The organism is Pontibacter pamirensis (assembly GCF_010015475.1).
GTDB classification, from domain to species: domain Bacteria; phylum Bacteroidota; class Bacteroidia; order Cytophagales; family Hymenobacteraceae; genus Pontibacter; species Pontibacter pamirensis.
Genome location: NZ_SSNI01000014.1, coordinates 57,672 through 115,342, shown reverse-complemented (window position 1 = coordinate 115,342; position 57,671 = coordinate 57,672). Strand labels below are relative to the sequence as shown.

Below are 57,671 nucleotides of genomic sequence, written 5' to 3'. Positions count from 1 at the left end.
TCTTTCTGGAAAGCCTCTGCCTGTGAACGAAGATTCTGTTCTGCCTTCTCACCTTTGCCCTGCAGGCGGGTACGAACATCTTTAAAGTATTCGTAGTTCGTAAGTAGCGAATCAGAATTAACATATACAATGTCATGTACACCAGCAACTTCGCCGGTTGTGGGTGTGTTTACTCCTTCTACTTTGGGCGCTTCTGTGCAGGCTGACATTAAGGAAGCAGCCATTGCCAGGCCTAAGGAAATCTTTAGAACTTTCACTATTTCTTTGGGTTTTGATTTGTTGAAAGAATTATCAGTTTAAATATAACACTAAACTTTACCAAATACCTAAGGTCAACTTTAAATATCATCCTTTGCGCTGCAAAAACAAAGTTTAAACATATCTAATGTTTCAGCAGTTCCTGGTAAGTTTCTTCTGCCTCCATCAATCCGGCAGGGTTTAGCTGAGTCAGGCGTACGTGCCTTGTCTCGTTCACCAGCACGGGGTCATATTTAGCTACTACGCGTACATAGTTCTCCGTCCAGCCTTCCATAAGGCCGTCTTTTACATCGTCCTCAAACAAGACGTTAAATTCATGGCCAATATTCTGTTCGTAGAAGTTCCGTTTCTTTTTCTCTGACAGGATGCGAAGCATATCAGCGCGGCGGTTGCGGTCTTTGTTCGTTACCTTATCCGGCATTTCCGGAGCCAGGGTGTTTTCGCGCTCAGAGTAAGGAAACACGTGCAGGTAGCTTACATCCAGCTCGTTCAGGAAGTTATAGGTCTCCAGAAAGTCTTCCTCCGTTTCGCCGGGAAAGCCCACAATCACATCCACACCGATGCAGCAGTGCGGCATCAGTTGCTTTATGGTTGCTACGCGATCAGCATACAGCTCACGCTGGTAACGGCGACGCATCAGCTTTAAGACTTTGTTGGAGCCAGACTGCAGCGGCACATGGAAGTGGGGCATAAAGCGATTGCTCTGCGCCACAAAAGAGATAATTTCGTCTTTCAGCAGGTTCGGCTCAATAGATGAGATACGGAAACGGTCAATGCCTTCCACCTTATCCAGCTCCTTAACAAGCTCAAAGAAAGTTTCTACGCGCTTGCCATCTTGTATGCCAAAGTCACCGGTATTAACGCCTGTAAGCACAATCTCCTTCACACCCGATTCCGCAATTTCACCCGCAGACCGCACCACATTGTCTATGCTGTCAGAACGGCTGTTGCCCCGGGCCAGCGGTATAGTACAGAATGAGCATGAATAGTCACAGCCGTCCTGTACCTTCAGGAAGGTGCGGGTACGGTCGCCGAAAGAGTAGGAGTTATAGAAAGTGTTTGCCTCAGAGATAGGGCTGGCATAGATTTCTGCTTTGTCCTTTTTCTCGAATGTCTCCAGTATATCAACTAACTGAAACTTTTCGGCTGCCCCCAGCACGGCATCTACTCCCGGAATCTCTGAAATCTCCTTTGGTTTCAGTTGCGCATAACAGCCGACAATAGTGATGAAGGCATTCGGAGAATGCTTCAGCGCTTCCTTCACAATCTTACGACACTTCTTATCAGCATTATCCGTTACTGAGCAGGTGTTGATGACGTAGATATCAGGGGAGTCGGTAAACTCCACCTTCTCAAACCCACGCTCCTGGAAAATGCGCCCAATAGTGCTGGTTTCAGAATAATTCAACTTACAGCCTAAGGTATAAAAAGCTACTTTTTTCATAATCAGGGTGCAAAGATAAGAATTTTCTGCCTTACTATCGCAATCATGTTGCCAAAAGGCAGCGCAAGTAAAGGGCTGAGGGTTAAATATTTAATTACTGGATTAGTAAAGGGTTGGTGCCTATGAAAGGCTTGTATAGCGATAATCCTTAAGCTTTATACCTAAGCAACAAGCACTATTTCCTTACAAAGTCTTCGAAAGAGTACTGCATATAGGCTTTACCGTTTCTCAGCTGTTCTTCTGTTATACCAGTATCTGAAGTAATAGGCTGCTGGGCGTTATTGTCGAACGTAAGGATGCCCTGAGGTGTGATATACCCGAAACCATCTTTAAAGACATAAAATGCAAATGAATCCGGACTTGGCTCGAGTAAGTTGCGGCTCCAGTTAAAATCCTGGTGCGGAAGGTTCAGCTTTGCCAATAATGTAGCCGCAATGTCTGTCTGTGAGCCTATAGTCATCACTTTAACCCCTCTCTCTATGATAGCTCCACCAGTGATAACAAACGGAATATGGTATTTTGATGGCGCATATGGTGGATCATTGCCCGGCATTACATGGCCGTGATCAGCGGTTATAACCACTATTGTGTTTTGCCACCAGGGCTCCTGCTTTGCCTGCTTTATAAAATTACCTAACGCTTGGTCAGTATAGTACACACTGTTCCGGAACTTCGCCTCCTCGTCATTCCCATCAAAAACTGGCTCTATCGGAATTTCGAATGGTTCATGGCTGCTCAGGGTATATACTGTTGAAAAGAACGGGTTTTGTTCCTGATTTAAGTCCTGCAGCACCCGTTCAAACAAGATATGATCATGCGCGCCCCATTTCGAGTTGTAACTGCTGGCCGGAAAATCATCTTTAGCAATGAGGCGGTCATAAGCACCGTTCATGAGATACGATCTGATATTAGCAAATTCCAGCTCGCCTCCATAGTAGTAGCTGGTGCTATAGCGCTGCTGCTTAAATACCTTGCTGAGCTGGGGCAGTTGCGCTGTTTTTTTTGGTGTTTTGATGATAGAGGTTGTGGTTTGGACCGGGTATCCGCTTAAAAGCGCAACCATTCCTTTCTCACTTCTGTCCCCACTGGCGTAAATATTGGTAAAGCTTATACCTTCTGCTGCAAGCCTATCTAAGTTTGGTGTAACACCCTGCTCGCCACCAAGGCTTTCTACAAACTTAGCTGTATAGCTTTCCAGTATAATAAATAATACGTTAGGCTTGCTTGCAGCAACATCTTGTTGAACTGAACCTGTAAAGGGAGTAGCGCCGTAGAGGTGCTGTACCCGTTGCGCAGCCTCCTCCGGCGACATATACTTGTATGGATTTTTACCAGCCTTCCTGTACTTTATCAGGTCATGCATCAGGTTCCAGGGCATATTCAATCCAGCATGATTCGCATAAGGCTTACTGGAGAAATATGCCACGCTCTGATTGATGGGAATCTGCTGAACTCCGCCGCGCATAGGCAGCACAAGCAATGCCAAGTAAAGAAGTGAAAAAGCACTGTAATTCCTTTTGTTTCGCGGATAAATGAATTTCTCCAGGTCGAAAAACAGCCTATATACTATAACCGAAGCGCTGCTGAGAACCATAGCAAGCAGCAACAGCAAGAACAGGGGAGCGGCAGCGGCTGAGGCGGCCATTTCGTCGGGGGTGTTCAGGTACTGCAGTGGCGTGGCATCCAGCCGGAAGCCCCAGTACGTGTACAGTTCTAAGTCCGCTGCAAGCAGAAACGATAAAAGCACCACTAAAGTAAAAGTGTATACACGTATGAAACCCTGCACCCTCAGCCTGGGCCACAAAGCAGCGAGCAACAGGGAGAAAAAAGGAATGGCACAGATGTAGGCTGTAAATGAAAAGTCCAGCCGCAAGCCGTAAAGAAAGGTGTCTAGAATTTCTGGCGTAGTAAGTTCGGAACTATGCTCGGCGTGGTACATCAAAAACAGGGCCCTGGCAACTATAAAGTACAGCACCCAGAAAAAGAAGTACAGCGGCTGATAAATGAAAGACTTTTTCACACTGCAAATTTAAGACATATACAAGGCCATTGTTAACAAAGTAGCTGTAAAAATCATCTATAATTAAGGTGGGTGCGGAATAATGGGGGGATATAGTAATTATAGGGTACTTGCAGTCAACCAGACTGAATTTTTGGCGCAACCCTGTTAAATTTAAGGTGATCTAATCAAAAAAGGAGCTAATTTTCGCAGATCCCCCTAAATTTTTACCCTCTACAAGTTTGCAATGTCATTTTTCTCTATATCTTTGCTACACTTAAAACATAACTCTCTCAAAACTCATGTCAAAACTCCGCTTTAAGGCGCTGGAATTTGTTAGCCAGCGTAAACAGGGTGAAGTGGTCCTCCCTTCACAAAAAATATCTGAATATTTTGGTGAGAACGTGTTCAACAACGAACAAATGCGTTCCACTATGTCTTCTGACAATTACAAGCGTCTGCGCCGCACCATCGATGCTGGTGAAAAGGTGGACCGCGATTTGGCAGATGCCGTAGCATCTGCCATGAGAACCTGGTCTATGAGCAAAGGTGCTACGCATTATACGCACTGGTTCCAACCCCTTACAGGTGCCACAGCTGAAAAGCATGACTCTTTCTTCGACCTAACAAGCGATGGTGAGGCCATTGAAAATTTTAAAGGCAGTGCCCTTGTGCAGCAGGAGCCGGATGCTTCTTCTTTCCCAAGCGGTGGTATCCGAAATACATTTGAAGCTCGTGGCTATAGCGCGTGGGATCCTTCTTCACCCGCCTTTTTGATTGACAATGCCGGAATTAAAACACTTTGTATCCCTACTATATTTGTAGCATATACTGGTGAGGCACTGGATTATAAGACACCTTTGTTAAAGTCAATTAAGCTGTTAAACGACGCCGCAGTGCCTGTTTGCCAGTATTTTGATAAAGATGTAAATAAGGTAAATACTACCCTGGGTATAGAGCAGGAATATTTCCTTGTAGACCGTGCTTTGTATGAGGCGCGTCCTGACCTCGTTATTTCCGGCCGTACGCTGTTTGGGCATTCACCTGCTAAAGGACAGCAGCTGGAAGACCATTATTTCGGAAGCATCCCTACCCGCGTACATGCTTATATGCTTGACTTTGAGCGTTCGGCGCTGCGATTAGGGATTCCGTTAAGAACACGCCATAACGAGGTGGCCCCTCACCAGTATGAGTGCGCCCCTACCTTTGAAGATGCCAACCTTGCTGTTGACCACAACCAGTTGCTCATGGACATTATGGAACATGTGGCAGAGCGCCATGGGTTTAAAGTGTTACTTCATGAGAAGCCGTTTAAAGGTGTAAATGGCAGTGGTAAGCACAACAACTGGGCAATGAGCACCAACACCGGTGTAAACTTGTTAGGGCCTGGTAAAAAGCCTAAAGAGAACCTGCAGTTCCTGACGTTCTTTATCAATACTATTGCGGCTGTAAACAAGTATGCTGACCTGTTACGTGCCAGCATCGCCTCTGCCAGCAACGACCATCGCCTTGGAGCCAATGAAGCGCCTCCAGCCATCATGTCCGTATTTATAGGCCAGCAGCTGACAGCTGTGTTAGATGAGTTTGAGCGCACTTCTAAAATTCCGATTGAAAAAGGAGACAATATGTACCTGAAACTGGGAATCGACAGAATTCCGGAGGTACTGCTTGACAACACCGACAGAAACCGTACTTCACCTTTCGCCTTCACAGGTAACAAGTTTGAATTCCGTGCAGTAGGTTCTTCTGCCAACACTTCTTCTCCGATGACATCCCTTAACACAATGGTGGCAGATCAGTTGATTGAGTTCCGCCATAAAGTGGATAACCTGATTGAAGAGGGCACTAAAAAAGAAGTAGCCATCATTCAGGTGCTGCGCGATTTAGTGGCTCAGTCTAAAGCCGTGCGTTTTGAAGGTAACGGTTATTCTGAAGAATGGGCTCAGGAAGCTGAAAAACGTGGACTCTCTAACATCAAGAGTACACCGCGTGCATTGGATGTATATGATCGCGAGGAAGTGAAAGCACTATTCACCAGGCACGGCATCTTTACAGAGGTAGAACTTTCTGCCCGCCACGAGATCCTGCTGGAGGAGTACATGAAAAAGATACAGATTGAGGCCCGTACCATGGGTGACCTCGCTGTGAACCATGTTATTCCTACTGCCATTGCTTACCAGAACAAGCTTATCCAGAACGTGCGCGGTCTGAAAGAACTTGGTTTGGAAGATGAGTACACGAAGTCAACAGTGGAAGCCATTAAAACAATGTCGCGGCACATTTCTTCTATCCAGCAGAATGTCAATGACATGGTGGAGGCCCGTAAGGTGGCCAACAAGGTAGAGGATGCCCGTGAGCGTGCCATCATGTACAACGAGAAGATCTTCAGCTACTTCGATAAAATACGTTACAGCGTAGATAAGCTCGAACTTATGGTGGATGATGAAGACTGGCCACTGGTGAAGTACCGTGAATTGCTGTTTCTTCATTAATCATTATTCTATTATCGTTATAAACAACAAAAGCACCCACTCGGGTGCTTTTGTTGTTTATAACATTATTAAAGCGTTTATGAAGGTGAAGCATAATAAATTGCTGTATTACATATGCTTATATTAATCCTTTTGGCTATTATTACTGCCTCACTTTGCTCATTAATTGGCCGGCTACTTTAGCGAAGACAAGGGGCAGGAGCACCACTGCAAGTCCAACAGCAATTACCTTGCGTAGCCCAAGGCGGAAAATTAATTTCGATACCACACTGTCCCGCAGTTCTTCCAACAGAAACTTTCCTGCTTTCGTCATGGGTTTTCCATGCAGTACTTCCTGCACTTCTTTCCAGTTACCACGCTCTATTTGCCGCATCAGGAATTCTGTTACAGTGTCCTTTGTAACAGAAACAGCTTCTGTTAGCTGCTCCTGCCTTAGTTTACTCCAGTCTATCAGGGCGGATAGTTTCTCTGGCGCAGGTTTCGGGAAAAATGTTCTCATATGTATCATATGCTTACTTATATATAGTACAGTTTCGAATTAAAAGCTTTAAGAAAATCTTCACGACTACCTGATTGTACGTGAATGGCATTAGAAGGGCAATAGTAAGAGGCTGTATACGTCATGCCAAAGTAATCTGAAGTAAGCTCAAAGGGTTTTTCAAAACCCGGAGATAGTTCCTCGTCTGAGCCGACTGCCAGCAGGAAAGTCTTCTTGCCGGCAAGTTGACTTCCGAGGCTTATCTGAACTGTTACGATGTCCGTTAACCTGTCGAAGAAAATTTTCATCAGGCCGCTCATGGCATACCAGTATACTGGTGTGGCGAAAACTACCTGTTTATGCAGTAAAATCTTTTCCATCACCTCCAGGAACTGATCGGCTGCCGGATAATGGCCGGAATAGCGGTAAAGGCAAATATGATAATCCAGTAGGTCCAGCACTTTTATAGTGGTTTTGGGGAATAACACCTCGACCAGCTTTTTGGTATCACTTTCCCGTCGGGCGCTGCTTAAAATTACAATTGGTTTGTTGTTAATCTTTATACCCAGCCTGCATCTATAAAGTACCTTTTAAGGATAATCAGCTTAAAATTACGTAATTTGCCTTTGAACAAAGCAGGTATATCTTTAGTTACAGAGACAAGCTGTCGCATTTTTCCTTTATGAATAAATCTTATTGCCCAAGCCTCACAGCGTACGAGCGCAGAAAAACCCGCGTGGTGAACATTGGCGGCCTGCCAATGGGTGGTGATTATCCTATCCGTGTGCAGTCGATGACGACGGTAGAAACTATGGATACCATGGGTTCAGTGGAGCAGTGTATCCGCATGATAGAAGCAGGGTGCGAGTATATACGTATTACAGCGCCAAGTATCAAAGAAGCTGAGAACCTCAAAAACATTAAAGAGGAATTAAGCAAGCGGGGGTATAACGTGCCTCTTATTGCTGACATCCATTTTACCCCGAACGCTGCTGAGGTAGCGGCACGCATTGTAGAGAAGGTGCGTGTGAATCCGGGGAATTATGCCGATAAAAAGAAGTTCCAGGTAATAGAATATGACGATGCTTCCTACCAGGCAGAGCTGGACCGAATCCGGGAGCGGTTCGTGCCGCTCGTTCTAATATGCAAAGAACACGGAACGGCTATGCGCATCGGCACCAATCACGGTTCACTGTCAGATCGCATCCTGAGCCGCTATGGCGATACACCGCTGGGCATGGTGGAGAGTGCGCTGGAGTTTCTGCGTATCTGCGAGGATGAAGGCTATTATGATATCGTTATATCTATGAAAGCCTCCAACACGCAGGTGATGGTGCAGGCCTACCGCCTGCTGGTGCAGAAACTGGAGGAGGAAGGCATGCAGCCTTACCCGCTCCACCTTGGCGTAACTGAGGCTGGCGAGGCGGAAGACGGACGTATAAAATCGGCTGTGGGCATTGGCACTTTGCTGGAGGATGGTTTAGGGGACACGGTACGTGTTTCGCTAACAGAGGCGCCTGAGGCAGAAGCTCCGGTGGCTAAAGCGCTCATTGACCGTTATGAGCATCGTGCAGAAAAGGCAACGCCTATGAAACCTGTTTGCAACGTACCTATCAACCCGTTTCAGTATCACCGTAGGGAGACAGCAGAGGTAGGGAACCTGGGAGAAACGAATGTGCCGCGTGTGGTGGCAGACCTGAGCCGCCTGACTGAATTGCAGTATGCTGACCTGAAATGTGTGGGCCACCTGTACTCCATGCTGCTCGACAAGTTCAACATGAATGACCAGGGAGCAGACTTTATTTATACCGGAGACACTCCCATCAGTTTTATGCTGCCAAACGGCCTGAAGGAGATTGTAAATTATGATGCCTGGCTAACGGCTGAAGAAAGAAAGGACCGCCATCCGCTGCTGCATGCAGAACAGTATCTAAAGAGCGTGGATCGGCATGACACATTAAACTTTATTCAACTATCTATCAGTGATCTGACAAACGAATTGTTAGAGCGCCTGAAGCAGGATGCGACGGCGGTACTGATGCTGCAAACTAGTAATGCCCACGCGATGCCGGAGCTGCGCAAATGCTTTTTCCGCTTGATGAACAATGGTGTGCAGACCCCCTGCATCATAAAGCGTGCCTATGGCCAACTGACGCCTGACGAGATACAACTCTATGCTTCCACAGATGTGGGTGGTTTGCTGATTGACGGATTGGGAGATGGTGTCATGTTGGGAACAGAACTGCTTCCTGAGCAGGAGAAAGGGGAGTGGCTGGAAACAATCGGGCAGTACAATAGTTTAAGCTTTGGAATACTACAGGCGGCCCGTACCCGCATGAGCAAAACGGAGTATATCAGCTGCCCTAGCTGCGGCCGCACTTTGTTTGATTTACAGGAAACCACTGCCATGATTCGGAAACGCACCGATCACCTGAAAGGTGTGAAGATCGGTATCATGGGTTGTATTGTAAATGGCCCCGGCGAAATGGCGGATGCAGATTATGGCTATGTGGGCGTAGGAAAAGATAAAATCGCACTATATCGTGGTCAGACTGTTATTAAAAAAGCTGTGCCTGCCGACCGTGCTGTGGATGAGCTAATTGAATTGATACGGGAGGATGATAAGTGGATTGAGCCTGTGCGGTTAGAGGATTAAACATCTTCTTGAAGTAAGAGATACATGTTGTTTTTTATTTTCTTCATTCGCACTTTAAAGCAATCTTTTCACTCCGGTATATGTTTATCATATTGTAATGCAGGAGCTATTTGCTAGCAGTTGCTCTATAGTCAAACTATAATTACTAACTGAAAATTTATATGAAGGGATTATTCGATTTCTCTGAGTTGGGAAACTATTTCTTCCGCAAAAAAGACCCTAATCGTAAAACCAATTTCAACCTGCGCGCCATGCACACCATCAACAAGATATCGATGGGTATGTTCCTGGCTTGCATTATTTACTTCATCATCACCCACTGGTAACAGTGCATATTGAGGGCTTCAGAACATATTGCTTGGCCAAACCCGGAACAACAGAAGAACTTCCTTTTGATGACGATATGCTTGTTTTTAAAGTGGGAGGTAAAATGTTTGCCTTGTGCAGCCTTGCTTATTACGACAAAGGCATTAGCCTGAAATGTGCCTGAGAAGGCGGTAGAGCTGCGGGAGCAGTATCCGCAAGTGTCTCTGGGATACCACATGAGCAAACTGCACTGGAACACGGTACTGCCGGAAGCTCGTTTACCCGACCAACTTCTCCGTAGCTGGATAGATGATTCTTAAAAGCTGGTGTGGGCTAAGCTGACAAAGAAAGTAAAGCAGGAAACAGATTTTAACAATAGCTAAATTGAAAAGAGCCACTCAGCAGTGGCTCTTTTGTTTTGGGGAGAGTACATAAGAAGGAAAATACATACATGATTTTTTTATGTAGGTACATCTCCGAAAAAATGGGCTTTAAGAATGAAAAAGCACTTTCTATAGAATTTTTCTATGTGTTTGATAAAGTTGTAGCATGAAAAGCAATGAAGTTTAAAACTTTTTAGCTATACTTGATAAACTCACCTGACAACTTGTATGATATTAGAGAACGAAATTGGCATTGCTGCCTTTCGAAATGAATGGCAGAAAGCAAGTGTAAGCATTCTGTACACCTATGGCTTTCTTTCGAATGGTTACGAAAATTTCTTTAAAAGACATGGTCTGACTACGCAGCAGTATAACGCTCTTCGCATTTTAAGGGACCAGTTCCCTAAACCTGTTTCCACTTCTTTCCTGCGAGAAAAGATGTTAGATAAGATGTCTGATGCCTCCCGGCTTGTGAGTAGGCTTGGTGCCAAAGGACTGGTAGAAGTAACACAGAATTCAGCAGATAAACGCCTTGTTAATATTGTAATATCAGAGGAAGGACAAAATGTAATTGGTGCTATCGATAAAGATTTATACCAACTGGATGCGCTCATGAAGGGAATTACAGAAGAAGAAGCTACTACATTAATTGAACTCCTTTACAAAGTAAGAGAATCCTTAAAAACAGCGGATGAACGCATTGCTACCAAGGAGCAAGTAGACGCTGATGCATAATATATAGCTTTTTATTTAGCTACATTTAAAAGAGGTAGAAGAGGCTGTGCTTCTCTTCTACCTCTTTTGTTTTTTGATAAGCTGGTAATAGCAGCCATCGGTAAAAAGTCAAAGCCACTAAGCTTTAGGCTTAGCGGCTTTGCAAAATCAGTTAATAGATTTAAGGGGTTACACCACCACGTTTATTATCTTGTTAGGTACGATGATAATTTTCTTTGGTGCTTTCCCTTCTATAAACTTTGCCACCTGCTCATCGTTAACAACAGCTTTCTCCATTTCCTCCTTTGGCGTATCGAGTGCAAAGGTCATCTTCGCACGCATTTTACCATTAATTGAAACGGGGTAGTCAAAAGTGCTTTCTATAAGGTACTTTTCTTCCCATTTTGGGAAGGCAGCATAGCTGATACTCTCATTGTGGCCCAGTTTCTCCCACAACTCTTCGGTGATATGCGGCGCGTAAGGCGATAGTATAATGGTCAGAGGCTCCAGGATAGCGCGCTTGTTTGTCTTGAGCTGCGTCAGTTCGTTCACGCAAATCATGAACGTAGAAACAGAGGTGTTGAAAGAAAAGCGCTCAATATCTTCCTCTACTTTCTTTATCGTTTTATGCAGCGACTTCAGCTCCTCAGCTGTTGGAGCAGCATCTGAAACGTTGAAGTTGCCGGAATTGTCGTGAAATAGTTTCCAGTAGCGCTTTAGGAACTTGTTCACGCCGTCCATGCCATTGGTGTTCCAGGGCTTGAACTGCTCCAGTGGCCCCAGGAACATCTCATACATCCGCAGTGTATCAGCGCCCTGCCGCTCTACGATATTGTCCGGGTTCACCACGTTGTACTTTGACTTCGACATTTTCTCTATCTCTATACCGCAGAGGTATTTGCCATCTTCCAGAATAAATTCTGCCGTTTTGTATTCTGCACGCCATGTTTTGAAGGCTTCCAGGTCCAGCACATCATTGTCTACAATATTCACATCTACATGCAGGGCAGTGGTATCATACTGGTCCTTCAAGCCATAAGAAACAAAGGTGTTACTGTCTTTTACCCGGTAAATAAAGTTAGACCGGCCCTGTATCATCCCCTGGTTAATCAGCTTCTTGAATGGTTCCTCTTCCACTACCAAGCCCATGTCAAACAGGAACTTGTTCCAGAAGCGGGAGTAGAGGAGGTGGCCTGTCGCATGTTCTGATCCTCCTATGTACAGGTCCACATCACGCCAGTACTTGATGATGTCTTTGTCAGCGAAAACTTCATCATTCTTCGGGTCCATGTAGCGGTACCAGTACCAGCTAGAGCCTGCCCAACCTGGCATGGTGCTCAGTTCGTACGGATACTGGTCTTCATACTTCCAATCTATGGCACGGCCAAGCGGTGGCTCACCTGTTTCAGTTGGCAGGTAAGCATCAATTTTTGGTAACTCCAGAGGCAGATCACTTACATCAAGCAGGTGCGGCACACCATCTTTAAAGTATACCGGCACCGGCTCACCCCAGTAGCGTTGGCGGCTGAACACAGCATCACGCATCCTGAAGTTAATTTTGCTCTTGCCAATATTATTCTCTTCCAGGTACTTCACCAGCAAAGGCTGCGCCTCCTGGTACGTCAGGCCATTTACCATTTCAGAGTTCACGTAACGGCCCTCTTTGGTAGCATCAGCTTGTGTATCCAGATCTTTCTGGCCATCCAAAATCTGCACGATAGGCAAGCCAAAATGTGTGGCAAAGTTCCAGTCGCGCTGGTCACCGGATGGCACAGCCATTACAGCCCCTGTTCCATAGCCAGCCAGAACATAATCTGCTATATAAACAGGTATTCTTTCCTTGTTGTAAGGGTTGATGGCATAAGCTCCCGTGAAGGCACCTGAAACTGTCTTCACGTCTGTCATACGTTCCCGCTCAGAACGGTTTTTGGCTACGTTCACATAATCATCTACCGTTTTGCGCTGCTCCTCTGTGGTAATCTGATCGACCAGCTCGTGCTCCGGGGCCAGTACCAGAAACGTGACACCATAAACAGTATCCAGGCGGGTCGTAAACACTTTGATTTTTTTGTCTATGCTTTCAAGTGGGAAAGACATGATCGCTCCGACGGACTTTCCGATCCAGTTGCGCTGCATTTCCTTTACCGGTTCCGGCCAGTCGATATCCTCCAGCCCCTGTAACAAACGCTCGGCATAGGCCGTGATGCGCATCATCCACTGGCGCATCAGCTTGCGCTCCACCGGATAGCCGCCACGCTCCGACACGCCACCTACTACTTCGTCGTTTGCCAGCACAGTTCCCAGTGCAGGGCACCAGTTCACCACCGCTTCGGCCACATAAGTCAGCCTGTACTTCAGCAGCATCTCCGACTGTTCCTGCTCGTTCATATGTTTCCACTCGTCGGCCGAGAAAGCGGGGGTGTCTTCGTCACAAGTAGCATTTACGTTTCTGTTACCATGCTGCTCAAACTCCTTCACAAGTTCTGTGATTGGCTCTGCTTTATCTGAGTTGATGTTATAGTAGCTGTTAAACAGCTGCATGAAAATCCACTGCGTCCATTTGTAATAGCCCGGGTCAGAAGTTCGGATCTCCAGGTCCCAGTCGAAAGAAAAGCCCAGATTCTTTAGCTGCTCCACATAGCGCGTAATGTTCTCTTCCGTGGTAATAGCAGGATGCTGGCCGGTTTGGATAGCATACTGCTCAGCAGGAAGCCCGAAAGAGTCAAAGCCCATTGGGTGGAGCACATTGTGGCCGGTCAGGCGCTTGTAGCGGCTTACTATGTCAGAGGCAATATAACCAAGTGGGTGGCCTACATGCAGGCCGGCGCCAGAAGGATATGGAAACATATCCATGGCGTAGTACTTTGGCTTATTGCTTTTGGCAGCGGCTTTAAAGGTATGTTTCTCTTCCCAGTAACGCTGCCACTTTTTCTCAATCTGATTAAAATTGTACTCTGACATTGTTTATTTCCGTGTTCGTTAAATCGGTATGAAACCGCTAAGATAATTCTTAATTATTAAATTGTTGAATGGCTGCATTGCTAATTGTTCAACATGCTCCAGTATCCTGTTCTAAATGCAAAGCGAAATCTGATACAGGCTTTAATGTATATGTGCCTTCACTATCAGTTCAGCCATTTAATCGTTTAACAAATAGGTATACCTTTGTAAAAACATGGAAGAAGATGGAGAAGAAACAAGACTTGCTCGATATACTGCACCTGATTTATGTGATGGACCCCATGTGCTCGTGGTGCTATGGCTTTGCCCCGGTCATTAAGCAGATAGTAAAAGAGCAGGAGGGAACCATGCAGTTTAAGCTGGTGATGGGCGGGCTGAGACCAGGCACCGAACAGCCACTGGATGAGCAGATGAAGGAATCCATCAAACACCATTGGCAGGACGTGGAGAAAATATCAGGACAACCCATTGATTATTCTTTTTTCGAACGGGAGGATTTTGTATATGACACGGAGCCGGGTTGCCGAGCTGTGGTTACTGTGCGCTACCTGAAACCAGCCGCAGAGTTTGAGATGGCTGAGGAGGTACAAAATGCTTTTTACGCTCAAAACCAAGATATAACAAAGCCTGAGGTGCTGTCAGCTATTGCCAGTAGATTTGACTTAGATACAGAGGCTTTTCTGGAAAAGTTTAACTCAGAGGAGATGAAAGAAAAGACGCAGCAGGATTTTGTTATTGCGCGGCACCTGCAGGCAAACGCCTTTCCCAGCCTGTACCTGCTGAATGGCACCAGCGTACACTTACTAAGCCGTGGCTACCGCACCCATGATGGCATGTCTGCTCATTTAAGGAAAGCATTGGAGAAAATAAATAGCCAGTAAGAGGCGCAACAGCTATATAGCTGTGTGTAACAGTTTCTTATTGTTCGTTGTAACTAGTTTATACTAATCATCAACGCTATGAAGAAGCACCATGCACTTACAGGCGTCTGCCATATCACGCACAAGCAGCTCCCGCTGCGATACCTTGTCATAGGGTCCAGCATACGCAAGAATATATTTGATTTAATTAAAGCTGATCATCCTGATTTTGATGAAAAGTCTTTCATCACGCTGGACCAGTTAGGGGTATATAGAAAGAGGTACCTGGAGCAGTTACTCATAAAGGAAATGGGTGAACTGACAACAGTAGAGCAGGAGGTGATAAAAAGTATCAGTGATCAGGAGTTGGTCACCAGTAACTTTGAAGGCGAACTTGCTGAAAACACTTCTTTAGGCGACCGGATGGCAGATCATATCGCCAGCTTTGGGGGCAGCTGGCGGTTTATTAGCCTTTTCTTTTCCTTTCTGCTGCTCTGGATTCTTGTAAATGTCTATGTCCTATCCGTAAGGCCTTTCGACCCTTACCCTTTCATTTTACTAAACCTGATACTCTCTTGCCTTGCTGCAATACAGGCACCCATAATCATGATGAGCCAGAACCGGAAGGAGTCAAAAGACCGGCAGCGCTCAGAGTATGATTATAAGGTGAACCTGAAGGCGGAACTAGAAATCAGGCTGCTGCACGAAAAAGTAGATCACTTGATTGTGCACCAAAACCAGCGCCTGATGGAGATTCAGCAGATACAGGTAGACCTGCTCGAGGACATCATGGCGCGATCAAAAGCCTAAGTTATACTGCTGCTAGCACACCTTTAGCCGGATCTGAACCATCCCAGGTGCCTGTGCTATAGATAGTCTTAAAGCGGGCAAAGAGTTCTTCGCTGTACCACTTTTCGGACCGGGTGCGGCGCATCACCTCCTGGTGCTGTGGGTCTTTGTAAGCATATTGTTTCATCGCCTCCACCGACTCCCATATACTAAAAGTTGCCTGCCGTATAAAAGGCAATTCTCCCAATCCGATAGAACAAAGCAGCCCTTCTGCCTCGTTCAGAGCTGCACTGGTGCGCAACCCAAAGCGGATAAAATTAGGCAGTCGCCTTAAATTGATGCTGGCACGGGTAAGTACGGCAACAGGCCCATGCGTATACTTTTCAGAAAGTGCAGGAGCAAAGGGCTCTTGCCCGTCCCATTGCCCGTGCGACTGGTAAGGCAGCAGTTTCACAGTCCAAATTTCATCAGTGTGCTGTCGGTATTCCTGCATCAAGTCGGAATTTTTAAGAAAGTCATCTGCTGCTGCCTCACTCTCCCAGGTACAAAATAAGCCGTAGCGCCTAAAGTTGGGTTTTAAACTAAAACCTTTGCCTTGTCCGCTACCCAGCAATTTGTAAAAGCGCAGGCCCGGCACTTTTTCAAGCTTAGAACCGGAAGTACCCATCTGCGCCAGTCCCCAACGGACATGGCCACTCCGGATGCCAAAAAGCGTGAGGGTGGTTAATCTGGCAGAAGAAGTTTGTGGTGTTTCAGGCAAAGGATTTCTAATTTCAGGTTGATGAATGTGAAAGTTATTTTTATAATCTTGTTATTTAGCTGTACTAGCAAACAATGCGCGATTTCATTTTATAAAACACAAAAACACCTGCCGAACAGGATTGTTCAGCAGGTGTTTTTTGTTTTTCTTCAGTACATCAAGTTTTAGGTTTAGTGCTTCTTGTGTGTCTACAGGTTGATTTTCTTATTTTCACCTGCATCTGGTCTTTCTCCTGTTAAAGCAGCTTTAACTACACCGTAGAGGTGTATCACTGCACTGTTAGGAGCATCCCAATATTCGGCTTTATCAATAGTTACTTTAATCAGGCCAACATTCGGATCATCCTTACCTTGTGGGAACCAGGTTTTCATAAGTGGATTCCAGAGTTCTTCAATTTTCTGCTTGTCACGCAGCACTCTTGCTTTACCCGAAACAGATACATAATGCTCATCGCTTGGCTTGGAATAGCTGAGGTTCACATGAGAGTCATGTGCAATTTCATGCGATTTGCCAGACTCATAGCCGGTAAAGAACCAGATTTCACCGTCTGCCTTTGTTTCCATGGCACGCATGGGGCGGCTGCGAAGGCACCCGTCATCATCCATGGTTGTCATCATCGCCACATCTATATCTTTAATTAATTCTACCAGTTTCTCCAGGTTTTTCTTTGTATTTGGGTCGTTATTCATAGTTTTACATGTTCGGTTTCTTGTTTGATTACGGGTGGCGACGGCTTTGGGTTTATAAGAGCAAGCTGCTACAGGACCCGCAAATCAGGCATCAAAACATTAAGAGCAGCTGTCTGTTAATTCTATCTGCCTATATAGTCTTCTTTTGAATTTTTTAGCACATATTTATTTATCCGGTGAAGATGAGGCCTTGCTGATAGGTAACTTTATTGCCGACGCTGTGAAAGGAAAACAGGTAGATTTATATACGCCTGGCATAGCCAAAGGCATCCGACTGCACCGCCTAATTGACCATTATACAGACACACACCCTGTTGTAGCTGAAACCAAGGCCCGCTTACGGCCAAAGTACCGCAAGTTTGCACCTGTTATTGCCGATATGTACTACGACCATTTTCTGGCCGCCAACTTTGAGAATTATGCACCTAAGCCCCTGTCAGCGTTCGCGCAGGAGGTATACGCGCTCATCCAGCAGCACTATGAGCTGCTGCCGCCCCGTGTGCAGCACCTTTTCCCGTACATGCAGCAGCACAACTGGCTGCTTTCATATGCCCAGTTGGAGGGAATAGCCCAGGCGCTCACCGGCATGAGCCGCAGGGCAAAGTTTGTATCGGGTATGGAAACGGCAGGAGAGGAGTTGCAGGAGCACTATACTTTATATGCCGCTGAGTTTGAAACTTTTTTCCCGGAACTCGTGCAGTTTGTGGAAGGAGCAAAAAAAAGTTTGTGAGCACTTAAAACTTCTGAAGTAAGAAAAGCAGTTTTGAACTATAAAAAAGGAGCGACTTTTCAGCAGCTCCTTTTTTATTGAATATAGTAGTTTGTATTAATGCTGATGGCCGCCTTCGCCATGCACGTGACCGTGATCAATTTCTTCTTTCGTGGCGTCACGTACATCCTGCACTTTGCCTTTGAAAAATAACTGCTTGCCGGCCAGCGGGTGGTTAAAGTCCATTGTAACGGTTTCTTCACCAACCTCATGCACACGGCCCTGTAATTGATTACCTTCACTATCGGCCATGGGTATGTAATTTCCCTCTTCCAACATGTCGTTCGGAACGGAGCCATCTACTTCAAAAACATTTATAGGAAGTTCTACAACTGCTTCCTCGTTATATTCGCCATAACCATCTTCTGTGTCCAATTTGAAATCAAAATTATCGCCTGTATTTAGGCCTTGCAGACTTTCTTCAAACTGCTCAGGCAAGCCACTCATGCCGTAAATAAACACCATCGGCTGTTCTTCGGTGGCTGTTTCAATCAGGTTCTGCTCATTGTTCTCGTCTAGTATCCGGAGTTCGTAGGTAAGCGTCACCACTTTGTTTTGTTCTATCTTCATGCTGTATCGTTTGAAGGTTTTAGAAGTGAGTTCTTAAAGTTAAGATTTATGGGTTAAAACGCCATAGAAACAGGCGCATTATGCTCTTCTACCGCTAAATTCCCACCCTCTTTTACCTTCCTGTTTCTATTTTGTTTGTTTTGCTGTCTAGGGCATGCACTCGGTTAACTCCCAGGCGCTGCGGTAGGAATTTATACTTTCTACGTACGTAAGAAACGCAGCATAGTATGGATGCTGGCTTAAAGTGGCGCTGTCGCCAACAACAACCAGTTTTTTCTTTGCCCGTGTCATGGCTACGTTCATGCGCCGGATATCGGCCAAAAAGCCAATCTCACCGCTTTCGTTGCTGCGGGTCATGCTGATGTAAATGATATCCCGTTCCTGCCCCTGGAAACTGTCCACAGTACCAATAGAAAGCAGCCGCTTCAGCTTCAGATCATGCAGATCCGGCATATGCTCTACACGGTCCTGCAGGTAATTGATTTGTGCCCGGTAAGGCGCTATTACACCAATGCGCAAAGGCTCAGCTTCATTTTCTGCAGGGGTATAGTCTTTCAGCAGAAGCGACAGGTGGTTGAGCAGCAGGTTCGCTTCATCGGGATTGGCAGAGCTTGTGCTTTCCGGCGTTTCCACCTCATTGTACCCGCAGCCAGCTGTATCCACAAACTCCATGGCCAGTCCTGGCGCAAAGTGCGGGTCATACTGATGCAGGTCGCTGTTGCGCACGCTTTCATGTGCCTCCAGTTCTCCCTCATAAAACTGCTGGTTCGAGAATTCCATGATGTTGTGGTGCATGCGGTACTGCGTCTTCAGCATGACCGATACCTCTGGCTGGCGCTCCACACATTTCTCAAACAGCGATTTGCCCAGTCCGCCTTTTTCTGCCTCAAACGATTTTACAGTTGGCGGTAACTGGCAGTGGTCACCGGCCAGTACAACACGCTTGGCACGGCTTATTGGTATCCAGCAGGCTGGCTCCAACGCCTGTGCGGCTTCGTCTATAAAAACCGTTTCATATTCCAGGTGACGGATGGCCCTGTTGGCGGCACCCACCAACGTACACGTAATCACTTGTACACTATTCAGCAGGTCTTCTGTAATATATTCTTCCACACGGTCTGCCTCGTCCAGCAAACGCTTGCTTTCTGATTTGAAGAACTGCCGCTGTGCCCGCTCTTCGTATCCGAATTTGCGCTTGTACTGCGTAGCCATGCGCTTATACTCTTCTGCCGTTTTGCGGTAATCCTTCAGGTTCTTATAAGAGCGGTGCCCCATGATCTGGGCATCCAGTGTATGCTCCAGCAGCACATCCGACACCCGCGACGGATTACCGATGCGTATAACATTTACGCCTTCCAATGCCAGTTTTTCAGTGAGCAAATCCACAGCGGTGTTGGAAGGGGCCGTTACCAGGAGCCGTTTCTGCGTCTCCAGCGTTTTCAGAATAGCCTGCACCAGGGTAGTTGTTTTACCTGTGCCTGGAGGGCCGTGGATGATTGCCACGTCTTTTGCCTGCACAATCTTTTGCACCGCATTGTTCTGCGAAGGGTTCAGCGCAGAAATAGCCTCCATCTGCTCATCCGTGAAGCGGGGAGCGGCATCACCTAGCAGAATATCGCGAAGCTCAGCCAGGCGGGTTTTATAGGCATCTATCGTTTTTTTTATGGCGATCTCCATCTCGCGGTAGCTCATCTCATCAAAGGTGAGGTCTATCCCGAGACGGCCATCGTCAATCCAATCCGGTAAATCTTCTTTGTTAGTGGCCAGCAGCACCTTATTGCGCTTCAAGCCAACAATCACGCCGTTCAGGTTCTGCCGTTCACCATTGTTGCTGTTGCTGAATATAGCCGCTGATTTGCCTGTCTGGAAGAGGTGTAGCTGGTCGCGGTCTTTTGTGCGTTCCAGTTCCAGCACAACCTTGTTCCCAAAACCAATTTCTTCTTTTGTAATTGTAATTGGATACCAGCAGAAGCCCATCGCCTTGCGTTCTGCAACGGTGCTTTTCATGCTCTTAATTTTATATTGCTGGCGGTCCTCTTCCTGTTCAATCTTCAGCAGTTCCTGTACCTGCCTCAGTTCATTTAATATTTCGCTCATGTATATCAAAAAAAGAAAGGCTGGCATCAATGCTCCAGCCTTTCGGTATTTTATAAAAGAAACAGGCAGTTGTAAAACAATATTTACTGCCTGAATTGTTAGTTATCTGCAGCAGGTACATGACAAATACCATGCCTCTTGAAATTCCAGATTAACCGATAGATGGCTTGATAGCCAGTGGTTTATCAACTTCGGATATACTGCTTTTATTTTGCTGCTTTCTTCTTACGTGATTTTGCAGGGGAACGGTTCAGACGTACCTGCAGGAAGATGGCATACAGCAGCAGCATAAAGGATGTTACACCCAACACTGATATCACTTTATCTTTACCATAACGTAGGTTAGACGACTCTGCTACCTGTACTTCTAAGTCTTTAATGGTGCGCTCACGCTTCTTGATATTTGTTTGAAGCGTTCTGATCTGGCCTTGTAACTCTGCTATCTGGGCACTCACAATGCGCTGATCCTGCACTGTCATCTTGCCTTCGCGCTGTATCTCCACAGTACTCTCCGCCACCTTCCGGATGCTTGCCTCTTTGATGGCTGCAATCAACTCGGAGTCTTTGTTGATGATTTTCTTAAGGGTTTCGATAATGCTGATGAGGTCATTTTTAGATTTTTTACCCCAGAAGTTACTGTTTTGCTGGCTGTAGAACTGATACTCCAGCACCAGTTGCTCCCGCTCGCTCATCAAATCGGTCAGCTTTTCCTGCTGTTGGGCCTGTACTCCTGCAAACCAAAGGCAGCACACGGCCATGGCCAATAGTCTTTTCATCATCGCTCCTAAACTTTACTCACAAGTTACACGCAAATATGGCCACCTTATTGGATAAGCGCCAATTTATTTTTGTGGAACCTTATAAAAAAGCAGAATAAGCACCGGCAACAGGTACAGGTCGGCCACCACGGCAAACACAAGCGTCAGACTTACGAATAACCCTACATAGAAGGTAGCATCGAAGGTTGAGAGCACCAAAGTAAGGAAGCCTGCGGCTAGAATACAGGAGGTGATAATAATGGCCTTGCCTGCGGAGATAAAGGTTCTCTTTAATGCGTATGGTAATGATTTACCAGCCATCAACTCCAGTTTCAGCTTGCTCAGGAAATGAATGGTATCATCCACAGCAATACCGAAGGCGATGGTGAAAATAATGGAGATAGATACATTGAGGTTGATGCCCAGAAAACCGATCAAACCTCCGATCATCAGCAAGGGGATGATGTTTGGCACGAGCGAGATGAGCACCATGCGGAGGGAGCGGAAAATAAGCCCTACAATGACTGCAATCACCCCAAAGGCGATAAGGAGCCCCTGCATCATATTAGTAGTAACGTACTCGTTGTTCTTGTCCAATAGAATGGAGCTGCCGGTAAGGCGGGTGCGTAGATAGTTTTCGTTGATGTTCTGATCCATGAAGCTGCGAAGAGAGTCATTCAGCACAGTGGCGCCTGCACTCCCTATGTCTGACATTTTGCCAGACAAGCGACCTTCTTGCGCATCTTCTGTCACAACTCCCCTTAACTCGCTGCGTCCCTGAAAAGCCTGCAGCCGCCTCTTGATGCTTTGCATCTCGCGCTTGTTTTCCGGCAAGGTATAAAAGTCACGGAGACCGCCATTTTGCGCCCTGTTGATTGTTTTGACCACTGTGGCGGGCGAGGTCACAAAGTTCAGCCCATAGGTATTGTAGAGGAACTGCTCCAGTTCTTCTATTTCCTGCAACACTTCCAAGTCGTAAATGCTATGGCCTTCTGCGGCTATCAGGTGCAGCTCAAAGGGACGCACACCGGAGAACTTCTCCTCGAAATACTGGAAATCCTGCAGAATGGGATCATCGTCTCCTAAGTCTTCTAAAAGAGTGGTATCCACTTTTATCTGGCTGATGCCGACAATGCTCAACACAATGATAACAGCACTGGTAGAAAGGATGGCTTTGGGATGTATAAGTACATAACGAAACATGCGGCGCAACAGCATTGGCCAGGAGAAACTGAAACGGCTTTCCGGCACCGGCTTTGGCTTCTTCAGCAGGAGTAACATAGCCGGCAGCAAGGTGAAGGCAAGCGCAAAAGCCAGGAAGATAGCAATGGCTGTGTAAAGCCCAAAATCCCGGATGGGCACAATAGCGGTGGTGAGCAGCGTCAGGAATCCGATGGCGGTGGTAAGGGAAGTCAGAAACGTGGCGAGGCCTACTTCTTTAATAGTGATTTTAAGAGCCGGGACTTTTTCCATACCGTGTCCTATCTCCGTTAAATAGCGCGACAGGATGTGAATGACATCTGACATTCCCACTACAAAAAGAATAGTAGGCAGCAGCATCGTCATCACATCCAACGACTTGTTAAACAACCCCATCACACCCAGCGCCCAGAGTACCGACAGCAGTACCACCACCAGCGGCACAATCACGCCCCAGCCCGTCCGGAAGGTAATCCAGAGAAACAGTATAACCAGCAGGATCGAGGCTGACATGAAAATGGCTAACTCTATCTTCATCTTCTCCACAAAAACCGACTGCGCCAGCGCCTTCCCCGCAATATGACTTTCTGTTAATCCCAGATGCTCCAGCTGGTCGTACAGGGAGGCCATCAGGGTATCGCTGGCTCCTTTACCTAAATCATCTGTTGTCTGCATAAACAGGGAAACAGCAGTCGCATCTTCTGAAAACAAAGTACCGACCAACTCCCTGGAGTTGTAAATATTCAGAGAGTCCTGGGCATACCGATCGGGCTCGTCTACGTGCAGGTACGGAATTTCAAAAAAGCCAAACTGCTCAATTACAGGGCTTTTTACAGTAGTAGGGGAGAGCACCGCCTCCACGTTCGGCTGCCGTTGTAGAAAAGCCGTCAGGCTATCTACCCGCGTCAGGAAGTCCTGCTCAAAAATGGTTTTTTCATTGTCAAGCCCTATCAGCAGATAATCGTTGTCGTTGCCGAACGTATCGCGGAAGCTGAAATAATAGGCTAGCTCTGGATCTCCTTTCGGGAAGAAATTGTCGAAGTTATAGTCGAAGCGGAGACGGGTGGCGAAGTAGGCGCTGCATGCTGTCAGGATGGCTATCAGCAGCAGGACAAGAAAACTTAATCTTTTGTAGTTCAAGATACTATAGGTGCTTTACCAAAATTTATTGAAGTGCAAAGATACAACTACAGGCGGTTCTTTTTGTTTCAGGTAACATTGTGGCCGGTCGATTATTTAGAGCTTGAAATTTTTACAGAGATTTCTTCTGCCGGAAGGCTGAAGCATTACAACAAATCATCTTATCTTTAACTTTAGACCAATAACAAAAGCATAAAACATATCCATGAAGCAATATTTAAACTTGATGCAGCACATCCTTGACAAGGGGGTGAAAAAGGAAGACAGGACCGGAACCGGAACGCTGAGCGTGTTTGGCTACCAAATGCGCTTCGATCTGGCAGAAGGCTTCCCGATGGTGACGACAAAGAAAGTTCACCTGAAGTCTATCCTGCACGAGCTGCTATGGTTTTTGAAAGGAGAGACAAATATTCAGTATCTCAAGGAAAACGGTGTGAGCATCTGGGATGAGTGGGCGGATGAGAACGGTGACTTAGGTCCAGTTTATGGTTCGCAGTGGCGCAGCTGGCCAACGCCTGATGGTCGCCACATCGACCAGATAACACAGGTAGTTAATCAATTGAAAAACAACCCTGATTCGCGCCGTATCATCGTGAGCGCCTGGAATGTAGCCGAAATAGAGAACATGAAGCTGCCGCCTTGCCACGCTTTTTATCAGTTTTATGTTGCCGAAGGCAAGCTTTCGTGCCAACTCTACCAACGATCTGCCGATGTATTTCTGGGTGCACCCTTCAACATAGCCTCTTACGCACTGCTGGTGCTGATGATGGCACAGGTAACAGGACTGCAGCCAGGCGAGTTTATCTGGACAGGCGGCGACACGCATTTATACCTTAACCACCTGGAGCAGGCACAGCTACAATTAACGCGCGAACCCCGCGAACTGCCTGCCATGAAATTGAACCCAGAGGTGAAGGATATCTTCGACTTTACCTATGAAGATTTTGAATTGGTGAACTATAACCCGCATCCGGGAATAAAGGCGCCAGTGGCGGTATAGCTGGCAAAAGCTTTCCTTCCTTTGTTATAATTGAACAAGTCAGGAGTTGTGCTGTATGATAGTTAAAATCAAGGATGTTTTTAAAACCATCGGTACACCGAGCATCACGTACGTTAGCAGGAACGATGGGGAGTATGAAAGACTGCTAGCGGAAAACCTGGACGTGTCAGGTAAACTTTGCCTGATAACAGGACCTTCTAAAACAGGGAAATCTACGCTTTACCAGAAAGTGCTGGCTGATATAAACAGGTTGCCGCTCATTATGCGTTGTGACGGGCAGATGACCATAGACGACGTCTGGAGAAAGGCGCTGGAAGATGTAAACTTTGACCGGATTACCGCTTCCACAGCATTGGAGGATTTACAGGTGACGGGCAGCGCGAAAGTGGGTGGTAATGTTGGTTGGGCCTGGCTGGCAAAACTTATTGGCGAGGTCAGCCTGGGTATTTCCGATAAAGTGAGCGAAAGCATTGCCAGGGAAAAAATCATCTCAAAGCCCTCGCCGAAGCACCTTATCCCGATTTTAAAGAACCTGCCGTACGTTTTGGTGATCGAGGATTTTCATTATTTAGATGATGAGGTGAAGAAAAGCCTTTTCCAGCAGTGGAAAGCCTTTGTAGACGAAGAGGTTTCTGTGATTGTGCTCGGTACCACCCACCATGCCGTCGATTTGGCCTATTCTAACAGGGACCTTGTTGGCAGAATAGCGCATATAGAAATTGGCACCTGGCTCACCTCTGATATTGAGAAGATCATCACCAGCGGCTTCAGCTATCTTAACGTGCCGATAAAGAAGTCGCTGGTAAAGTTTATGGCAACAGAATGCGTGGGTTTGCCCATCATCACCCAAAGCTGCTGCTTGCGGATGTTTTTTGATAAGAGGATTTCCGAAATTGACACCAAAAAAGGTAGCCCAAAGCCTGCATTCGACATAGACGATTTATCTAAGTCTTTATACAATGTGGCACACACAGATTTTAGCGTGTTCAAAGATATTTACGACGTGATCATCCGGGGATTTCGGAAAGGCGGGCAAAAATACAACTCTTACGAACTGCTCCTGCTGATCTTCACATTAGACCCCATCACCTTCAAACTTCAGCGGCATGAGATAGACGAGAGGCTGGCGCAACTGAGTTTAAAGTTCATCACTCCTCCCGCCACTTCTATCAACAGCACGTTAGGAGTGCTTAGTAAGCTCCAGAACAAATATGCCTTTGAGCTACTGGAGTGGAGCCAGAAGTTAAAGACGCTGTACATCCTGGAACCTTCTTTTCTTTTCTACTTAAGATGGAAAGAAGATCGGAAAGTGACAGACGCGTTTGATACAGATCGCATTGAAAGGATATATCAAATCATATTCAATGACATGCCAACAAAGTTTCCAACAATTAGGATAAAGTCTTAGCAACTATTAACTTATATGCTGATAAGACATAGCGTTAATGTTACGTTCTGAAGCGCCAAAACTAAATCAGGATTTATCTGTTCCTACGCAAACAACCTAAACTATGAAACTTAAAACTACCTTAGCAGCTCTCTTTACCATAACATTACTACAGGCTAGCGCCCAACAGCGGGATATACCGGACCAAATCAAAACCAATAAAGGGGACCTCAGCATTCAGCCTATCCAGCACGGAACGCTGGTACTGAACTGGGACAACAAAACAATTTATGTAGACCCTACAGGTGGGGCAGAGGCTTTTGAAGGGATAGCCAAACCCGATTTGATCCTGATTACGGACATTCACGGTGACCATCTGAACCAGGAAACACTGGACGCACTGGAGACGAAAGGTACTCTAATGGTTGTACCGCAGGCCGTGGCGGATCAGTTGCCGGATAAATACAAGGGCCAGCTGAAGGTAATCGGGAACGGTGAAAGCACAACATTGTTGGAAATACCTATTACTGCCGTACCGATGTATAACCTGCCGGAAAGCGAGGAGACCAGGCACACCAAGGGCAGGGGGAATGGCTATATACTGAATATGGGCGGTAAAAATATATACCTTTCAGGCGACACGGAAGGAACACCCGAAATGCGTGGCCTCAAAAACATTGATGTAGCTTTTGTTTCCATGAACCTCCCTTATACCATGGATGTGTATCAGGCGGCTGATGCCGTGCTCGACTTCAAGCCAAAAATTGTTTACCCCTACCACTATCGTGGTCAGAATGGGCTAAGTGATGTACAGGCATTCCAGAACCAGGTGACGAAGCAGAACAATAAAATTGAAGTAAGGCTGAAGAATTGGTACCAGGAAAAATAGTGCTGTTTAGAAGATGGACATAAAGACAAAAGACAAAGGACAAAGGACTTCATTATTGAAAATCTTTTGTCCTTTGTCCTTTGTCTTTATTCTTTTGTCATGCTCGCTCCTATATATCCAACTGCACTTTATTGCCTGTTCGGGCCGCTTCATAAATTGCCATCAGAATACGCACATCCCGCATCCCCATTTCGCCAGGCACTCTTGATTGGCGGTTTTCCATGAAACTCTGCGCTTGCCCGTCCATCTGGCGGGCCTGCTGGTTTACCTGTGGGTAATCCATGTCGCCTTCGCTGGTTTCGCCATCTATGCCGGAGTAGCTGTAGGCTGGGTCTAATTCCCACCAGCCATTCTCAGCTTCGCCTCTTAATTTACCTGCGCTTTCATTGTAGCTGCTGCGGCAATCGGCCACAGCGCCATTCGGGAATTCCATCTGCCATGTAATTGTTTCTTCCACCTCATCAAAATACTCCGGCTTCGTTACCTCCCCAAATTGCGCCGTGATGGCCACAGGTGTTTCTCCCATAGTATATACAGCCCCCTGCACGCAGTAGATGCCCACATCCATCAGCGGTCCACCGCCTGCCAGCTCTTTATCCAGGCGCCATACATCCGGGTTTCCTATCACAAAGCTGTCGGCTGCCTCTATTCTTCGCACTGGTCCATACACCTGCTGTTGCCCTAACTCCATAACACGTAGGTTGTGTGGTTCATAATGCAGGCGGTAACCGATAGAAAGATTAACATTATTCTGGTTGCAGGCATCAATCATGCGCTGACAATCTTCTACGGATGTGGCCATGGGTTTCTCACAAATCACATGCTTCCCTGCCTGCGCTGCCCGGATGGTATACTCCGCATGCATCCCGTTTGGTAATACGACATAGACAATGTCGATGTCCTGGTTATCTTTTATCTGGTCAAAGTTTTCGTAGTTATAGATGTTCTTTTCCGGGATGTTATATTTAGATTTCCATTCCTCTGCCTTCGCAGGAGTGCCCGTTACAATACCAGCCAGGTAGCAGTTCTCTGTCTCCTGTAAAGCAGGTGCAAGCTGGTTTGTACTATAGCCACCAAGCCCAACCAACGCGACTCCTAGTTTTCTGGTTTGTGCACCATCTTGATTCGCCTGCGCCGCCTGTTCCTGATTTTCGGAATTGCCTGATTGGCATGCGTTCAGCGAGAGCAAAGGTACTCCCAAGGCTGTGGTGCCAAGTGCCAGCGAGATTTCTCTTAAAAATTTCCTGCGGTTATTTGAGCTGGGGTAGTCATAGTTTTTCATAGAACTGACGGCGGTTAGAATAAAGATAATTTTAACCTTTATAAGGAAATAGTAACAAAAGGTTAGCTTTTTAAATGAATAAGAGCCTAAATACCAGCGAAATCTGGTGAGAAAAGGCTTCTACATCTAAAACAACAGTAGCTGTAGCACCATGTCACACTTTACTTTATTTGCTGGCCTATATTTTGCAGGTTTAAGGTGTTCGGCAGCATTCTTTTCAAATCTCCTTATTTTCTATATATTTATAGATATGGGTTTGTCATGAATATCAGCTCAAGCATAGGCCGTTTTTATGATTACAGAAAAGCCATATTCAATTATTTCACTTAATTTCTTCATTCGTATATGATAAGACCATTTTTAATGACAGCATTTTGTCTGCTCTTCATTTGCTTTGCGCTGCAGGCACAGTCAGGCGCCAACAGGATAAACCCTGAGGAACTGAATTTAACGTGGGAGGTAGTAGAGGAAGGGTATCAGAATAAAAATCAGACGCTTTCGGCGCTCACCTTTCAGAATACAGGCAAAAACCCATTGCCTGCAACAGGCTGGAGCCTTTATTTTCACGCTTCACCCTCTTTTAAAGCCAAAGACAATAATGCCTCTGTAAAAATTGAGCATGTAAACGGAGATTTGCTTCGTATGGTGCCTACTGCCGGTTTCAAAAACCTTCCTGCCGGTGCCTCTAAGCGGGTTGAACTAGTATCCGCCGGGCAGATGATAAATGAGTCAAGAGCACCGGAGGGCTTTTATATTGTCTGGAACGATAATACTGCAAAGGGCTATGCTATAGGAGAGGTAACAAATAAAAAGCCTGAACAGAACAAGATCGGCTGGATTGAGCCTGGCGAGGTATACGAGCAGAACAAAGTCATTAAGGATATACCAGTAGAAAAGCTTACAAAGGTATTCCCAACGCCTGCACAATACACCGAAACAGGGCAAAGCTTCTCTTTGACTTCAGCAGTGCCTGTTATCGCTGACAATGCTTTTACGAAAGAGGCCACCTTGCTGGCTGATTACCTGTCTACGGTCTTTGGCCAGAAACCGGTGGTGAAGACTTCAGGCACAGGGAAAGCTATCCGGCTACAGCAGAAGCAGGGTATGGGAGAAGAAGCATACGAGCTACAGGTTGGGCCACAGGAGGTGGTGATAGTTGCATCCACTCCTGCAGGTATTTATTATGGCATACAGTCGTTGAAGACGCTGATGCCACCTTCAGCACTGGCTACAAAGCAAAGCGCCGTTTCACTGACAGGCGTAAACGTGAAAGATGCCCCCCGCTTTGGACATCGGGCCTTTATGCTGGATGTTGCCCGTAACTTCCATGAAAAAGAAGAGGTGCTGAAGGTGCTGGACCTGATGGCGCTGTATAAACTGAACGTGCTGCACTTTCACCTGAACGATGATGAAGGCTGGCGCCTAGAAATACCCGCTCTGCCAGAACTTACAGAAATCGGTAGCCAACGCGGACATACGCTGGATGACAAGAAAAACCTACAGCCTTCTTATGCCTCTGGCCCTGACGTGAACGCCTTGAGCGGTAGCGGCTACTATTCAAAGGCGGACTTTGTAGAGATACTGAAGTATGCGCAAGACCGTCACATCAAAGTTATTCCTGAAATAGAAACACCTGGACATGCCCGTGCTGCCATAAAAGCAATGGATGCCCGGTATGAGCGGCTGATGAAAGAAGGAAAGAAAGCTGAAGCAGAAAAATACTTGCTCCGTGATCTCAACGATAAATCAGTTTACAGTTCGGTGCAAAACTTTAATGACAACGTAATGGATGTGGCGTTGCCATCCACTTACACGTTCCTGGAGAAAGTGACGGATGAAATTCTGGCGATGTATAAAGAAGCGGGTGCGCCCATAGAAACCATTCATTTCGGAGGAGATGAGGTGCCGCCGGGGGTATGGGAAAAGTCGCCGGCCGTGCAGAAAGTAATAGCCAGCAACAGTAAGGTCAAGAATACGGATGACCTCTGGTATTACTACTTCGGGAAAGTCAATGACATGCTGAAAGAGCGTAACCTGTATCTGTCGGGGTGGGAAGAGATTGGCATGAGAAAGGTAAAACAGAACGGCAAAACAACCTATATCGCTAACCCTGATTTCGCAAATGAAAACTTCCATGTGGATGTATGGAACAACTTGGGAAGTAACATAGACCTGGCATACAGGCTTGCGAATGCGGGGTACAAAGTTGTTTTAACAAACGTAACGAACATGTACCTCGACCTTGCCTATCAAAAAGCATATGAAGAGCCTGGCTTGAACTGGGGCGGTTATCTCGATGTAGACAAGCCTTTCTACTTTATACCATACGACTATATGAAGAACATGAAAGTGGATACGGATAACAAGCCAATTAATCCTAGTGTTTTTGCTGGTAAGGAACGGTTGACTGAGGCAGGAAAGAAAAACATTGTGGGTCTGCAGGCTCCTCTTTGGAGTGAAAATATCAGAACGCCGGAGCGCCTGGAGTATATGCTGCTGCCAAAATTATTAGGGTTAGCAGAAAGAGCCTGGGCTCCGGATCCGGTTTGGGCGACAGAAGCAGACGCGGCGAAAAGCGAGACAGCTTATAACGAGGCGTGGTCAGAGTTTGTAAATATTCTGGGTAAGCGGGAACTGCCTCGCCTGAATTATTATGCAGGCGGCTTCAACTACCGCATCCCGACTGCCGGGGCTACGGTGGAAAATGGCAAAGTAGTAGCCAATGTTCAGCTGCCAGGTTTGGAGGTGCGGTATACCATTAATGGTGCAGATCCAACGAAAAATAGCACGTTGTATACAGGGCCTATTTCTGAAAAAGGCACTGTTAAGTTCAAAGTGTTTGACTCTATTGGCAGGGCCGGCAGAGTAACTATTATAGAAAACAAGTAAGGTAAAGGCGCTTTAAAAACGCATTAAAAAGGAGGTATGGCTAGTCCAAGAGTCGAAATCAATTATTGCACGCAGTGCCGCTGGCTGATGCGTGCCGCCTGGATGGCACAGGAGCTTCTGACAACTTTTGAAACCGAATTAGGAGAGGTGGCACTAGTGCCTGGAACAGGAGGCGTATTTGATGTGCACCTGAATGGCGTGCTTATCTATTCCCGAAAGGAGGAAGGCCGCTTTCCGGAGTCTAAAGAGCTGAAGCAGTTGGTGCGGGATAAGATTGCACCGGAGCGGCCCTTGGGCCACAGCGATCGCAAATAAATACTGGCAAGGGCGAAAAGTATACCTACTGTTACCCAGCATTCTAAACAAAAAAGCGGAGACTCATGAAGAGCCTCCGCTTTTTTGTTTAGAATGTTCCTATACCGCTACGCCTTGCGTGGACGATCAGGGCCACTATTAGTTCTGCGATTTCTCAGTTCTTCTTCAGTGAGTTTATCTACCTCTACATCCGTTTTGCGAACTGTACCATGGATATCCTCTACGCGCTCATCTACCTCTTTGCCTATATTTACTTCTTCCACCACGCGGGCTTCTTTGTCAACCATAGGCACTTCAGCATGCTCGGTAATTTCTATGTCTCCTTCTTTAAAGGAATTGATATCGCCTGGTGTAGCTGCGCGGTTTACCGGGTTTCGTTCTACATGAACATGCTCTTCGCGCAAGCGCAGGTGTTCTTCAATCGGGCGCTCTATGATGCGACTGCGCACACGCACGCCTCCAGTTTCTACAGTACGCTTGCCAACTTTCATTTCCTCTTCTATAATTGGAATAGAGGTATCTGAAGTAGTTGTGTCTCTTTTTGTTGTATTGGTAGTTTTGGAGGTATCTCTTGCTGCCGGGCTTGTGGCAGTTGTTGAGGCACGTTCATCAAGGTTCACTGCGCCATACTCATCCATTATATCGGCTGCCATTTCTGCCTCCTTCGCAGTTTTGGCATGTACCGTCACGATAGAACCTGTGCGGGCATAGGATGAATATTTTTTCGATTTTTCATCGCTACCAAACAGGTTGCTGAAGAAATTTCCAATACTGTCATCATCTTCCTCTCTTTCGTTTGCGGAAGAAGTTTGGGGTGCAATATCAATTCGCTCCCTATCAATGCCTTTGCTCACTATTTGCTGCAAGGCTGTCTGTGCTTCATTGGAAGTGTCAAAAACTCCTACTACTGTATGTGACATGATCTTTATCTTTAAAATGTTAAGTTTGTTCCAACCCGATAGTATCTGCTCTTTCTGCTCTCTACCGATTATTGGATTTGTTAAAAATACATAGAGGTTAATACGTACGGTTTTAGCTAGAGTTTTATTATAATAAAGTAGTTATAAAACTAAATATAGCTATTTTAGCTCAAATACAGACGTGAGATTTATGCATTTCCTTTACTTAAACACATATTACTATAGTTCAAATTATAATTTCAGATCATGGGCACCTTTTTACTACTGACAATTTATACTTGAAGGATATGGATAAATAAAGAGAGCCGCACATGGTAAGGATGCGGCTCTGAATCATTCTTTAACGAAAGCTTAATTTTATTCAGGGATTAGTAGACCATAAACCAGCTTCTTTGATAAACACGCGGCGGTTAAGCTTGAGCTGTGCGATTATAAACTCTGCCAAGTCTTCCGGGTGCATCACACGTTCAGGGTCGCCGCTAATCAGGTTGTTGCTTTGTGCTAACTCTGTTACCACCGTGCTGGGGGTAAGGGCGCTCACGCGTATATTATGTTTGCGTACTTCCTGCATCAGCGATTCAGAAAGACCCATTACAGCAAATTTAGAGGCACTGTAGGCACTTGTAACAGCTGCGCCCTTTTGACCTGCTGTAGATGATATGTTGATGATGTCGCCTGTTGAACGCTCTATCATGTCTGGTAATACGGCACGGGTAGTATAGTAAACACCCATCAGATTCACCTGAATGTTTTTCTCCCACTCAGCTGGCTCCAGTTCAAGGAACTTGCCGAAGGTGGCCGTTCCTGCATTATTGATTAAAATATCGATAGGTCCTAATTCCTGCTTCACCTGTACGACTGCCTTGTTCACGGCGTCGATATCTGCTACGTCGGCCGAAACAACAGCAGCTTTTACTCCTGCAGCGTTCACCTCGTTGGCAACTTCTTTAAGTTGGCTCTCGGTGCGGGCAAGTAGCCCTACATGTACACCTTCATTGGCCAATGCCACAGCTATAGCACGGCCTATGCCTTTGCCCGCGCCGGTTACGAGGGCTACTTTTCCTGCTAATGATTCCATAGTATGTTCTTAAGATAATGTGAATGCTTGTAGCTACAAATATACGGCGAAACAGATTATTTGATGTCAGTGTTTTCCGGGAATAGGTACAGATGCTACAGAAGGTGGGAATCAGCCTAATATTTTTCTGATGTCGTTGGCCTTTGCCATCAGCGCTTTTGTCTGCTCTTCGTCCCGGGCATCGATGGCATCTTTGAATTGCTGCAGCTGTGCTATATACCCGGCCAATGCCTCTGATATATTTTCCTTGTTCTGGCTGAAAATGGGTGCCCACATCTGGGGAGAGCTTTTGGCAAGGCGCACGGTAGAGGAGAAACCACTGCCTGCCATGTCAAAGATATTCTTCTGGTTTTTCTCTTTGTCAAGCACCGTTAAGCCAAGGGCAAAAGAGCTGATGTGGCTTAGATGCGATACATAGGCAAAGTGCAGGTCGTGTTCAGCGGCGGGCATATAGCGCAGGGGCATGCTGAGAGATCGGCAGAGTTGTTCCACCAACGCCAGTGAGGCAGGACGAGATTTTTCCTTTTCACAGATGATCATGGTTTTGCCCTCGAGCAAGGCCGCAAAAGCAGCCTCAGGCCCTGAATACTCTGTACCGGCGATAGGGTGTGTGGCAACAAACTGCTCTCTTTTAGGATGCGCAGCCACCGCATCACACAGCTGTTGCTTGGTAGAGCCAAAATCAATCAAAGTGGCGCCTACAGGCAATATGTCCAGCACAGCGGGCAACTGCTGCAGGATGGCATTCACCGGCGTAGCCAGCACCACCAGGTCAGCTTTGGAAACCGCCTCCTCAAAGGGTAATACCTCATCAGCTATGCCTCGCTCCATTGCCTGCTTCGCATGTTGTGGGTTGTTGTCTACACCAAGTATAATAACAGAAGTAAGCTTGGCTTTTAAGCCTAAGGCAAAAGAGCCGCCTAAAAGGCCAAGTCCGATGACGCAAATAATCATGTTGAGGAGTATGTATAAGATACTACTAAAGTGTGCTAGGTGGCACGCCGATAGTATAATTTCTTAGTGTATTGAACACTGCAAATGTAGGGACGATTTCTGATAATCAGGCTTGTTCTGCTGCTAAATGAAACTTGGGTTAGTGGAGTAGCAGTTCTCTTTTGTCGGAATGCCTTGTAGTAAAAGATAACACCTCTGACCAGCAAAGCCAGTCAGAGGTGTTAATGTTTCTCCTATATAGATTTTATTGTATTACAATGCGCTGCAGGTGAGGTTTCTGCCCATCGTGTACCTCCAGCATATAGATACCTGCAGGAAGTGCTGAAATATCTATCTGGTTATTTCCATGCTTCAGCTCGACATGCATCAATACTGCACCAGTCATACTCATCACTCTTCCTTTTGCTTCATTCGCAAGAGTTTTTATCCGGATGTAGCTATTGGCGGGATTAGGATATATGACGACGTCCTGTGATATTTCGCTTCCCAAGGTATTTGCCTCCACGCTCTGAGAAGAAGCAATACTTTGCAAGGTATTCGTAATGTTCACGCTGTAGTCTTCCACCTCTCCGTAGCCAAAGCTCTCGCAGGCTGTTTGTGCGGCATTATACTTCATAGATACCCGCATTCTTGTTTTGCCCAGTAATGCAGTAGAAGGCACACTTACGGCAGCACTTAAAGTAGCGCTGCTGGACGATGAGCCACTCACAATCAACTCACCGGAATCATCAAAGTCACCGTCCTGATTAAAGTCTATCCAGACTTTCCAGAACTCGGTATAGGCGGTGCCGGAGAAGCCGGCGCTTATGTAAAGGGTGCTGCTGCTTCCGCGCGCCACAGTGGCTGTAAGGCTGGTAAAGTCTTTATAGCCTCCGTTACTGCCCGTAGCATTTTTAAAACCTCCAAACTCCACTAAGTCAATCCACTCATAACTGGCATTGCCACTTTTCGAAGCACAGTAACTTACGCTGGCAGCGCCGGTAGTGAAGGTTTGAGAGGCAGAGTATGCGGAACTGCCACTGGCACAGGTGCTGCTTATCTGAAACTCATATTGTGTAGCCGCAGCCAGACCGGTTGCGTTTGCCGAGGTGCCTGTAACCGTGCTGGTGCTCCAGGTAGCGGTGCCTGCTGTACGCAGGCGTATGCTATAGCCGGAGGCGCCGGATACGGCTGCCCATGATAGTGTGGCAGTAGAAGCGGTGATATTGGATGTTACTAAGCCAGCCGGAACAGCACAGGCAGTAGGAGCGGAGAAGCTAACGGTATAATCCTCTACCTCTCCATAGCTGAACGTTTCGCAGGCTGTTTGAGCACCATTGTATTTCATCGATACGCGCATACGGGTTGTGCCTGATGCTGCAGAAGCTACAATAAGATTTCCTGATACTGCTGTCGTATTAAGCTTTCCTGCGTCAAAAACAAGCTCTCCGGCATCATCGAAATCACCGTCCTTGTTATAGTCAATCCAGATTTTCCAGTACTCGTTGTAAGCTGAGCCGGAGAAACCGGGCGTAAGGGTAAGGGCATAGGTACTGCCTGCTGCCAGGCTGATGGTTTTGCTGGTAAAGTCAGAATAGCCTGCATCAGACGAAGTGTTGGTAAAGCTGCCTACTTTCACTCCGGCAATCCATTCGTCTGATGTGCTGTTGCCCTTTGACGCGCAATAGGCAATTTGGCCATATTTGCCACCTACACCCACTGCATGCCAGGCATTTGTTGTCTGGATTACCTGGTTAGAACCTTCGCCAAATAAATCAGCCGCTGACTGAATAGCATAGGTACGGGCATCGGAGTAACCAGAATTTGCGGTGAGGTAAACGGTTTCCATACGGTACACGATTTTAGCTGCATCCGTAATGCCTATACCAGCCACGCTATAACCGGCACCGTGATCATTTGTGCCTGACTTACCTACTGACAGCAGGTAAAACCAGTGGTTTAGCACACCACTGTTGATATGCACTCCGCCGTTGTCGCCGGTGCCGCTGTACCAGTTAGTGCCTTTGTAGGTGTCAGGCTGACCTTCTGCATTTGGGTCACTCATAGAGCGAAGCGCAGGGCGCTGCTTGTCAATATCTTCACCAATAAGCCAAATAGATTTGGTTGGTGCAGCATATTGCTCTACGGCTGCTGCCCATATATCAGATAAGCCTTCATTCAAAGCACCGGACTCGTTGCTGTAAACTAGGTTTGCTGTGCTGGAGCAAACGGCATGGCCGATTTCGTGGGCTCCCACGTCCAGGCTGGTCAGGGCATCAAAACGTGTCCCGCCATCGCCATACGTCATGACAGAGCCGTTCCAGAACGCATTTTCATAATTCTTGTCGTAATGCACGTAGCTTCTGATTTTTGTCCCGGCATTATCAAAACTGTTGCGGTTGTGGCGGCTTTTAAAATAGTCGTAGGTTTTCTGCGCTGCCCAGTGTGCATCGAGTGCCGCATTGTCTTTGGCAGTGTTGTTGAACTCGCCGGCTGTCCAGCTGTTGTTGGCGTCAGTAAAATCGGTGGCCGTATTATAGCTTGTGCCGGTTTTGCAGTTATATGTCTCAATACCGCCTCCCCTTGAGTAGTCACGAAGGCGGTAGCTACCGCTGTAGCTATCAGTGGTAACGGTTTGAGTACCGCTGTAACGGGTTTCTGCTGAACCCGAGGCAGCAGCATGCTTGATAATGGCATCTTTATGAACAATTTCGCCTGTTTGTGCGTCCACATACACATAGTCACGGCTCAGTGGCTCCTGCGCATAAATGTTAAACTTCCAGGCGAGTACATGCTGTCCGCTTTTCTCTTTAGATGAAGCCAGGTAGTTATTTACAATTACAAGCTCACCTTTTGGCTGAAAAGAAGCCTTCGGATCATTTTCTGATTTCTTGATCCAAGCTTCCTGTCCCGGGTCCTGCCACATGTAGGTTTGCGCTCCCACAAAGGCAAGTGCTTTTTGCAAAGCTGCTTTTTCTGCCAGCGCAGGATTGGTGTTCAGCTTTCCTACTCTCTTGATTTCACCGTTGATGGACTGCACCACGCCATTCTTGCTGTGCACGTTGTAGTTGCCATACTCTACCCGCACATCTTTGTAGTACTGCGCGAAGCGCTGGTGCAGAAATCCTTCCTTGTCAGTTTCCTGCTTTACCGGCTTCAGTTCTTCTTCAGCGGTTAGCTTAAGAAGCGATTTGAGCACCTGGCTGGCTTGATCAGATCTGAAAGTCTCTTTTTCACCGGCTTTAAACTTGATGAAGGAGGGTGCCTCATTTGTATTTTCCAGCCCTTCCTTCACACGCTCTTTCTGCTGTGAAAATCCTTCCTGGGTAAAAATCATGCCACCCATTAGCAGGGAGGCTAACACGTAAAATTTCCTCATAGGAATAAGTATAAATATGAAACATAAATACAGAGGTAATTTTAGTTGTGTGTGTGTAGAATAGGATACTATAGCTAGAGGCTATCTTTAGTTAAAAAGAGTCTCTTTCTCCTGAAAGCAGATTAAAACAAATAATACAAAAAATAGTATGGTGGAGGCTTTATAAAACAATGCTATCAAAATTCCCCGCGCTTTATTCTAATGATAAAGCAGATTAATATGCGTAATGTGTTATATATCTCGACACTATATTACACCTAAAATTTGAATAAGTTTGTAAGAATTTTATCTTTTCTAACTATTTTTCATCTATGAAAAATACTACTTATAGAACAGATTTGTATATGTATGAAAATGAACCGTTTAGCATGATATCAGTGCTATTTGTTCATTGAACATTCTTTATTAAGAAAAAGGTCTAGGAGGTCATAAAATAGATTTCCTAAAATTATTCAAATGGAAGGCATATTACTTTTAACCAAATATTTTAATTAGTATCTGCTTAAATTTCTATTCAAAGAGTCCTTTGTATAGCTTTTCAATGAGCGGGTGTTGCGTAGGCAGTGAAATTTCCTCAATGCTTGCTATTCTCTTGATGCCAGTAACATTCGCTGAAATTACGCCATCTGCATGATACAGGTGATCTACATCGGCTAAAACCTCTGCTACTACAATATCATTCTGCCGGCACCACCTCATAATGTTGCGTCGCAATACACCGTTCACACAGCCTGTTTCTAAGGCTGGAGTATAAACTTTGTTATCTCTTATCCAGAACACATTGGAGGAAATGAACTCAGCCACACGATTCTGCAAGTCCAGCAGCAGCATATCATTCATGTTTCGTGTGTCTTTCTCAATTGATGCCACAACGTACAAAGGCGCGTTAGGCCCTTTGAAATGGGAGAGGGAAGAATATTGTGTCCGGACTTGCCTGCAGAGACCCACCTGCAGCGGAAGGATAGGAACTGGCGTGGTCTGCTTTACGGTGGCCAGCCAATCTGCCTCATTTGTTTCAGGGGTATAGATGCCGGCGCCGGATCTCCAGAACTTTAGTTTTAGCCTCCCGTGCTCCATTGCCTGCTGTTGCTTGGCCAAGTCCAGAAGCTTTTCCGGAAAGGCCGGTGAGGTGAGGTACGGCGGTAAAGACAACTGCAATGAGACGGCAGCTTCCTGCATGCGCTGCACATGATCTTCCCAAAAGCTCAATCGGCCCTGCCTGATGATGATTGTTTCAAAAAAACCATCGTTATACTGGAAGGCCCTGTTCGTGAGGGGCATCCGCAACTCAGTTTCCTGCAGCAGGCGGTTGTTATAGAGCAGTTGCATGACGTTAGATGCTTATCTTTACAATCAAAGATAGGCAGGAAGAGCCCCTGTCCAAACTAAATCCATCGAAAGCTTGTTATGGTTATTATGAATGAACACTTTACTTATCCTATGAAAACATTTCCACTATACTTTTACTTCTTATTACCCCTATTCCTTCTTTTTAATTCATGCACCGAAGCTACGACCGACCGCTATTCCAGCAGTTTGACGAGTGAAACCCGCTCGGTGTTATTGCCTGAGGACACAGCTGGTTTAGCTAAGGCGACTTTCGCTGGCGGCTGCTTTTGGTGTACAGAAGCCTATTTTGAGCGTTTGCAAGGGGTGGACGCTGTTGTATCAGGTTATTCCGGTGGTACCAAAGCAAATCCTACTTACTCTGAAGTAAGCGCCGGTGAGACGGATTATGCAGAGGCAGTACAAGTGTACTATAATCCTGAGGAAATTTCTTACCAGGAGTTGGTAGAGGTGTTTTTTGCTACGCACGATCCGACTACGCTCAACAGACAAGGCCCCGATTATGGCAAACAATACCGTTCTGTGGTATTTTACCGCACACCCGAAGAAAAAAGCGTCGTAGAAAACTATGTGCGCCGGTTAGACGAAGCAGGTACTTATAGGGATGACATTGTTACGATAGTGCAGCCCTTCAAGAAGTTCTGGGAGGCAGAAGAATACCACCAGGACTATTACCGCATCAATCCCACAGACCCATATGTTGTTTCTGTGGCAAGACCCAAAGTAGATAAATTTGAGGCAAATTACCGCAATAAGCTGAAGCCTGAGTATCGGAACTGATAATTTTATTATCAAAACCAATGCTGCATGCGTAATAGTGTTCTATAGTTCAAAAACAAACGAACACTATGGAATTCATCATTAATTTATTTGTTACTGCCGGCGTTATTTTAATACTGGCGTATGCCATGTCCAGTGTACATGTTAAAAGCTTCTGGACTGCGCTGTGGGTGGCTTTTCTGGTTGCCATTTTAAATGCGACCATAGGGTGGCTTCTTAGCGGCTTACTCAACCTTGTTACCTTCTTCTTATTGGAGGCCATCGTCAGTTTGTTCGTGGTTGCCTTGATGATAAAACTGGTTGACAAGTTGGTGGGTAATTTCAAAATTGATGGCTTTTTGCCTGCATTCATTATTGCCCTTGTAACGGCACTGGCCATTGCAGCTGTTAGCTGGGTTAGGGGCGGAAATGATGATTACACTATCCTGGAGCAGGCACCGCAGCAAAAAGAGATGCGTATAGCTGCCAAGTAATTCTACCTGACCATAATTAAAAAGGTCCTGCACATACTGATGCAGGACCTTTTTAATTTTAGCTGTTCGTATCCGCCCAACCAAGTACATCTTTCCGTCAGCCTGAGCAGTTTCTACATCTGTTGCAAAACAGAAAACAAGATACAAAGAGAAGAGATGCTGCGCCTTATAGCAGCGTAGGATTTTTCATTTCGCGGCAAGTAATTAGTGCCTTTCTAGCTATATAGAATAACCTAACACTTGTTAGTAAAATAATATTATTATGCTTTCATAATTACTATTTAAGCAACAATTATGAGTTTATATTTTACAATTCAAAAACAACTTCTAATTTTGTGGCACTTAAAGTAGCTACGGGTATTGGTGTGTAATTTTACCAGCTCCTTCACTTATGGTGCTGGAGTTGACACAAGATTACATTAAAAGAGCTGCTTCATGATTATTGTAAAATCTAAATAACGTGCAATGAGTGTAACTGACTTTGCAGAGAATGCAACAGAAGACCAGGTAAAATCAATTTTTGTTGAGGAAAATCAAATTCCAGAAGAATTTAAGCTGAAACAGGAAATCCATCAGCGCGAATTCCTGTCTGACGGAGAAATGAAACAGTGGGAGGGAGCTGTGCATATAGTTTACTCTCCGGTAGCTGTTAAAACACCTGAAGGCTTTAAACGCAAGGTTATTGGCACTTACCCCGTTTGTACGGAAAAGGAAGCAATGGAATCGTTGGATGCAGCTGTGGCAGCTTACAACAATGGCCGCGGACAGTGGCCGACCATGAGCGTACAGGACCGCATCCGCTGTGTAGAGCAGTTTACACATAAAATGATTGAGCAGAAAGATATTGTTGTGAAGCTCATTATGTGGGAAATAGGTAAGTCTGTTGCTGATTCTGTGAAGGAATTTGACAGGACAGTGGAGTATATATATGCAACCATTGATGCCCTTAAAGACCTAGACCGCGATTCTTCCCGCTTCGATATTGAGCAGGGGATTGTAGCCCAAATCCGTCGTTCGCCGCTGGGAGTGGTGCTATGTATGGGGCCATTCAACTACCCGCTGAACGAAACGTTTACCACGCTTATTCCTGCCCTTATTATGGGTAATACCCTGTTGTTCAAGCCACCGAAGCATGGTACGCTACTGCACTACCCACTACTGCAGGCTTTTAAGGAGTGTTTCCCGAAAGGAGTAGTCAACACTATTTACGGTCGCGGGCATGCCATTGTGCCGGCACTGATGCAGTCTGGTAAAATAAATGTTTTGACGTTGATAGGCTCAAGCAAAGTAGCTGATGAACTAAAGAAGCTCCACCCGAAGGTGAACAGGTTGCGGGCCATACTTGGACTGGACGCTAAGAATGCCGCCATAGTGACAGAAAATGCGGATGTGAAACTGGCTGTTTCTGAAACAGTGCTCGGTGCGCTTTCTTTTAACGGGCAGCGCTGTACAGCTCTTAAAATAATATTTGTGCACCGCTCGAAGGTGGATCAGTTCCTGGAGCAGTTAAGTGAAGCTGTCGGTAAACTGAAGATTGGGATGCCATGGGAGAAAGGGGTTGCTCTAACGCCATTGCCGGAGCCGCATAAGCCTGCTTACCTGAAAGACCTGATTGATGATGCCGCCGCACATGGCGCAGCCGTGGTAAATAGAGGAGGAGGGACTTCGTTTGAGTCTTTTGTATATCCTGCCATACTTTACCCTGTAAATAAAGACATGAAAGTATACCGGGAAGAGCAATTCGGACCAGTTATTCCAGTCGTTCCTTTTGATGACCTGGAGGAGCCAATTCAGTATTTAATTGAATCTACTCACGGGCAGCAGGTCAGTATTTTCAGCAACGATGCTGCCGAGACTGCCTCGCTTATTGACCCGCTGGTGAACCAAGTGAGCCGCGTGAATATTAACTGCCAGTGCCAGCGGGGACCAGACACGTTTCCATTTACGGGTCGTAAAGACAGTGCAGAAGGCACTTTGTCAGTGGTAGATGCTTTGCGTTCATTCTCCATCCGCTCGCTGGTGGCCACGAAGCTCAATGAGAACAACAAGAAGCTCATTAATGAAATTGTGAACGAGGGAAACTCTAACTTTCTGAGTACAAAGTATATTTTCTAGAGAAGCCATAAATTTGAAGCAAATTACAAAAGGAGTCGTGGCCATATACTGCGACTCCTTTTGTAATGTAATTGATATGCGGTATCTTATTTAACAGCGTTCATACCGGCTTCGGCCACCGTATGGTCGTTTTCAACTGTGCTGCCAGACACACCAATAGCACCAATAATTTTGCCGTTTCCGTCTTTGATTGGAATTCCCCCAGGAAACGTAATAAGACCACCGTTGGAGTGCTCAATGTTATAAAGCGAACCGCCTGGCTGTGACGCCTGACCTAGATCGCCCGTGGGCATGTCAAAGAAGCGGGCTGTTCTGGCTTTTTTTATGGCAATGTCTACAGACCCAAGCCAAGCACCATCCATACGGGCAAAGGCTGTTAAGTTAGCACCGGCGTCTACCAATGCAATGTTCATTTTCAGGTCTAGTTCCTGTGCTTTCTCTTTAGCTGCGTTTAAAGCCGCTTGTGCTTGCTCTAATGTTAAATTCATTTGTTTTCAGTTTATTCGTAAAGGTTTCTTTCAAGCATACTAAAGAGTCAGACAAAAGTTTTACGAGTCGGAAAAGTTATACCTATTTAACATAAAGTATATTATGAGTGACACTTAAAATAGATGTTTTACGTCGTATATTATAAGTCTTATAATTTATATTATGTTAAGCAGGGTGTAAAACCTGCCTAAACCCTACCTTTATCATCTAATATTTTTTAAAAACAAGCTTAATATAAAATTTTACAATGTGATAATAAAGTAAGGGCGATTTATTTAGACTAAGTGCTAGTTTTACCTGTGTCAGGGCAGCTAATTCATTACCTGATTCACCTAAAATAATGTTCGCTTTGGCTAAACAAAAAAGTGCACAACTTTTTTTCGTTTTACTCATGATACACTTCTTATCATCTGGTAGATAATTTTCAATAATGTTTAAGACAATCGCTAAATCTTTTGTATTCTGTCCTGTCTCATTCTTTGGCCAAGAAATCGAACCTTGATGCTTCCTGTATTCAGCAAGAGTTTCAGGAGAATAAGCAATCGAATAAACCCTGGCAATTCGTGCCCACATTTCCCAGTCTTCTCCATAAACACCACCGTAAAAGCTTCCCAAATGCTCATATACCTCACGACGTACTACTATAGAAACATATTGAATATACTGATGCTCAGCAATTTTTAGTAATCCATCTTTTAAAATTTCATCTTTTTCAGCTAATGATTTGTGAAGTTTGATAGTTTTCCCTTCAGAATCTATATCTAAGTAATTTGAAAAGGCAGCTCCTGCCGCTGGGAATTGTTCAAAGAGAAAGGCTATTTTACGGTAGAAACCCTGCTTCACCCGGTCGTCTCCGTGTAGCAGGTGTACCAGCCTGCCTCGAGCGCGGTTGATGCAAGTTTCAAAATTACGCAGGCTACCCACGTTCTCCGGTTGACGATGGTAGGCGACTCTTCCTCCACCTATTTCGCGTACAATGGCCTCCACATCTGCATCGGTGCTAGCATCATCTACAACTTCTATCTGCATTTGTTCCTCTCCTATACACTGAGCCAGCACACTATGTAATGCTTCAGGTATATAGTCGGCACAGTTGTAGACCGGAATCATAACCGACCACAGTGGCCTTGGCACCCCGGCAGGAAGAACTGAAATGGAGGGAGGCGATTGGGGGATACGCAACATGCTACACTAAAAATTAAGTATAGTGATTCAAAATGCCTAAAACAGTAAAAGGACGAGCAGAAAATTTCATGAGAGTCAACTTCAAACAAAATTTTAGAACACGTAAAACAACAGAAGGTTTTTTACTTAAATGAAGGGCAGTTATAATATATTCCTTAGCTAATAATCTGTTATGAGTTTTCTTATGAATATTACTAGCTAATGCTATGCAATAAAGAGCGCAATGCTTTTTTCCTTCAGCAATAATATTTTTTTTTATGCTTTCAGGTATACGCTCCTGCAAAATATGCTCCTGTATAAGCGCACGAGATTTGAGCAGTAAAAACAAACTTTGACCGGAAGATTCCATACGATTGGACATAGAATCATCTAGCAGCCGGTATTCTGCAAGAATTTCAGGAGTATAAGCTATAGAATAATACCGGGCGATGCGTACCCACATTTCCCAATCCTCTCCGTAAGGCATTCCATAAAAGCTTCCCAAATGCTCATATACCTCACGACGCACTACCATAGAAGCATACTGGATACGCTGCTTCTTGCAAATCTGGACAAACCAGTTATTTAAAATTGTATCTTTTTTGGCTTCACGAGGGGTGTTGTGAGACCAGTTACCTGTCTTGTCGATGAAACTATATCTGCAGAAAGCAGCTCCTGCCGCTGGGAATTGTTCGAAGAGAAAGGCTATTTTACGGTAGAAACCCTGCTTCACCCGGTCGTCTCCGTGTAGCAGGTGTACCAGCCTGCCTCGAGCGCGGTTGATGCAAGTTTCAAAATTACGCAGGCTACCCACGTTCTCCGGTTGACGATGGTAGGCGACTCTTCCTCCACCTATTTCGCGTACAATGGCCTCCACATCTGCATCGGTGCTAGCATCATCTACAACTTCTATCTGCATTTGTTCCTCTCCTATACACTGAGCCAGCACACTATGTAATGCTTCAGGTATATAGTCGGCACAGTTGTAGACCGGAATCATAACCGACCACAGTGGCCTTGGCACCCCGGCAGGAAGAACTGAAATGGAGGGAGGCGATTGGGGGACACGTAACATTCAGAAGCAAATAATCAAATATACTTTAAACGCTCGGGAATGGGTAATATTATATGTTTCTTTATGAATATATTCGTGATTTAAGAAAATATTATATAATTTCAAATTATATTGTTTACACTTTAACATGTAGTGTAAACAAAAAAAGTGTCTAAACCGGCTACTAATCGGAGCAAGAGTTTTCAGCCTGTACTTCAGAAAAGAGTAAACAGACGGATAAATTAAAAAGAGGCAATCATGTTCAGACTGCCTCTTTTTAATTTAGACTAGTTAAAACTAGTTGTTCATCATGGCGCTGATTTTCTCAGCATCTGCTTTGCGCTCAAGACGTGTGTAAAGCTTTATCAGGTTCTGCATAGTAGCCTCGTCTTTAGGCTGAATCTCAAGTGCCTTTTCGAAATATGGTACTGCAGCCTGGTAATACTTTTTGGCCTCAGCCTCCAAGGCTTTACCTTTCTTCTGGTAAGTAGCATAATCCATTTTAGCTGCTCTGTTATTTACATCAGCCCCCTTGTTGAACTCCAGCACTCCCAGGTTATAGTTAGCATCGAAGTTATTTGGCTCAATTTCGATAGCCTTTTTATAGATGGTCGTAGCACCTTCTAAATCCTTCTTACGCTCTAACAGGTTTCCTTTTACTGCTAAAAGGCTGGCGTTAGTTGGGTCTGCTGCAATAGCTTTGTCCAACTTGTCCATTGCTTCTTCGGCACGGTCGTTTTTCAGATAGTAACGAAGCTCTTCCTGCATCAGGTAAACGCTGTTTGGCTGCTTTTCTAAGCCGGCAGCTAAAGCCTTCATCACTTCTTCGTCAGAAGCTTCAGTAGCCTGCATCAACTGAATTTTGTTCTTGTAAACATCTTCCGTCGTGTGACCCATTGTAATCAGGTTGTCATAAAACCCGATCGCAGCAGGATAATCCTGGTTAGCTGTAGACGCATAAGCAGCATATAAAACTGCTGTTGTATCTGTAGGGCTTATTTTACTGGCAAGTTTATATTTCTCAATGGCATTCTCCCAGTCCTGGTTGTTATGGAATTCTACCGCCTGGTTCAGCACCTGGCCGTATAGCTGCTCCTTACGTGCAGGTACCTGCTTCGCAAATTCACCATTACTACCATCTAACTCAACTGCTTTATCGAAAGATTCCAGTACAAGAGTTGGCGTATTGTCGTCAGCCAATTTACCATATATCGGATTGCCGATCATGTCCTGGTAAATAACGCCACGGTAAAACCAGGTTTTTGCTTTATCCATGGTTTTCTTGTGTTCGATGGCTTTATCGATACTTTCCTGAGCTTTGTCCAGCGTACCGTTCTTGTGATTCAAGATGGCGCTGTTCACTGCTGAGTTTTGTGCACTTGCTACCGAAATGCTTGCGGCTGCCAAGGCTGTTAAAAGTATTTTTTTCATGCTTAAATTTGAATGGTTTATGATTGTTTGTGTAACGTTAAATATCTGTGAATTAGTTCGTTTACTGGAAAATTTATACCTCTTCCGTGTCTTCCGGATTATCTTCAGTGGTTTCCGGATCAATCATTTCATCTGGTTTCAGCGATTCTTCCGGAGCCAGTTCTGACTGATCCAACACTGCTTCCACAATTTCCTCCTCACTTATTTCTTCCTCGTTTTCCATCTCCACTTTTGCTACTGAAGAAATCTGGTCGTTCTCATTTAGCTTGATCAGGCGAACTCCTTGTGTGGCTCGTCCGATTACGCGCAGATCTGCCACACGTAGCCTGATAGTGATGCCGGAACGGTTAATAATCATCAGGTCATCAGTGTCAATCACACCTTTGATGGCAATCAGCTTACCTGTTTTGTCAGTAATATTCATGGCCTTAACTCCTTTACCGCCACGGTTCGTGATGCGGTACTCTTCTAAAAGAGAGCGTTTGCCGAAGCCATTCTCAGACACAACTAACAGTTCTGTGTTTTCATCTGTTACACAAACCATACCAATTACTTTGTCATCCGGTCCGCCAAGTGTTACGGCACGAACACCTGCAGCGTTACGTCCCATTCCACGTACCTGGGTCTCATTAAAGCGAATGGCACGTCCAGACTCCAGCGCAATGATAATTTCGCTGCTGCCGTTTGTCAGCTGCACATCCAGCAGACGGTCACCATCATTAATAGAAATAGCGTTGATACCGTTTGTACGTGGGCGTGAATACGCCTCCAGCGCCGTTTTCTTGATAGTGCCCTGCTCGGTGATGAACACCAGGTTATGGTTGAGCACATAATCCTCATTTTTGAGGTCACGCACATTCAGTACAGCACGGACATTGTCCTCTTTTTCAATCTGAATGAGGTTCTGTATAGCGCGACCTTTGGTCGTCTTCCCTCCTTCCGGCAGCTCATATACTTTTAGCCAGAACACACGACCAGATTCTGTAAAGAACAGCATGTGGTGGTGCGTATTGGCAATAAAGAGGTGCTCAGTGAAGTCGCTCTCCTTTGATGCGGCCACTCCTCTTGAGCCTACACCACCGCGGCTTTGGCTGCGGTACTCGCTCAGGGAGGTACGCTTGATATAACCTTCATGAGAAATAGTGATCACCATGTTCTCTTCCGGGATCATGTCCTCGTAAGAAATATCGCCGGTGCTGGCCTCAATACCGGTGCGGCGTCCGTCTCCATACCGTTCCCTTATTTCAGTCAGCTCATCTTTGATGATCTGCATGCGCAGGCCTTCATCGTTCAAGATAGAGGTTAAGAAATCTATCAGCTTCATAATCTCCTGGAATTCCTGCTGGATTTTATCACGCTCCAGGCCAGTCAGGCGTTGCAGACGCATATCCAGAATAGCACGAGCCTGAAGCTCAGATAGACCAAAGCGCTCAATTAAGCCATTGCGTGCAATCTCCGGATCACGTGATGAACGAATAAGGTTGATAACCTCATCGAGGTTATCCAACGCTATTAGCAAACCTTCTAAAATATGCGCGCGCTTCTTGGCTTCATCCAGTTCATACTGCGTGCGGCGAATAACCACCTCATGGCGATGCTCCACAAAGTAATGAATCAGCTCCTTCAGGTTGAGTGTCATCGGGCGGCCTTTCACCAGGGCCACGTTGTTCACGCCAAATGAAGATTGCAGCGCCGTGTATTTATACAGGTTGTTGAGTACCACGTTCGGTATAGCATCGCGCTTCAGGTCGTACACAATGCGCAAGCCGTCGCGGTCGGACTCATCACGCAAATCAGCTATACCATCAATCTTCTTATCATTTACAAGACCAGCTGTTTTCTCAATCAACGTTGCCTTGTTTACCATGTAAGGTATCTCGGTTACAATGATCTGCTCTTTACCGGAAGGTGATGTCTCAAAATTGGCCCGGCCACGCATCAGCACACGTCCACGACCCGTTTCAAAAGCAGACTTTACCCCATCGTATCCATGGATGATACCACCTGTCGGGAAATCCGGGGCAGTAATGTACTGCATCAGTTCCGCAATGGTAATTTCATTATTTTCTATGTAGGCGATGGTACCGTTTATTACCTCTGACAGGTTATGTGGCGCCATGTTCGTTGCCATACCTACCGCAATACCGGAAGTGCCGTTCACGAGCAGGTTCGGAAACTTGGCAGGCATCACAGACGGCTCTTTGAGAGAGTCATCGAAGTTAGGCACAAAGTCTACGGTGTTCTTCTCAAGGTCAGCCAGTAGTTCATCAGCCATTCGCTTGAGGCGCGCCTCAGTGTAACGCATGGCAGCCGGTGAGTCACCGTCTATGGAACCGTAGTTTCCCTGGCCATCGACCAGCGGGTAGCGCAGCGACCATTCCTGGGCCATACGCACCATGGTTTCATACACAGACGAGTCACCGTGCGGATGGTATTTACCCAGCACCTCTCCTACTATTCTGGCCGATTTTTTATACGCTTTGTTATAAGATACCCCCAGTTCGGACATACCGTACAGCACGCGGCGGTGCACAGGCTTCAGTCCGTCCCGAACATCGGGTAAGGCTCTTGAAATGATAACAGACATTGAGTAGTCGATATACGCACCGCGCATCTCGTCTTCAATGTTGATCGGTATTATTCTTTCGCCTTCGATCATGTCTAAAATCTAAATGTTTGTGTTTTGGGTTGGTTGATAAATTGAGGCAATTTAAATAGAATGCCTTAACAGCTATATAGGCTAGTTCTTATTTCTGCTGTTGTCCTTCCTGTTTGGCACCGTTTCCTTTGATGTTTTTGGAAGCTTCTGCCCCATTTTTGGGTTTTGTTTTTTCCAGATAGGTTGCCCTCTATAATCCTGCTCGCCATGCGGATGCACCATGCGCACCTGGCAGGAGGCAATAGGGCAAGCCGGTTTACACGAAAATAGGGAAGCAGAAAGGAATGCAATCAGGAGAATAATCAGCAGTCTGGGTGTAGCCATATTGTTAGGTTAAAAAGAGCCTGCTACTACAGCAGGCTCTCCATTCCATATCCTACAAAAGTAATCAAATTTGCTTTAAATATCCAGCAAATATATGGGTACTTTCTTGCTCATAACTTGCCTGTTGGCCAATTAAAGGGGGTGGAAGCCATTGATGGTAAAGCCACCGTCAACTGCTAGGGTTTGCCCGGTGATATAGGCCGCAGCAGGCATACAGAGAAAGGAAACAGCACCGGCTACATCTTCTGGTTTGCCTACCTGCTGCATTGGCGTTCTGCTTACAACTGAATTATAGAAGTCCTGATTCTGGAGCACTGTCTGGGCCAGCGGTGTGCTGATATACCAGGGAGCTACAGCGTTCACGCGTATACCATCCTTAGCCCATTCAGCGGCCAGGTTGCGCGTTAACTGGTTCATGGCGGCTTTAGTCATACCATAGATGCTACCGGTGCGCACATGAACCAAACCCGCCACCGATGAAACATGAATGATGTTTGCCTGACCGGACTTTTGGAGCAGCGGGTACAACTGGCGGTTTAAGTCAAAGGCCGAGCGCAGGTTGGTGTTCATTACAAAGTCGTACTCTTCTGGTGTATATTCCGCAGTAGGCTTCCGGATATTTGTTCCCGCATTGTTCACAAGGATGTCCAGCGCGCCCCATTGTTCCTGTACTTTATCCGTCAGCTTTTTCCGTCCTTCAGCAGTACTTACATCAGCGGAAACGATGTATAATCGCTCTGGGTACACGTCCTTCAGGCGTTCCAGGTTTTCCTCTTTTCGGCCTACGGCCAGCACCTCTGCTCCCAGTGAGATGAAATCGTCCACAATAGCTGCTCCTATTCCTTTGGAGCCTCCCGTAACAACTGCTTTTTTACCAGTCAGTGACCACCTGTTTTGTGTCATAATGAAGTATTTTAGATTGTTAACCGCTTAAAGAACGTAAAATAGGATTAATTAGCCCCTTTGTGTCGATGGAACTATAAGCGGAATTATTATGCTACTCTAATTAATTTTATTTAGCTATATTCAGCTGGCATTTTTGCCGCTGTGATAGTATATAAACCAGCTGTTTCACCTATACAAAACACGATATGAACAAGCTTACGCTCCTACTTCCCTTCGCTTTTGTTGCCCATTTAACCATTGCGCAATCTAACGTTCCTGTTGGCCTTGATGCTGAAAGAAATTTAGCAGAAATAGGAAGCAATAATACTGGTGCGATAATACGAACTTATGACAATCGATATGAAGGTGTAAAGGGTACGCCATTTTTTAATGAGGAATGGAAAAAGTCGACTGTTACAACAGGAAACAAGCTCATTGCTAACATGGAGATAAAGTATAACGCCTATGAGAATAACATTCTGTACCGGAATACTAAAGGAGAACAATTTGTGCTCGAGCCAAATAAAATAGAAAGTTTTGTTATTGAAGACAACAAGACGATGCAGGAATATATCTTCAGGCGTTTACCAAGTTTGGCAAAGCTAAACCCAAAATTTGCCAACCAATTTGTACTAATGTTGCATGATGGCAACAGTACACAACTGGTAATGGTGCCGGAAAAAAAGTTAATCAAAGCAGATTTCAAAGGTGGTTATAATGCGGGAAAAAAATATGACGAACTGGTTGATGCACAAACTTTTTATTTAATAGGACCCAATAATAAAGTAGAGAAGGTAAAACTAAATAAAAAGTCCCTGCTAAAAGCCTTACCCAATAAGCAGGAAAAAGTACAGGAATACGTCTCTTTAGCAAATATTGATTTAAATACCGGAGAAGGATGGGCAAAAGCGTTAACCTTTTACGAATCCCTTTAGACAAGCAGAACAGATTAAGAATAAGGCGCTTTATTCTTTTATTCCCCTTATACGTTGCCAGTATTCCTGTAAATAGTTTTCATCTATTTCAGGCCGGTTGTTAATCTCTTCCACTTCCGTCTCCCCCTGCTCGTTCTGCCACACATGGTATACAAACACATACTGTCCGCCTTCCTCACGCCACCCGTCGAATTTCCCGAAGCGCAGGTCCTGAATTAGTATACCATTTTCTTCAGCGGGTATAACGGCAAAATAACCTTTCGTTATTTCAAGCAGGCGCTCCAGTTTGGGATTACCCATATATGGCTGTAACAGTGCTGCCTGCTGCGGCACATACTCAAATGCTACGGTATCGTCCTCATCCAGCAAAGAATAAAAGCCATTATAAAAACCACCCTCGCCCTTAGCTGTAACAGACCAGAAAATAGTGTTAAGTGGTGTAGGTTTGCTAATATAATCGCTATAGCTGATTTGCTGTCGTTGAAAGCTTTCTTCGAAGGTTTCGTTTGCCGATGCTTTGGCTATAAATGAAAACAGAAGGTAAGCGGAGCTAATACCGAGTCCGGCGTAATTCAGGTAAGCTCTTTTTGGATTGTTACGTGCATAGAAAGCTGCAGCTATTACACAAGTCATAAAAGGAATGGTATAAAGCGGATCGATTACAAAGATATTATAGAAAGCAATTCCGTAGTTGCTGAATGGCCACAGTAGCTGGGTACCCCATGTGGTGCAACTGTCCAACAAAGCATGTGTAGTGAAGCCTAAAAAGAACAACCAGGTCCAGTCGCGGAAGGTAGCCTGCTGGTGCCTGTAAAATCGCCGGAGAAGCCAGCCAAGGATAGGCGATACAACAACAGCAAAGAGAAGCGAGTGAGTAATGGAGCGATGAAAGCTTAGTTGCTCCACCGTATCCAGCCACGGGTTTGCTAGTATATCCAGGTCAGGGATGGTGCCAGCTATGGCTCCCCAAAGCATCGCTCTGTTCCCCAGTTTCCTGCCAGCCACTGCCTCTCCGACAGCGGCACCTAAAACAATCTGTGTTAATGAATCCATGATGAAGTAGCTTTAGCCCAAGGCATATAAAGTGGCAGCGGAAATCAATTCACAACCCCTTTTAGCTCACGAAGGTATAAACTCACAAATTAAATGTCACAAGTATATGGTTTATAATGTACCCTCTCCATGGACTCAATTATATATTTCATATTAGGCGTCATTATTGTTTGCTGCACAGCCTATGATCTTATTTATACCACCTTTGCCCCACGGGGTGCAAGTATTATCAGTGGCCCTGTAACACTTGCTGTCTGGAGAATCTTTTATCATATTGGCCGCTTAAAGAGTACCAGGGCACCACTTACAGGAGCAGGTATTGCTATTGTCTTTGCAATTCTATTGACCTGGGTATTTCTCCTTTGGGCAGGAAATGCATTTATTTATTCCTCTGATGAAGATTCTGTTGTAAACACAACTACACTGCTCCCTGCAAATGCTATGGAGCGTATCTACTTCACCGGCTACACACTTTCTACACTAGGCAATGGCGACTTTAAAGCAGGAACAGGTGGCTGGAGTATTTATACAGCTTTTATCTCGTTTACCGGCCTAATATTTATCACCATTGCCATCACTTATATGGTGCCTGTGTTATCGGCTGTTACACAACGCAGAGCACTTAGTATCCAGATTGCCTCCATCGGACATAGCCCACAGCGCATTTTGCTGAATAACTGGAATGGAGAGCATCTAAAGAAACTCGAGGGTCAGTTTCAGAATCTAACGCACGAAATAGTACATCAGGGTCAGATGCACCTGTCGTACCCGGTGTTACATTATTTCCAGCACAAAAACAAGGAGGAGTCTCTCCTGCCGAACCTGGCAGCCCTCGATGAAGCTATTACAATTATGCTCCTTTATGTTCCGGAGCAAATGCGCCCGGGAGATGAATATTTGGTCCCGCTTCGGAAAGCCATTACCACCTTCATCGGCTCACTTACCTCCCTTTATGTTCAAACTGATAAAAGCGATGTGCCTGCCATACATATTGATGAACTGCAGCAGGCAGATTTTCCACTATTAGACCCTGATATACACAAGATGGAAAAACTCAGTAAGCGCCGTCGTGCACTGAAGTACATGGTGGAGTATAATGGCTGGAAATGGAAAGAGATTTCGGCATCGGTTTTAGGTCAGGATATGGACCTTGAGTCTATGCTTTAACGAATGATAGGCATTCGCTTGAATTCTTTGGTGCGGTCGAATAAATAGCGATAAGTAGCATGTGTTTTGTAAATGCGCCCGCCTATCTGTTCTATTACCTTCATCATTTTGGGGTTGAAATCCCCAATCCAATTCATTTGCATGTCTTTATAAGGAATCTTCGGGTTGTTCTGAATCACTTTTCCAGCACCCACAATAAAGGCAGCTTCAACACCTTTTCCCTGTTGTTCGGGCGCAATACCGAAGACAATGCCATACATGGTGGTGCATGCGCCGCGCCAGCGGTGGAACACAAATTTTACCTTACCCCACAAATCCATTTTGCCGTTCACGTACTGGAACAATTGATTAAGCTCAGGTATGATCACAAAAAAACCAACAGGCTCCCCTTCAAAGTAAGCGAACCACATAATTCGCTCATCCAGTATGGGTTTCAAGGTGTTCATAATAACGGTAGCCTGTGCTTCACTCATCTCCTTCACGCCTTCATGTTTAGTCCAGGCTTTGTTGTATACCTTCCGGAAATTCTCTGTAAATTTCTTCAGTTCCTTTTTATCGAGCTGTTCGAAGGTATAGCGTTGGTCATTCAGTATCCGCTGTGCCTTTTCCTCATACTCTGGAGAAAGAGGGTCGTGCACCGTACGGTAGTAAGTGTATTGTTGGAAATAAAGCTCAAAACCATAATTCTCCAGCAGGTCTTTGTAGTAAGGGTAGTTATAGTGCATGCAATATGTTGGCTTATAGAAGCCGTCGATCAGCACGCCCCACCACTTGTCTCTTTCTCCCAAATTGATTGGCCCGTCCATGGCCTCCATGCCTTTTTCCTTCAACCAATTATGGCAGGCATCCAAGAGCATGTTGGCGGCTGCCTGATCATTGATACAGTCAAAGAAGCCCATGCCTCCAGTGGGCTGGTCGTATTTACTGGCCGTTTTCCTATTGACAAATGCCGCTACACGTCCAATAGATTTACCTTTTTCATCCTGTAGCAGCCAACGCACAGCGTCGCCTGCCCGGAGGAGTTTGTTTTTCTTCGGGTCAAATACATTATCAACGTCTTTGTCCAGAGGGCGAATGTAATTGGGGTCTTTTTTATAGAGCCTGACCTGCATCATTAAAAATTCCTGAGCCAGTTCGGGGGTGTTTACCTCTATCAGTTGCATAGTTGTTACTTAGGGAGTCGGATTGCAAATTACGGCATTATCTTAAAGAAAAGGAAGCATATTACCCACCATGCGCCAAGCCCATGTTTGAAGGTTCTGCCAATGCCTCCTGCTGCTATACGCTCTTTTCTTGCGCATCCAAGTCAGGTGCTTTAGAAGCCCTCTGCTTATGGCGAATATAGTTAAAGAAGAACAGGTAGAAATAGGCCAAAAAAAACCACTTACACCTTTTATCGGTGTAAGTGGTTTTCTGAAAGAGCCCCCTGCCGGGATCGAACCAGCGACCTACTGATTACAAGTCAGTTGCTCTACCAGCTGAGCTAAGGAGGCCTGTACTTTATTTGAACTGAAAAAGCAGAGGAAGTACATACTTCTGCTTTTTGGAGTGGAGCCCCCTGCCGGGATCGAACCAGCGACCTACTGATTACAAGTCAGTTGCTCTACCAGCTGAGCTAAGGAGGCTTACACTTTGTGTTGTGCTTTATTGTGTTAAAGCGTTGCAAAAGTATGGCGAAGATTTATAGCATGCAACAGCTGTTCTAAAAAAAATCTGTAGCGCACGATAAGGATTTGATGCTCAGAGGGAAAAACTTTACCCTCTGAACACTTCCAGCTGATGTTGCAGTTGGTCTATCCGCTTTTGTGCATCCGCAATTTTTCCTTCATACTCCTGTCGCAGTTTGTCGGCGTTTTTAGAGCGGCCAAAAAATTCGATATTGGTGCGCAGGGTCTGTATGTCGTTCTGCAGGTGTGTTATTTCGCGGCGTATATGCTGCTCACGCTGCTGTAGCTTTTGGCTGGAATCAGGGCTGTGCTTGATGCGTTCCACCTGCAGCTTCACAAGCAGATCGTTTCTTTCCTGCAGACTAAGCGCCGGCACACGCTCCAGGTACTTCTCCATCAAGGCCAGAAACTTTTCTTCTGTTTTCGGGCTGCTGCGTCGCTTATCAGTATCAAGCGCACGCCACTCTGTTACAAACGCCTCATATTCTGGCAGAGAGCCAACGGTAGTAGGTATTGCCAGCTTTTCAGCTATCCGGTCGCACAACTCTGCTTTTTCTGCGGAGAGTTTCTCCAGTTCTGCACTTTTGCTTTGTTCGTTGGACTGCTTCCTGTCAAAAAACTCGTTACAGGCGGCACGGAAACGTTGCCAAATCTTGTCTGAATGCTTATCTGGCACACGCCCTATAGTCTTCCATTTTTTCTGTAGCTGTATCAGCTTCTCTTTGGTAGAGTTCCAGTCGGTACTGTCCTTCAGGCTTTCGGCTTCTTCGCACAGCTCTGTTTTCAGGCGCATGTTTTGCATCTTCTGTTCATCCAGTGCTTTAAAAAACTGGTTTTTATGCTGGAAAAATGCTTTATAGTTGCCCCAGAAGTTCTTGTTAACCTCTTCGGCATGCTCTTTTGGCACAAGACCAGCTGCATCCCACTCCTCTTTCAGTTTCTGTATCTCATCTGTCTTGTCACGCCACTCGTTGATGCGCTCTGTCTTAAAATCGGTATACTCCTGCAGACGCTCCAGCAGCGCACGCTTTTTAGTGAGGTTCTCCAGTTCGCGCTGGTTACGCTCACCATGGTAGGCCCTGCGGCGCTCGTGTACCTGTTCTGACGCCTGTATGAAGCGTTCCCAGATAGGGTCCCGCTGATCGTTGGGAACAGGTCCTATGTTTTTCCATTCCTCGTGCAGGTGGCGCAGTTCCTGCAAAGCTTTGTTGATGGATTGTTCATCTTTAAGGGCTTCGGCTCGCTCCACAAGGTGTATTTTAGCATCCAGGTTTCGCTTACGGTCCAGCTCCTTCATTTCGAAGAACATACTGCGGTTGTTGTAGAAAATATCGAGCAGGGCGTGGTATGAATCCCATTGCTCCTGGGCTTCTCCGGCTGGCACCGGGCCAATCGACTTCCATTCTGCCTGCAGCTTTTTTACTTCATCGCTACTGTTCTTTGTTTCAGCGGACTCCACCAGCTGCCGCAACTGGGTCAGCAACTGCTCCTTGCGCTCCATGTTCCGCTGGCGCTGCTCCTCTACGTTCTGGCGCTGCTGATGCCTGGCCTCGCGGTAAGCGGAAAGCAGTTTCTCCAGGTCCTGGTGCTCCTTGGAGGTACTATAGGCAAAATCATCCTCCGTGCCACCCTCCTGCTTAAACCTTTCAAGGGCCTCATAACGCTCCGCCTGGAACTTCTGGTCGTAGTGGCGGTGAATTTCATTAACCACCCTGTTCTGCTTGATGGCATCTGGCCCCTTCAGCACGGTCTGTAATTGCTGACGGAGCTCATCTAATGATAGCAGACTATAATCAACCCTCTCTCCTTCTTCTTCCTCATCTTCCTCGTGGTGGTGTGTAGCGGCCTCTGTGCCTGTGGCAGCAGCTGGGGTAGCTTTTTCGGTTAAATCAGGCGTGGCTGCTTCAAGTTCTTTACCAGCGTCTGGCTCAGGTGTATATTCCTTTACAGGGTCCTGCTCAGCAGAAGCGGCCCGTTGCTCCGGTGCGGTTACTTCTTGCATAGCGGCTTCTTCAGGTGTTTCTGTGTCTCTTACATCAGTGTTTGCCTCAGCAAAGACCTCCGTAATTTCTTCAACTTTGTCGGCTTCATTTTCGGAGGTCAAATTTGGCTTCATTTCCGGCTGTTCTTCTTTCGGTGTCGCCTCATCTGGCTGCTGCTCGCTTTGTTTGCGCGCATTTATCTCAGCCAGCCTTTGTTCCAGAATGCTGTTAGGCGTGCCAGCGTTTTGCTGGCTTTCAGGTTTGTTAGCCTCTGCTCCGGTAGTGTCCATTTGTTTATTTTCAGTTGTCATGTCAACATTCTTTAATACAGTTAATCCGTGCTTAGTTTAGGCGCGGGTCTGTAGGGTAATTTGAAAGCACCTTGAATTTTCCTCCCATTTCCCGCAGAACACTGCGCCAAAGGGTATCAGAATCCAAATTAAATAATTTATTCGCAGCATCGTTGTTTACAATCCAAACATTTTTATCTATTTCTTCCTGTAGCTGGCCTGCAGTCCAGCCGGAGTACCCTAAAAAGAATCTGATATCATCCGTATTCACCAATCCGGCCCCTATCATAGTGCGCAGCAGTTCGAAGTCACCACCCCAGTACAGTTCGTCATCCAGCTTCACTGCTTGTGGCAGGTTTTGCAGGCGGTGCACATAATGTAAAGTGTTGTACTGCACTGGTCCACCCACTCCTAACTCTGCATCAAAAGCTTCGTTGTACACATCAATTACATCCGACAAC

48 protein-coding genes and 2 tRNA genes (2 of these 50 cut by a window edge) are annotated in these 57,671 nt (G+C 45.8%); 19 read left to right on the top strand and 31 right to left on the bottom strand.

All coding sequences use genetic code 11. From position 1 onward, the window contains the following. The 3 genes from E1919_RS13455 to E1919_RS13445 all read right to left on the bottom strand — a co-directional run. Positions 1–257 carry the 5' end (the start) of an OmpH/Skp family outer membrane protein gene (locus E1919_RS13455; protein WP_237144353.1) on the bottom strand. Its footprint begins 352 nt before the window's first position, so 257 of the gene's 609 nt are visible here — the first part of the coding sequence; its start codon is at positions 255–257; its stop codon lies off the left edge, out of view. Between the two features lie 125 nt (positions 258–382). Then, positions 383–1,702 (bottom strand): tRNA (N(6)-L-threonylcarbamoyladenosine(37)-C(2))-methylthiotransferase MtaB, encoded by a 1,320-nt coding sequence (mtaB, locus tag E1919_RS13450; protein WP_162053920.1) that lies wholly within the window; start codon positions 1,700–1,702, stop codon positions 383–385. A 175-nt stretch (positions 1,703–1,877) separates the two neighbouring features. Further along, positions 1,878–3,722, bottom strand: coding sequence for an LTA synthase family protein (locus E1919_RS13445; protein WP_162053919.1), 1,845 nt, complete (start codon positions 3,720–3,722; stop codon positions 1,878–1,880). Between the two features lie 281 nt (positions 3,723–4,003). Between E1919_RS13445 and E1919_RS13440 the strand changes: the two genes are divergently transcribed. Further along, on the top strand, positions 4,004–6,193 hold the full coding sequence (locus E1919_RS13440; RefSeq protein WP_162053918.1) for a glutamine synthetase III family protein: 2,190 nt from the start codon (positions 4,004–4,006) through the stop codon (positions 6,191–6,193). A gap of 142 nt (positions 6,194–6,335) precedes the next feature. Here E1919_RS13440 and E1919_RS13435 read toward each other — a convergent pair whose 3' ends face one another. Then, positions 6,336–6,692 (bottom strand): hypothetical protein, encoded by a 357-nt coding sequence (locus tag E1919_RS13435; RefSeq protein WP_237144351.1) that lies wholly within the window; start codon positions 6,690–6,692, stop codon positions 6,336–6,338. Positions 6,693–6,709: 17 nt separating this feature from the next. Beyond that, positions 6,710–7,207 (bottom strand): flavodoxin family protein, encoded by a 498-nt coding sequence (locus tag E1919_RS13430; protein ID WP_262888712.1) that lies wholly within the window; start codon positions 7,205–7,207, stop codon positions 6,710–6,712. A gap of 146 nt (positions 7,208–7,353) precedes the next feature. Between E1919_RS13430 and ispG the strand changes: the two genes are divergently transcribed. The 5 genes from ispG (at position 7,354) to E1919_RS13415 (ending at position 10,751) form a co-directional block, all read left to right on the top strand. Then, positions 7,354–9,327, top strand: a complete 1,974-nt coding sequence (gene ispG / locus E1919_RS13425) for a (E)-4-hydroxy-3-methylbut-2-enyl-diphosphate synthase (RefSeq protein ID WP_162053916.1) — start codon at positions 7,354–7,356, stop codon at positions 9,325–9,327. Between the two features lie 161 nt (positions 9,328–9,488). Further along, on the top strand, positions 9,489–9,653 hold the full coding sequence (locus E1919_RS27340) for a DUF6728 family protein (protein WP_202915909.1): 165 nt from the start codon (positions 9,489–9,491) through the stop codon (positions 9,651–9,653). A gap of 77 nt (positions 9,654–9,730) precedes the next feature. Beyond that, positions 9,731–9,817: an MmcQ/YjbR family DNA-binding protein gene (locus E1919_RS28060; RefSeq protein ID WP_317168225.1), complete on the top strand. Its 87-nt coding sequence runs from the start codon at positions 9,731–9,733 to the stop codon at positions 9,815–9,817. Then, complete coding sequence (locus tag E1919_RS28055; RefSeq protein WP_317168224.1) at positions 9,810–9,953, top strand: MmcQ/YjbR family DNA-binding protein; 144 nt, start codon at positions 9,810–9,812, stop codon at positions 9,951–9,953. Before E1919_RS28060 ends, E1919_RS28055 begins: the two co-directional genes overlap by 8 nt. Positions 9,954–10,244: 291 nt before the next feature. Beyond that, the gene (locus E1919_RS13415) at positions 10,245–10,751 is read left to right on the top strand and encodes a MarR family winged helix-turn-helix transcriptional regulator (RefSeq protein WP_162053915.1); all 507 of its coding nucleotides are present in this window, start codon (positions 10,245–10,247) and stop codon (positions 10,749–10,751) included. A gap of 168 nt (positions 10,752–10,919) precedes the next feature. Here the strand turns inward: E1919_RS13415 and leuS are convergent, their stop codons facing one another. Next, a complete protein-coding gene (leuS, locus tag E1919_RS13410; protein ID WP_162053914.1) occupies positions 10,920–13,691 on the bottom strand; it encodes a leucine--tRNA ligase in 2,772 nt (923 codons plus the stop codon). A 224-nt stretch (positions 13,692–13,915) separates the two neighbouring features. Here leuS and E1919_RS13405 point away from each other — a divergent pair, with 224 nt between their 5' ends. Together E1919_RS13405 and E1919_RS13400 are read left to right on the top strand one after the other, a co-directional pair. Next, positions 13,916–14,572, top strand: a complete 657-nt coding sequence (locus E1919_RS13405) for a DsbA family protein (RefSeq protein WP_162053913.1) — start codon at positions 13,916–13,918, stop codon at positions 14,570–14,572. 78 nt (positions 14,573–14,650) lie between these two features. Then, positions 14,651–15,361 carry a DUF1003 domain-containing protein gene (locus E1919_RS13400; protein ID WP_162053912.1) on the top strand — a complete coding sequence of 237 codons (711 nt, stop codon included), beginning with the start codon at positions 14,651–14,653 and terminating at the stop codon, positions 15,359–15,361. 1 nt (position 15,362) lies between these two features. Here the strand turns inward: E1919_RS13400 and E1919_RS13395 are convergent, their stop codons facing one another. Together E1919_RS13395 and E1919_RS13390 are read right to left on the bottom strand one after the other, a co-directional pair. Next, a complete protein-coding gene (locus E1919_RS13395) occupies positions 15,363–16,100 on the bottom strand; it encodes a spheroidene monooxygenase (protein WP_237144347.1) in 738 nt (245 codons plus the stop codon). A gap of 188 nt (positions 16,101–16,288) precedes the next feature. After that, positions 16,289–16,789, bottom strand: coding sequence for a pyridoxamine 5'-phosphate oxidase family protein (locus tag E1919_RS13390; protein WP_162053911.1), 501 nt, complete (start codon positions 16,787–16,789; stop codon positions 16,289–16,291). 145 nt (positions 16,790–16,934) lie between these two features. On the opposite strand from E1919_RS13390, the gene E1919_RS13385 reads away from it, so the two are divergent. Next, complete coding sequence (locus E1919_RS13385; protein ID WP_162053910.1) at positions 16,935–17,519, top strand: acyl carrier protein phosphodiesterase; 585 nt, start codon at positions 16,935–16,937, stop codon at positions 17,517–17,519. 96 nt (positions 17,520–17,615) lie between these two features. Here E1919_RS13385 and E1919_RS13380 read toward each other — a convergent pair whose 3' ends face one another. The 4 genes from E1919_RS13380 to E1919_RS13365 all read right to left on the bottom strand — a co-directional run bounded on the left by E1919_RS13380 (position 17,616) and on the right by E1919_RS13365 (position 23,323). Then, complete coding sequence (locus tag E1919_RS13380) at positions 17,616–18,128, bottom strand: FKBP-type peptidyl-prolyl cis-trans isomerase (RefSeq protein WP_162053909.1); 513 nt, start codon at positions 18,126–18,128, stop codon at positions 17,616–17,618. Between the two features lie 147 nt (positions 18,129–18,275). Beyond that, positions 18,276–20,225, bottom strand: coding sequence for an AAA domain-containing protein (locus E1919_RS13375; protein ID WP_162053908.1), 1,950 nt, complete (start codon positions 20,223–20,225; stop codon positions 18,276–18,278). Between the two features lie 206 nt (positions 20,226–20,431). Beyond that, positions 20,432–21,004, bottom strand: coding sequence for a hypothetical protein (locus E1919_RS13370; protein ID WP_162053907.1), 573 nt, complete (start codon positions 21,002–21,004; stop codon positions 20,432–20,434). Positions 21,005–21,067: 63 nt separating this feature from the next. Beyond that, complete coding sequence (locus E1919_RS13365; RefSeq protein WP_162053906.1) at positions 21,068–23,323, bottom strand: efflux RND transporter permease subunit; 2,256 nt, start codon at positions 23,321–23,323, stop codon at positions 21,068–21,070. Positions 23,324–23,528: 205 nt separating this feature from the next. Here E1919_RS13365 and E1919_RS13360 point away from each other — a divergent pair, with 205 nt between their 5' ends. The 3 genes from E1919_RS13360 to E1919_RS13350 all read left to right on the top strand — a co-directional run bounded on the left by E1919_RS13360 (position 23,529) and on the right by E1919_RS13350 (position 26,599). Beyond that, complete coding sequence (locus E1919_RS13360; protein WP_162053905.1) at positions 23,529–24,323, top strand: thymidylate synthase; 795 nt, start codon at positions 23,529–23,531, stop codon at positions 24,321–24,323. A gap of 55 nt (positions 24,324–24,378) precedes the next feature. Beyond that, positions 24,379–25,731, top strand: coding sequence for a hypothetical protein (locus E1919_RS13355; protein ID WP_162053904.1), 1,353 nt, complete (start codon positions 24,379–24,381; stop codon positions 25,729–25,731). 103 nt (positions 25,732–25,834) lie between these two features. Next, positions 25,835–26,599 (top strand): MBL fold metallo-hydrolase, encoded by a 765-nt coding sequence (locus E1919_RS13350; protein ID WP_162053903.1) that lies wholly within the window; start codon positions 25,835–25,837, stop codon positions 26,597–26,599. A 109-nt stretch (positions 26,600–26,708) separates the two neighbouring features. On the opposite strand, the gene E1919_RS13345 is transcribed toward E1919_RS13350, so the two are convergent. Next, a complete protein-coding gene (locus E1919_RS13345) occupies positions 26,709–27,881 on the bottom strand; it encodes a Gfo/Idh/MocA family protein (RefSeq protein ID WP_162053902.1) in 1,173 nt (390 codons plus the stop codon). 363 nt (positions 27,882–28,244) lie between these two features. On the opposite strand from E1919_RS13345, the gene E1919_RS13340 reads away from it, so the two are divergent. Together E1919_RS13340 and E1919_RS13335 are read left to right on the top strand one after the other, a co-directional pair. Further along, a complete protein-coding gene (locus E1919_RS13340) occupies positions 28,245–30,770 on the top strand; it encodes a family 20 glycosylhydrolase (protein WP_237144345.1) in 2,526 nt (841 codons plus the stop codon). Positions 30,771–30,806: 36 nt separating this feature from the next. Then, a complete protein-coding gene (locus E1919_RS13335) occupies positions 30,807–31,085 on the top strand; it encodes an Rdx family protein (protein WP_162053900.1) in 279 nt (92 codons plus the stop codon). A gap of 107 nt (positions 31,086–31,192) precedes the next feature. On the opposite strand, the gene E1919_RS13330 is transcribed toward E1919_RS13335, so the two are convergent. From E1919_RS13330 to E1919_RS13310, 5 genes are all read right to left on the bottom strand, one after another. Continuing rightward, positions 31,193–32,005: a YsnF/AvaK domain-containing protein gene (locus E1919_RS13330; protein WP_162053899.1), complete on the bottom strand. Its 813-nt coding sequence runs from the start codon at positions 32,003–32,005 to the stop codon at positions 31,193–31,195. A 361-nt stretch (positions 32,006–32,366) separates the two neighbouring features. Continuing rightward, entirely contained in the window at positions 32,367–33,083 is a 717-nt protein-coding gene (locus E1919_RS13325; protein ID WP_162053898.1) for a 3-ketoacyl-ACP reductase, read from the bottom strand. Positions 33,084–33,194: 111 nt separating this feature from the next. Next, positions 33,195–34,037, bottom strand: a complete 843-nt coding sequence (locus tag E1919_RS13320; protein ID WP_162053897.1) for a prephenate dehydrogenase — start codon at positions 34,035–34,037, stop codon at positions 33,195–33,197. A 244-nt stretch (positions 34,038–34,281) separates the two neighbouring features. Continuing rightward, the gene (locus tag E1919_RS13315; RefSeq protein ID WP_162053896.1) at positions 34,282–37,395 is read right to left on the bottom strand and encodes a M4 family metallopeptidase; all 3,114 of its coding nucleotides are present in this window, start codon (positions 37,393–37,395) and stop codon (positions 34,282–34,284) included. A 510-nt stretch (positions 37,396–37,905) separates the two neighbouring features. Then, positions 37,906–38,724: an aminotransferase class IV gene (locus E1919_RS13310; protein ID WP_162053895.1), complete on the bottom strand. Its 819-nt coding sequence runs from the start codon at positions 38,722–38,724 to the stop codon at positions 37,906–37,908. Between the two features lie 111 nt (positions 38,725–38,835). On the opposite strand from E1919_RS13310, the gene msrA reads away from it, so the two are divergent. From msrA to E1919_RS13295, 3 genes are all read left to right on the top strand, one after another. Next, positions 38,836–39,522 carry a peptide-methionine (S)-S-oxide reductase MsrA gene (msrA, locus tag E1919_RS13305; protein ID WP_162053894.1) on the top strand — a complete coding sequence of 229 codons (687 nt, stop codon included), beginning with the start codon at positions 38,836–38,838 and terminating at the stop codon, positions 39,520–39,522. A gap of 68 nt (positions 39,523–39,590) precedes the next feature. Beyond that, the gene (locus tag E1919_RS13300) at positions 39,591–39,995 is read left to right on the top strand and encodes a phage holin family protein (protein ID WP_162053893.1); all 405 of its coding nucleotides are present in this window, start codon (positions 39,591–39,593) and stop codon (positions 39,993–39,995) included. A 465-nt stretch (positions 39,996–40,460) separates the two neighbouring features. Next, entirely contained in the window at positions 40,461–42,110 is a 1,650-nt protein-coding gene (locus tag E1919_RS13295; RefSeq protein WP_162053892.1) for an NADP-dependent glyceraldehyde-3-phosphate dehydrogenase, read from the top strand. 86 nt (positions 42,111–42,196) lie between these two features. On the opposite strand, the gene E1919_RS13290 is transcribed toward E1919_RS13295, so the two are convergent. The 7 genes from E1919_RS13290 to E1919_RS13260 all read right to left on the bottom strand — a co-directional run bounded on the left by E1919_RS13290 (position 42,197) and on the right by E1919_RS13260 (position 50,134). Beyond that, a complete protein-coding gene (locus tag E1919_RS13290; protein WP_162053891.1) occupies positions 42,197–42,598 on the bottom strand; it encodes a GlcG/HbpS family heme-binding protein in 402 nt (133 codons plus the stop codon). Positions 42,599–42,806: 208 nt separating this feature from the next. Then, the gene (locus E1919_RS13285; protein ID WP_162053890.1) at positions 42,807–43,709 is read right to left on the bottom strand and encodes a glycosyltransferase family 2 protein; all 903 of its coding nucleotides are present in this window, start codon (positions 43,707–43,709) and stop codon (positions 42,807–42,809) included. An 88-nt stretch (positions 43,710–43,797) separates the two neighbouring features. After that, positions 43,798–44,763 carry a glycosyltransferase family 2 protein gene (locus E1919_RS13280; RefSeq protein WP_237144343.1) on the bottom strand — a complete coding sequence of 322 codons (966 nt, stop codon included), beginning with the start codon at positions 44,761–44,763 and terminating at the stop codon, positions 43,798–43,800. Positions 44,764–45,114: 351 nt separating this feature from the next. Continuing rightward, the gene (locus E1919_RS13275) at positions 45,115–46,248 is read right to left on the bottom strand and encodes a tetratricopeptide repeat protein (RefSeq protein WP_162053888.1); all 1,134 of its coding nucleotides are present in this window, start codon (positions 46,246–46,248) and stop codon (positions 45,115–45,117) included. A gap of 73 nt (positions 46,249–46,321) precedes the next feature. Then, positions 46,322–48,907, bottom strand: a complete 2,586-nt coding sequence (gene gyrA / locus E1919_RS13270; protein WP_162053887.1) for a DNA gyrase subunit A — start codon at positions 48,905–48,907, stop codon at positions 46,322–46,324. An 81-nt stretch (positions 48,908–48,988) separates the two neighbouring features. Then, positions 48,989–49,231: a hypothetical protein gene (locus tag E1919_RS13265; RefSeq protein ID WP_162053886.1), complete on the bottom strand. Its 243-nt coding sequence runs from the start codon at positions 49,229–49,231 to the stop codon at positions 48,989–48,991. 132 nt (positions 49,232–49,363) lie between these two features. After that, positions 49,364–50,134 carry an SDR family oxidoreductase gene (locus tag E1919_RS13260; RefSeq protein WP_162053885.1) on the bottom strand — a complete coding sequence of 257 codons (771 nt, stop codon included), beginning with the start codon at positions 50,132–50,134 and terminating at the stop codon, positions 49,364–49,366. Positions 50,135–50,322: 188 nt separating this feature from the next. Here E1919_RS13260 and E1919_RS13255 point away from each other — a divergent pair, with 188 nt between their 5' ends. Next, positions 50,323–51,051, top strand: coding sequence for a hypothetical protein (locus E1919_RS13255; protein ID WP_162053884.1), 729 nt, complete (start codon positions 50,323–50,325; stop codon positions 51,049–51,051). 30 nt (positions 51,052–51,081) lie between these two features. On the opposite strand, the gene E1919_RS13250 is transcribed toward E1919_RS13255, so the two are convergent. After that, positions 51,082–52,104 (bottom strand): metal-dependent hydrolase, encoded by a 1,023-nt coding sequence (locus E1919_RS13250; protein ID WP_162053883.1) that lies wholly within the window; start codon positions 52,102–52,104, stop codon positions 51,082–51,084. A gap of 129 nt (positions 52,105–52,233) precedes the next feature. On the opposite strand from E1919_RS13250, the gene E1919_RS13245 reads away from it, so the two are divergent. Further along, positions 52,234–53,271 carry a potassium channel family protein gene (locus E1919_RS13245; RefSeq protein ID WP_162053882.1) on the top strand — a complete coding sequence of 346 codons (1,038 nt, stop codon included), beginning with the start codon at positions 52,234–52,236 and terminating at the stop codon, positions 53,269–53,271. Here the strand turns inward: E1919_RS13245 and E1919_RS13240 are convergent. From E1919_RS13240 to E1919_RS13220, 5 genes are all read right to left on the bottom strand, one after another. Next, positions 53,268–54,434 (bottom strand): hypothetical protein, encoded by a 1,167-nt coding sequence (locus tag E1919_RS13240; protein ID WP_162053881.1) that lies wholly within the window; start codon positions 54,432–54,434, stop codon positions 53,268–53,270. The genes E1919_RS13245 and E1919_RS13240 overlap by 4 nt on opposite strands. A 257-nt stretch (positions 54,435–54,691) precedes the next feature. Beyond that, positions 54,692–54,764 (bottom strand) — tRNA-Thr (locus E1919_RS13235). A gap of 56 nt (positions 54,765–54,820) precedes the next feature. Further along, a tRNA-Thr gene (locus E1919_RS13230) sits at positions 54,821–54,896 on the bottom strand. A 130-nt stretch (positions 54,897–55,026) separates the two neighbouring features. After that, on the bottom strand, positions 55,027–57,231 hold the full coding sequence (locus E1919_RS13225; protein WP_162053880.1) for a DUF349 domain-containing protein: 2,205 nt from the start codon (positions 57,229–57,231) through the stop codon (positions 55,027–55,029). Between the two features lie 31 nt (positions 57,232–57,262). Next, positions 57,263–57,671, bottom strand: the 3' portion of a protein-coding gene (locus E1919_RS13220) for a YqgE/AlgH family protein (RefSeq protein ID WP_162053879.1). 161 nt of this gene lie beyond the right edge of the window; the window shows 409 of its 570 coding nt (coding positions 162–570); its start codon lies off the right edge, out of view; the stop codon is at positions 57,263–57,265.

Coding starts and splice junctions, on each gene's coding strand:
- mtaB (WP_162053920.1), bottom strand. CDS start 1,702: ATGAAAAAAGTAGCTTTTTATACCTTAGGCTGTAAGTTGAATTATTCT.
- E1919_RS13440 (WP_162053918.1), top strand. CDS start 4,004: ATGTCAAAACTCCGCTTTAAGGCGCTGGAATTTGTTAGCCAGCGTAAA.
- E1919_RS13435 (WP_237144351.1), bottom strand. CDS start 6,692: ATGAGAACATTTTTCCCGAAACCTGCGCCAGAGAAACTATCCGCCCTG.
- ispG (WP_162053916.1), top strand. CDS start 7,354: ATGAATAAATCTTATTGCCCAAGCCTCACAGCGTACGAGCGCAGAAAA.
- E1919_RS27340 (WP_202915909.1), top strand. CDS start 9,489: ATGAAGGGATTATTCGATTTCTCTGAGTTGGGAAACTATTTCTTCCGC.
- E1919_RS28060 (WP_317168225.1), top strand. CDS start 9,731: ATGCTTGTTTTTAAAGTGGGAGGTAAAATGTTTGCCTTGTGCAGCCTT.
- E1919_RS13415 (WP_162053915.1), top strand. CDS start 10,245: ATGATATTAGAGAACGAAATTGGCATTGCTGCCTTTCGAAATGAATGG.
- leuS (WP_162053914.1), bottom strand. CDS start 13,691: ATGTCAGAGTACAATTTTAATCAGATTGAGAAAAAGTGGCAGCGTTAC.
- E1919_RS13405 (WP_162053913.1), top strand. CDS start 13,916: ATGGAGAAGAAACAAGACTTGCTCGATATACTGCACCTGATTTATGTG.
- E1919_RS13400 (WP_162053912.1), top strand. CDS start 14,651: ATGAAGAAGCACCATGCACTTACAGGCGTCTGCCATATCACGCACAAG.
- E1919_RS13390 (WP_162053911.1), bottom strand. CDS start 16,789: ATGAATAACGACCCAAATACAAAGAAAAACCTGGAGAAACTGGTAGAA.
- E1919_RS13380 (WP_162053909.1), bottom strand. CDS start 18,128: ATGAAGATAGAACAAAACAAAGTGGTGACGCTTACCTACGAACTCCGG.
- E1919_RS13375 (WP_162053908.1), bottom strand. CDS start 20,225: ATGAGCGAAATATTAAATGAACTGAGGCAGGTACAGGAACTGCTGAAG.
- E1919_RS13370 (WP_162053907.1), bottom strand. CDS start 21,004: ATGATGAAAAGACTATTGGCCATGGCCGTGTGCTGCCTTTGGTTTGCA.
- E1919_RS13360 (WP_162053905.1), top strand. CDS start 23,529: ATGAAGCAATATTTAAACTTGATGCAGCACATCCTTGACAAGGGGGTG.
- E1919_RS13355 (WP_162053904.1), top strand. CDS start 24,379: ATGATAGTTAAAATCAAGGATGTTTTTAAAACCATCGGTACACCGAGC.
- E1919_RS13350 (WP_162053903.1), top strand. CDS start 25,835: ATGAAACTTAAAACTACCTTAGCAGCTCTCTTTACCATAACATTACTA.
- E1919_RS13345 (WP_162053902.1), bottom strand. CDS start 27,881: ATGAAAAACTATGACTACCCCAGCTCAAATAACCGCAGGAAATTTTTA.
- E1919_RS13340 (WP_237144345.1), top strand. CDS start 28,245: ATGACAGCATTTTGTCTGCTCTTCATTTGCTTTGCGCTGCAGGCACAG.
- E1919_RS13335 (WP_162053900.1), top strand. CDS start 30,807: ATGGCTAGTCCAAGAGTCGAAATCAATTATTGCACGCAGTGCCGCTGG.
- E1919_RS13330 (WP_162053899.1), bottom strand. CDS start 32,005: ATGTCACATACAGTAGTAGGAGTTTTTGACACTTCCAATGAAGCACAG.
- E1919_RS13325 (WP_162053898.1), bottom strand. CDS start 33,083: ATGGAATCATTAGCAGGAAAAGTAGCCCTCGTAACCGGCGCGGGCAAA.
- E1919_RS13320 (WP_162053897.1), bottom strand. CDS start 34,037: ATGATTATTTGCGTCATCGGACTTGGCCTTTTAGGCGGCTCTTTTGCC.
- E1919_RS13315 (WP_162053896.1), bottom strand. CDS start 37,395: ATGAGGAAATTTTACGTGTTAGCCTCCCTGCTAATGGGTGGCATGATT.
- E1919_RS13310 (WP_162053895.1), bottom strand. CDS start 38,724: ATGCAACTGCTCTATAACAACCGCCTGCTGCAGGAAACTGAGTTGCGG.
- msrA (WP_162053894.1), top strand. CDS start 38,836: ATGAAAACATTTCCACTATACTTTTACTTCTTATTACCCCTATTCCTT.
- E1919_RS13300 (WP_162053893.1), top strand. CDS start 39,591: ATGGAATTCATCATTAATTTATTTGTTACTGCCGGCGTTATTTTAATA.
- E1919_RS13295 (WP_162053892.1), top strand. CDS start 40,461: ATGAGTGTAACTGACTTTGCAGAGAATGCAACAGAAGACCAGGTAAAA.
- E1919_RS13290 (WP_162053891.1), bottom strand. CDS start 42,598: ATGAATTTAACATTAGAGCAAGCACAAGCGGCTTTAAACGCAGCTAAA.
- E1919_RS13285 (WP_162053890.1), bottom strand. CDS start 43,709: ATGATTCCGGTCTACAACTGTGCCGACTATATACCTGAAGCATTACAT.
- E1919_RS13280 (WP_237144343.1), bottom strand. CDS start 44,763: ATGATTCCGGTCTACAACTGTGCCGACTATATACCTGAAGCATTACAT.
- E1919_RS13275 (WP_162053888.1), bottom strand. CDS start 46,248: ATGAAAAAAATACTTTTAACAGCCTTGGCAGCCGCAAGCATTTCGGTA.
- gyrA (WP_162053887.1), bottom strand. CDS start 48,907: ATGATCGAAGGCGAAAGAATAATACCGATCAACATTGAAGACGAGATG.
- E1919_RS13265 (WP_162053886.1), bottom strand. CDS start 49,231: ATGGCTACACCCAGACTGCTGATTATTCTCCTGATTGCATTCCTTTCT.
- E1919_RS13260 (WP_162053885.1), bottom strand. CDS start 50,134: ATGACACAAAACAGGTGGTCACTGACTGGTAAAAAAGCAGTTGTTACG.
- E1919_RS13255 (WP_162053884.1), top strand. CDS start 50,323: ATGAACAAGCTTACGCTCCTACTTCCCTTCGCTTTTGTTGCCCATTTA.
- E1919_RS13250 (WP_162053883.1), bottom strand. CDS start 52,104: ATGGATTCATTAACACAGATTGTTTTAGGTGCCGCTGTCGGAGAGGCA.
- E1919_RS13245 (WP_162053882.1), top strand. CDS start 52,234: ATGGACTCAATTATATATTTCATATTAGGCGTCATTATTGTTTGCTGC.
- E1919_RS13240 (WP_162053881.1), bottom strand. CDS start 54,434: ATGCAACTGATAGAGGTAAACACCCCCGAACTGGCTCAGGAATTTTTA.
- E1919_RS13225 (WP_162053880.1), bottom strand. CDS start 57,231: ATGACAACTGAAAATAAACAAATGGACACTACCGGAGCAGAGGCTAAC.